Here is a 57,464-nt window from a genome sequence, read left to right on the forward strand (position 1 = left end):
GACCGAGCACGCGTTCCAGGTACTCGTCAGCGATGAAGAGGTGCGGCTCGCCCTGCGGGCCGTACGGGCCGCGCTCGCGGACGGGGGACGGTTCGTGTTCGAGACGCGGAACCCGGCCGCCCGCCCATGGGAGCGATGGACTCCGGAACGCGTGTACGAGATCACCGGACCGGACGGCGCTCCCGTGCTCGTGTGGCACGAGGTCGATCAGCCCGTCCTCGGGGACCGGGTGACGTTCACCGAGACCTTCGAGGGCGGACCGTGGCGGCGGACCGCGATCAGCAGGACAACCTTGCGGTTCCTCGACACCGGCGACCTGTCCCGCTTCCTCAGCGAGGAGGGCCTCAGGATCGTCGAGCAGTACGGCGACTGGGGGCGGGGACCGTGCACGCCCGCGAGCCCCGAGATCATCGTCGTGGCGCGGCCTGCCTGAGGCTCACGAAGCCCGGTTCAGCCGCCCGTACGTATATCGCCCTTGACCCTGGTGATCAGCGCGGCAAGAGCGGACGGCTCGGCGGTGATGACGGTGGCGGGGGTGTCGTTCTCGCGGAGGTGAAGGTGTCCGGTGAGGTCGAGCGCGACTTCGACGCAGGTGTCGGCTCCCCCTTCGCTGAAGCTGGACTTCTGCCACCTGAGCTGAGCCATGCGGGCCTTCCTAGAGCAGCGGATACAGGAGCCGCTGGATCAGTCCCAGCGAGTCCTTGGCGGCGTGCCCCTCGGGAGGGACCTCCGCGTCCACGGGAGGAAGCGCCACCGTCCGAAGGCTAGCGAACAGTTCTTCGTATCTGGCAAGGGCCTCGGCCTCCCCCAGATACAGCGACTTCTCGATGTGCGACACGATCACCGTGCCGAGCCGTCGCACGGAGGGGACGACGAGGGTGAACGACGTACCGAACGGCACCGGACCGTCGAACGGCAGTACCTGGACCGTCACATGAGGCAGACGGGACAGCTCGATCAACCGCTGGAGCTGCTCTCGCATGATGCCCGGATCGCCCAGGGACGGATACAGAGCGGCCTCGTGCACGATCGCGTGAAGACGCGGCGGTCGTTCGCCCGTGAGGACACGCTGACGTCGCATGCGGAACTCGACGGCGAGTTCATGCTCCTGGCGTGTGGCACGCGCGTATCCGCGCTGGTGAATGGCGTCGGCGTACGCCCGGGTCTGCAGCAGCCCCGGCACGAACATCGGCTCGTAGTTGATGACTTCGACCGCCGCGTCCTCCAGTTCCGCCAGATCGAGCAGCGAGGAACGTACACGGTCCCGGTACGCCGTCCACCAGCCCTTGCCTGATGCCTGGCCCAGCTCCATCAGCGCATCAAGGTAGGTTGCATCTTTACATCCTGCAGCCTCAGCCAACAGGCGCAGCCGTTCCGGAGACAGGGACGTTCGCCCCGACTCCACATTGCTGATGTGGGGCGCCCGCATCCGCATAGCCACAGCCGCCCCACCCGCCGTCAGCTCAGCACGCTCACGAATCGCCCGCACCTCGGCACCGAACCGCCGTTGCCGGTAGGTCGGATTGGCCCTCAGTCCCACTCGCCCCTCCTCGCTCTACACCGGAGCAGTATTCCCCAATCGCCAGCTTCCACAAGGAGGTTGTAGAATTACGACTTTTATCGCTACCTTACGTGTTGCGTCAGTCACAGCAGGCACTTAACTGGAGGCTCCCACATGCGCACGCCCGAAACCCCCCAACCCCTCTGGACGTACGGCCTGTCCATCCCCCACGACCCCCGCGCCGTCCGCGTGGTCCGGGCGACGATCCGCAGCATCCTCGCCGCCGCCAAACTCAACTGCATCGCGGACACCGTGGAACTACTCGTCTCCGAGGTCGTCACCAACGCCTACCGCCACTCCGCCATGGAGACCTACGTCAGCATGGACCGCACGCCTGACGACTTCCGCGTCACGGTGTGGGACCACGACCCCGGAACGCCGACCCTCCGCAGCCCCTCCGACCGCGACGAGCGCGGCCGTGGACTCGGCATCGTCGAGGCGTGCGCCGACCAGTGGGGCGTGCGCAGCTACCCGCACGGCAAGGCCGTGTGGTTCAGCGTCGTACCCAAGGTGAGCGGGGACGAGCCGTGAGTCGTCCACAGGCCCAGCCCGCACCGCGCCCTCGCAGGTACGCTGGCGAAGAGTGGGTAGATCGCCGTACCGCCCCAAGGAGACCGCGCATGAGCACCGCCGCACAGTCCGGCTCCGGCGACGCTGTCGCCCCCCAGCCGGCCAGCACCCCGGAGGACCTGCGGGCTGCCCTGGCACAGCTTGCGCCCGACGCCCTGCCTACGTTCGACGCCGAACGGTCCACGGCGCTCCAGCAGGCACGTGAGCAGGTCAGCGCCGCTCCCATGCGTCGCTTCGTGGGGCAATGGGCGGTGTACGCAGCACTGGAGCGGCATCCGGAGCGGGCTGCCAGGTTGCGCTCCCTGGAGGCACGCGCCGCTATCACCGAGAGCCTTGAGGAAGCCCGGATCATCACAGCCGAGATCGGCCGCATACTCGACATGGCGTGCGCGGAGGCCGGGGTCGAGCGGGCCCAGGGCGTGTGACGGCATGGGAGACGAAGAGGCCTGGCGCTGGGAGTACGACCCGGACGCCGAACACGTCGCGGCCGGCTTCCCCCAACACATCGTCGACGAGGTCGAGCGCCTGGCGGGAGAACTTGTTGCCCTCGCCGAGGTCGGGGTCGATGTGACGGACATCGGCGAGGGACGCCGGCGCGGCGTGCCCGGGGGCGTACGCCGCATCCCACTGCTGTCCGACGGCTGGTTCTACGCGCTGCCGGTGCCCCGGCTGCGCCTCATCGCGATCACGCGGATCATTCCGCCGTTCGACCACCTCTGAGCGCAATGGGCCGGGGGCCGCCACCCCCTAGACCAACAGCGCGGCACAGGCGACCGCCGCCTACTGCCGCTCCGCGTCCTCCTCCAGCGCCGCCAGCGCCGGGTCCAGGACGATGTCCTCCTCGCGGCCCTCGATCGTCGGCTCCTCCGGGAAGTGGCAGGCCGTCAGATGGCCGTCATGGTTGCCGGAGAGCCGGATCAGCGGCGGTTCCTCCGCCGCGCACTTGTCCTGCGCCTTCCAGCACCGGGTACGGAACCGGCAGCCGGAGGGCGGCGCGATGGGCGAGGGGACGTCGCCGGCCAGGCGGATGCGCTCGCGCCGGCCCGCCCCGGCGTCCGTGAGGTCCACCTCGGGTACGGCGGACAGCAGGGCGTGGGTGTAGGGGTGGCGGGGGCGGGTGTAGATGGAGGTGCGGTCGCCGACCTCGATGATCTTGCCGAGGTACATCACCGCCACGCGGTGCGAGAAGTGCCGTACCACCGCCAGGTCGTGGGCGATGAACAGGAACGCGATGCCCAGGTCCTGCTGGACCTTCTTGAGCAGGTTGACCACCTGCGCCTGGATCGACACGTCCAGCGCGGACACCGGCTCGTCGGCCACGATCAGCTTCGGCTCCAGGGCCAACGCCCTTGCCACACCGATGCGTTGGCGCTGCCCGCCGGAGAACTCGTGCGGGAAGCGGTTGTAGTGCTCGGGGTTGAGACCGACGATCTCCAGCAGCTCACGGACGCGCTTCTCGCGCCCGCCGTCCGGCTCGATCCCGTTGATCTCCATCGGACCGGAGATGATCTTGCCGACCGTCTGCCGCGGGTTCAGCGAGGAGTACGGGTCCTGGAAGATCATCTGGATCTCGGACCTGATCGGCGCGAGCTGTTTGCGGCCGGCATGGCTGATGTCCTGGCCGCGGTACGAGATCGTGCCGCCGGTCGGCTCCAACAGCCGGGTGATCAGGCGTCCGGTGGTCGACTTGCCGCAGCCCGACTCGCCGACCAGGCCGAAGCTCTCGCCGACGTTCACGGTCAGGTCGATGCCGTCGACGGCCTGCACGGCGCCGACGGTCCGCCGGATCGGGAAGCCGCCCTGGACCGGGAAGTGCTTGGTGAGCCCCTCCACCACGAGCAGCGGCTCCCCGGCGCCGCCGGTGACGGCCTCGCGCGGGGCGGGGAGGACGAGATCCTCTTTCATGACTCCTCTTTCATCTCCGTCACGACCATGTCTGCCGCGACCATGTCCGCCACTGCCGTGTTCCGCCACTGCCGTGTCCATCACTGCCGTGTCCATCACGACCATGCCCGTCACGACGATGTCGTCCTACCCCAGCCGGGGCCTGATCTCCTCGATGAAGATGGTCCGCTTCTGTTCCGCCGTGAGGTGGCAGGCCGAGTCGCGGTCCGGGCCCAGCAGCGGGCGTTCGTCCACGCAGCGCGTGCCGCCGACCCGGTCCTGGAAGGTGCAGCGGGGATGGAAGCGGCAGCCGGACGGAGGCGTGAGCAGCGACGGCGGTGCGCCGGGGATCGGCGCGAGGGGGGCGTCGAGGTCGGAGTTAAGGCGGGGCATCGAGTTCAACAGGCCCCAGGTGTACGGATGCTGGGGCGAGCGCAGCACCTCGTTCACCGTGCCGCGTTCCACCGCGCCGCCCGCGTACATCACCATGATGTCGTCGGCCATGTCGGCGATGACCCCGAGGTCGTGCGTGATGAAGACGATCGCCGTGCCGAACTCGCTCTGGAGGTCCTTCAACAGGTCCAGGATCTGCGCCTGGACGGTGACGTCCAGGGCGGTGGTCGGCTCGTCGGCGATCAGCAGGTCGGGGTCGCACACCAGCGCCATCGCGATCATCGCGCGCTGGCGCATACCGCCGGAGAACTGGTGCGGATAGTCCTTCGCCCGCTCCTTCGGGTGGGGGATGCCGACCTTGCCGAGCATCTCCACCGTGCGTTCCCAGGCCGCCTTCTTGGAGGCGCCGGTGTGCTTCATGAAGGGCTCGGCGATCTGCCGGCCCACCGTGTAGTACGGCGACAGTGCCGTCAGGGGGTCCTGGAAGATCATGGCGACCTTGTTGCCGCGCAGCTTCTCCAGCTCGGACTCCCGGGCGGTGGTCAGCTCCTGCCCCTCCAGCAGGATCTCGCCCTCGACGGTGGTGAACTTCGGGTTGTGCAGCCCGAGGATGGTCAGGTTCGTGACGGACTTGCCGGAACCCGACTCTCCGACGATGCCCAGGGTCCTGCCGCGTTGCAGGTCGAAGGAGAGCCCGTCCACGGCCTTGACGATGCCGTCCTCGGTCCTGAACCTCACGTGCAGGTCCCGCACCGACAGGAAGGCGTCCGCGTCCGCCGGGTTCGGGGATGCGGCTTCCTTGGTCAGAGTGGTCACGACAGTGCTCCTAGGACAGCCGCACGCGCGGGTCGATGAGGGCGTAGCAGGCGTCGACGACGATGTTGCACAGCAGGATCACGGCCGCGGAGAACAGCATCACGCCGAGCAGCAGCGGCAGATCGCTGAACTGCACCGAGTCCACCGCGAGCCGCCCGAGCCCGGGCAGTCCGAAGGTGTACTCGGTGATGATCGCGCCGCCGAGCAGCGAGCTGAGGTCGATGCCGAGGATGGTGATGATGGGGATGAGGGAGCCGCGCCAGGCGTACCGGAAGAAGACGTAGCGACCGCTCATGCCCTTGGCCCGGGCCGTGCGGACGTGTTCCTCCTGAAGCTGCTCGATCATCGCGGAGCGCGCCATACGGGTGTACTGCGCGGCGAAGATCGTCGACAGGACGGCCCAGGGGATCAGCAGGCCGGTGAACCAGGCGGCCGGATTGTCGGTGATGCTGGTGTACTTGGGCTCGTCGAAGAGGTGCGCCTGGTACACCAGGAGCGCCAGCGCCAGGGGGCCCAGGAAGTAGATCTGCATCGAGCTGATCACCATGGAGCCCGCGGTGAACGACTTGTCGATGAGGGTGCCGCGCTTCCACGCGGCCAGCAGGCCGGTGCCGAGCCCGACGAGCAGGAACAGGATGGTGGCGCCGAAGGCAAGCGACAGCGTCAGCGGCAGCCTGTCGATCAGGGTCGACCAGACGGCCTCGTTGGTGTGGTACGAGTAGCCGAAGCAAGGGGCGGGGCACGGCCCCTGCGGGAAGGTGTCGCGGCCCATGACGAGCCCCTGCAGGAAGATCCAGAACTGCTCCGGAATCGACTTGTCGAGCCCGAGGGTCTGGTGGATGTTCGCCAGGGCGTCGGGAGTGCACGTCTTGCCGCACATCAGCAGCGCCGGGTCACGGGGCATGCCGAAGAAGAGCAGGAAGGCGACCACGGTCAGCAGGACCAGGATCACGAGTGAGCCGAGGATCCGGCGGAAGAGGAAGCGCAGCATCTCAGGGCAGCTTTCGGGCGTCGGAAGCCTGCGGCGGGGTGCGCCCCGTCACGGGACGGGGCGCACCTGACGCCGCTTGGACGGGCGTTACTTCACGAACAGCCTGCGCGGGTCGACGCCGCCGATGACGTCGTCGTACACGAGGCCGCCGATCTTGGACCCGGCGATCTGGGTCTGCTTGTAGTACGCCGTCGGGATGTTGGAGACGACATCCTTCACGATGTACTCGTTGATCTTGTTCCACTCCTCCGCGGCCTTGACGGGGTCGGTGATGGCGGAGACCCGGTCGATGTCCGCGTTGACCTTCTCGTCGTTGATGTGCGAGTAGTTGGAGGCACCGTCCTGGATCTGGCGGCCGTCGTACAGCGGCGGGATCACGGTCGACGCGCTCGGCCAGTCGGCACCCCACGCGGTGTGGTAGATGTCGTAGTTGTTCTTGACCTTGCTGACCTGGTCGTAGTAGGTCTCGGCCGGGATCTCCTGGCGCTGGACGTCGAAGCCGGCCTTCTCCAGGCCCGCCGCCATGGCGGTGGAGTACTGCTGGCCCTCGGGGGTGTTGATGTAGCCGAAGGTCAGCTTCAGGCCCGTCTTGCCGGCCTTCTCCAGCAGTTCCTTGGCCTTGGCCGGGTCACCGGCGGGCTTCTTCTTCTTGCCGAACGGGTCGAAGGTCGCGTCGTAACCGGAGACGGTCGGGCTGATCAGACCGCCGGCGGTCTCCATCGCGTCGGTGCCGCCGTAGGCCCGCACGAACGGGGTGATCGGCAGGGCGTAGGCGATGGCCTCGCGGACCGCCTTCTCCTGCATCTCGGGCTGCGACAGGTTGATGTTCATCTGCCCGACGTACGGCTGGTAGCCGGAGACCGTACGGGGCTTCAGCGCCGAGTCGCGCAGGACCTTCGACAGGTTGCCCGCGTCGACCTGGTTGCTGAAGCTGATCGCGGTGGCGTTCGCGCCGCTGTCGTCCAGGATGGCCTTGGTCGAGTCCTCGTACTGCTTGTTGAACTCGAAGTTGAACTGGTCGACGTACTGGTGGCGGACGGCGTCGGTGCCCGGGTCCCAGTTGGTGTTCTTCACCAGCTTCATCGACTTGCCGGACTTGAACTCTTGGATCTTGTACGGGCCCGCGGCCATCGGGGCCTTGTCGTACTTCTCCTTGGTGTCCTTCTTCTCCGACACCATGGAGTAGCCCGCCATGGCCAGCGCGTACGGCAGGTCGGGCTTGGCCTGCTCGAAGTGGAAGACGATGGTCTTGTCGTCAGGCGTCGACAGGACGGTGTCCGGCAGGTGCTTGCCCTTGTACGGGCCGTCCGGGAGGAGCTTGCGATACTCCGCGCCCGGGGTGTTGGCCATCCACTGCTGGATGTACGTCGGGCCGTTGGAGATGAACGGCGCGAACAGCCGCTCGAAGGTGTGCCGGACGTCAGCGGCGGTGATCGCGGAGCCGTCGGCCCACTTGATGCCGTCCTTCAGCTTGTACGTCCAGGTCTTGCCGCCGTCTGTGGTCTTGCCGCTGTCGGTGGCCAGGTCTCCGACGACCTCGTGCTTCTGCCCGTCGTCGCTGGTGGCCTTGTAGCTCGTCAGACCACGGTGGATCAGCTGCGAGAGCGCCATCTCGTCCGAGACGTAGATCTGTCCCGGGTCGAGGTGCGCGAAGCTGTCGCGCTGGAGAACCGTGATCGTGCCGCCCGGCTTGGCGCCGGCGATCTCGGCCGCCGGACCGGTCGAGGCCTTGGCGTCGCCGAAGTCTATGCCGGCCTGCTGCCGTGCGGCGTTCTCCTCGTTCTCCTTGTCGTTGGTGCTGTCCTTGCTGCCACCTTCGCTGCAGCCGGTGAGCACGAGAGCCCCCGCCGCGAGCAGTGACAGTGCGGCGTACGCGGGGCGTCCACCCTTACCCATCACAGATTCCACCCATCTTGTGTCACCAGTGCCAATGAAATGCCGACCGGTACAAGTGCCATCCGGTACGCGTCGGGCGGGATGCCCACGATCTCTCGGTCAGCGCTCCGACTTGGGGTCGAAGGCGTCCCTGACCGAGTCCCCGAGCAGGTTGAACGCCACGATGAAGATGATCATCGAGATGCCCGGGAAGAACATGTAGGTGATGTCGTTCTGCATCACGAGTTCGGTGGACGCCTTGGAGAACATCTGCCCCCAGTCCGGCGTCGGTTCGACGATTCCCACGCCGAGGAAGGACAGACCGGCCTCGGCGGTCACGAAGTTGGGGAGCATGTAGGTCGACTGCACCAGGATCGGCGTGACCACGTTGGGCAGGACCTCTTTGCGGATGATGCGGCCGGGCGGCGCCCCGCTCACCTTGGCCGCCTCGATGAACTCCCGTTCTCGCAGGGCCAGGGTGGTGCCGCGCAGGATACGGGCCAGGCTCATCCAGCCCAGGAACCACATCACCGTGATGAGCGCGACCACCCTGACGTACACCGGCGTCTCGTCCCTGGGGCTCACGAAGAGCGAGACCACGACCGGCATGCTCGCGATGAAGAAGAGCTGCGACGGGAAGGCGAGCAGGAAGTCGATCAGCCGGCTGATCCAGAAGTCGGGCCGGCCGCCGAGGTAGCCCGCGGCGACGCCGAGGAGGATGCCGGTGACGACCGTGGCGACCGTGACCGCCAGGGAGATCATCAGGGAGTTGCGGATGCCGTAGAGCAGCTTGGTGAAGACGTCGTAGCCGTTGCCCGGTTCCAGGCCGAACCAGAACTCGCCGCTGATGCCGCCGTTGGGCTGCAGGGGCACACCCGCGCTGTCGAAGAGTTCGGGGCGTTCGTCCGCGTACACCGTGTACGGGTTCTTGCCGTACAGCTTGGAGATCAGCGGAGCCGCGAGGCCGATCGCGAAGAAGAAGAGCACGACGCAGGCCGAGAGCACGCCGGCGCGGTCGCGCTTGAAGCGGATCCACATCAGCTGGCCGGGTGAGCGGCCGACCAGCTGCTGTTCCTCGGGTTTCTTCTTCGGCTCGGGTTCGCCGTCGACGACGACCGACGTCCCGCCGCCCTCGATGTCGATAGGACTTGTCACAGTTCGCCCATTTCACAGGTGTGGGTGTGCCGAGCCGGCGACCGGCGCGGGTGTGCGCGGTCGCGGACCGGATCATGAAGAAGCGTCAGGACACCGCGAAGCAGGCGGGAAACGCGCAGCCGGACGCGCGTAGGCGCCAGGGCGTGCCGATCCGCCGGCCGCCTGCGCTCAGTGGCAATCGCCGTACAGTGCCGGGCACTTGACGGCTACGGATGACGTTGTGACCCACCTGGTGCTTGTGACACCGCGCATGGGACTCCTCCTCATGACTCCACGTGTTCACCAACAGGAGGGGGCGCATGTCTGTCCTCCGACACCCCTGACGGAGGGTCAGACACCCCCTGGTGCTCGTGAGTCGGCACTGTCCCCACAGCGCGAGACCCATTGACCCGAGCGTTACGCGGCTAACTATCTGCCATGAGCCAACTACCGACCACCGTCTTTAAATCTCAATTCAGTCACAGCTGACGCGTACATCTTCCAAAACTTGGACAAACTGTTCGGCACGAGAAGGGTGCGAAACGGACGTGTTACATGGGTACCGGGCGAGGATCTCCGCAATCCGGACACGCGGCCTCCGGGGAGCAGGCGAAAACCGGTTGCAAAAAGCCCGGCTGCCCCCACGATGGGGGCAGCCGGGCTTCGGGCCGTGTGCCGGCCGAGCGTCAGCTGTGCTTGGCGCGGCTCGCGGAGCGGCCTCGCTCCTTCTGGTCGAGGACGACCTTGCGGATGCGAACGGCCTCCGGGGTCACCTCGACGCACTCGTCGTCGCGGCAGAACTCCAGGGACTGCTCCAGGGAGAGCTTGCGCGGCGGGACGATCGCCTCGAACGAGTCGGCGGCGGCGGAGCGCATGTTGGTGAGCTTCTTCTCCTTGGTGATGTTCACGTCCATGTCGTCGGCGCGGGAGTTCTCGCCGACGATCATGCCCTCGTACACCTCGGTGCCAGGGTCGGTGAACAGCACGCCGCGCTCCTGGAGGTTCGTCATCGCGAAGGCGGTGACGGCGCCCGCGCGGTCGGCGACCAGCGAACCGTTGTTACGGGTCGTCAGGGGACCGAACCACGGCTCGTGGCCCTCGTGGATGGAGTGGGCGATGCCCGTGCCGCGCGTGCCGGTCAGGAACTCGGTCCGGAAACCGATGAGGCCGCGGGAGGGTACGACGAACTCCAGGCGGACCCAGCCCGAGCCGTGGTTCGACATGTTGTCCATGCGGCCCTTGCGGACGCCCATGAGCTGCGTGACCGCGCCCATGTGCTCCTCGGGCACGTCGATCGTCATGCGCTCGACCGGCTCGTGGACCTTGCCGTCGATCTCCTGGGTGACCACCTGGGGCTTGCCGATGGTCAGCTCGAAGCCCTCGCGGCGCATCTGCTCGACCAGGATGGCGAGCGCCAGCTCACCACGGCCCTGGACCTCCCACGCGTCCGGACGCTCGGTGTCGAGCACGCGGAGCGAGACGTTGCCGACCAGCTCGCGGTCCAGGCGGTCCTTGACCTGACGGGCGGTGACCTTGCGGTCCTTGACCGCGGCCTTCGCGGAGGCGCCCTTGCCGGTGCCGCCGCGGCCGACCAGCGGCGAGGTGTTCGTACCGATGGTCATCGAGATCGCCGGCTCGTCGACCGTGATGAGCGGCAGCGCGATCGGGTTCTCGGGGTCGGCGAGCGTCTCGCCGATCATGATGTCCGGGATACCGGCGACCGCGCAGATGTCACCGGGGCCCGCCTTCTCGGCGGGCTTACGGGTGAGCGCCTCGGTCATCAGCAGCTCGGTGATGCGCACGTTGGACATCGTGCCGTCGCGCTTGATCCACGTGACGGTCTGGCCCTTGCGCAGCTCGCCCTGCTCGACGCGGAGCAGCGCGATACGGCCGAGGAAGTTGTCCGCGTCCAGGTTGGTGACGTGCGCCTGGAGCGGGGCCTCCTCGTCGTACTCGGGGGCCGGGACGTGGGACAGGATCGTGGAGAAGAACGGCTCCAGGCTGTCGCTGTCGGCCGGGACGGTGCCGTCCTCCGGCTTGGTGAGCGACGCCACACCGTCACGCGCACACGCGTAGACGATGGGGAACTCGATCTGCTCCTCGTCCGCGTCCAGGTCCAGGAAGAGGTCGTAGGTCTCGTTGACGACCTCGTCGATCCGGGAGTCCGCGCGGTCGGTCTTGTTGATGCACAGGATGACCGGCAGGCGCTGCTGGAGCGCCTTGCGCAGCACGAAGCGGGTCTGCGGGAGCGGGCCCTCGGAGGCGTCGACCAGCAGCACGACCGCGTCCACCATCGACAGGCCGCGCTCGACCTCACCACCGAAGTCGGCGTGGCCGGGGGTGTCGATGATGTTGATGGTGATTACATCGCTGCCATCCTTCGGGTGGTACTTGACCGCCGTGTTCTTGGCCAGGATCGTGATGCCCTTCTCACGCTCCAGGTCGTTCGAGTCCATCATGCGGTCGTCGAGCGATTCGGCGGCGTGCGCGGCGAAGGCACCCGCCTGCTTGAGCATGGCGTCGACGAGGGTCGTCTTGCCGTGGTCGACGTGGGCGACGATGGCGACGTTGCGGATGTCGTGGCGCGTGGCCATATTGCGGCGATCTCCCGGGGTGTGAGGAAGGCCTGCGCGTACATCTGTGTTACGCGGGACCCTGCCGGGCTGGACACGCCACGGCCTCACCCCATGGTACGTGGCCCTGACGGAGACGGCCTCCACAGGGCCACGGGGCTCACTTCGGCGAAGCGCTCGCGGCCGGTTTCATGCCCTTCTTCAGGAAGCCCATGTCCTCGTAGACCGGCGTCTGGAAGCCGAAGGAACCGGCGTTGGCCAGGCTCTTTCGCACGGCCGTGAGCTGGGGGCGCTGGTACAGGGGGATGGATCCGGCCGCCGCCCAGATGCGGGAGTCGGCCTTGCGGATGAGACCGCGGTTCTCCTCCTGGTCGAGCGTGGCCACGGCCTGGTCGAAGAGCTGGTCGACCTGGTCGGTGCCGACGCGGGTGTAGTTCTGCTCGACGTTCAGGGAGCCGTCGGCGGCGGGCACAGGCTTGGCGAAGATGGGGCGGGCGTCGGTCGCCGGGAAGGCGGAGGCGGGCCAGGAGTACAGGGCGAGGTCGTACTGGCCGGACGCGATGTGGTCCTTGAAGTAGCTCTCGTCGGCGACCTTGGAGATCTCGGTGCGGATGCCGACCTTCTTCAGCATGCGGCTGATCCGGTCGGCGACCGTGCGGAGCGTCTGCGAGCCGGACCCCGAGGGGAGCACGAAGCGGAGGCTGAGCGGCTTGCCGTCCTTGGCGAGCACCCCGGCCGCGGTGCCCGCCGGAGCCGCGGTGCCCTTGGGCGCGTACGCGCCGGGAGCACCGCCCTGCTTCAGCTGGTTCGCGTACTGCTTGCCGTCCTGGGCGAGGCGCTCGCCGCCCTCCCCGCTCGTCCGGGAGTGGTTCTCCGTGCGGCTGTGCGTGTCACTCGTCCCGTGCTCGTTCTCCCGGTCGGCCTCGTGGGGAGCCTTGTCGTCCTCCCCGACGATGTACGTCCCGTCGTCGCCCTCCGCCGATTCCTCCTCGGCCTTCTCGGTCTTCTCGGACGTCCCGGCCTTCTCCCGCTCGGCGCCGGCCGCCTCCTCCCCCTTCTTCTCCTTGACCGGCCCGCCGAGCACCCACCCGGCGTCCGCGAGCAGCGCCCGCGCCTCCGCGGTGTCCTGACCTCCGAGGGCCCCGCTGTTGTCGGCGTACGCGGCCTGACCGGACAGGGCGAGGTGGCTGCCGACCGGCGCGGCGGGCAGCCCGAGCGGCTTGAGGACGGCCTTCGCCAGCGCCTTCCGGTCCAGGGCCCGGGCGACGGCCCGGCGCACCCGCTCGTCGGCGAGCGGACCGTCGGCGCCGTTGAGGGCGAGCTGGGTGTAGGCGGGTTCCAGCGACTTGCGGACCTCGAAGCCCTGGAGGGCTTGCCGGCTGCGGTAGCCGGTGACCGCCTTGCGCCGCTGCTCGCCGGCGCTGTTCTCCTTCGTGCCGCCCGGGCCCTGGAGCGGGGCGCTCGTGCCCTTGCCGGCGGCGCGTGAGGCGAGGGTGATGCGCCCGGCGGACTCGGGGTCGATCTCGGCGAGGTCGATGGTCCCGGCGGCCAGTGCGGCGGCCCGCTTGCCGCGCGGTACGGCCCGCAGCACGATCTCGGACAGCTTGGCGGACCGCCCCCACCAGCGCGGATTGCGGGCCAGGGTGACCTCGTCGTCCTTGCGGTCGACCTTCTTCAGGGCGAACGGCCCGGCGGTGACCTTGAGCTTCCGCCGCGCCCCGTCGTTGAAGGCGTCCGGCGCCCCCATGACGTCCTTCGGGTACAGCGGCGAGAACAGCGACTGCCAGTCGGCGTACGGCCGGCCGAAGGTGACCCGCACCTCCAGGTCGTTCGCCCCGCGCTCGATCTTCTCGATGCGCTCGTACCCGGCGTTGCGCGCGGTCCAGTAGGCGGTGTCCTTGCCGGACAGGGCCCGCCACTGGGCGGCGAAGTCAGCGGCGCCGATCTCCCGGCCGTCGCTCCACACGGCCTGCTGGTTCAGCTTGTACAGCACGACCTGTTTCGGCTCGGTCTCGACGACCTTCGCGGACTCCAGGTAGTCGGGGTTGCGCTCGGGGCGGCCGTTGCGGTCCATCCGGTACATCGACGGCAGCACGGCCTGGGCGATCCGGTGGGTCCCCGCGTCCGCGTCCGCCTGGAAGGTGTTCAGCGTCTCCGGGACGGCGTCCACGGCCCAGCGCAGGGTGCCGCCGTCGGCGAGCTTGTTGCGGGCGGCGGGGGCGATGTCCTGGCCGGCGAGTGGCCTGCCCGCCTTGTCCTCGGAGCTGCATCCGGCGAGCAGGGGCACCGCGAGCGCGCCCGCGGTGAGGAAGGAGACCGAGCGCATGACCGCGCGCAGTCTGACGCCGTCGTGGGACATCTGCTTACCTCCGGGAGCCGCGGGCGTTATGATCACTTTTGGCGGTATATGGAGCTGATCACATGTATGCGGCCACTGAAGAGGAAAGGGTTCGGCAACGGACGGCGACACGGCGACGACAGCCGGGAAGGCCACCCGTGCGGCGCAACGCACCACGGAATGCACCCATACGCCTCGGCCAATCGGTGCACGTCCCTTCCCACCGGTAGGTGTGACGCGCAACACTCGCAGGCGCATGAACGTTGCCGCCCAGGGCAATCCCGCCCACGGAAGTGAGGTCACGTCATGTCCGTGCACGACGAACTGACATCGGTGCAGCGCTGCCTCGACGATCTGACCCGGTCGGTCGGACGCCTGGAGCAGCAGCTCGGCAGCGGCGGGCTCGACATGCGCCGCGTCCGCGCCGACGCCGAACACCTGCGCGAGAGCGTCGCGCTGCTGCGTGAGGCGGCCTCCACACCGGCCTCGCCCAGGCGCCCCGATCTCGTCACCATCCCCGACACCCCGTACGACGACTCACTGTGGATCGACTCGGACGACGAGGGACTCGGCGCCCGGGACCGCCGCGCCCCCTGAGCCGTCCCGGAGTCCCGACCCGACCGGAGTCATGAATTGGCCACTGGTACGGAACCTCCAGCCACAGCAGACCCCCCTCCCCCGCGCGGCGGCGTACACACCGGTACGCGCGCCGCGATCGACGCCGCGCACCTGCGGACCGACCGCTGGTGGCTGGCCCCGGCCGCCACGGCGGCCGGTCTGCTCGCCTTCATCGTCTACTCGACGTGGCGGGCATTCGCGAACGCCGACTACTACGCGGCGCCGTACGTCTCGCCCTTCTACTCCCCCTGTCTGGCGGACAACTGCGAGCCGATGAGGGGCGGCCCCAATGCCGACCTCTTCGGGGCCTGGTGGGGCATCTCCCCCGCGATCATCATCCTGATCTTCCCGCTCGGCTTCCGCCTGACCTGCTACTACTACCGCAAGGCCTACTACCGGGGCTTCTGGGCGTCGCCCCCGGCCTGCGCGGTGGCCGAGCCGCACAAGAAGTACACGGGCGAGACCCGCTTCCCGCTGGTGCTGCAGAACATCCACCGGTACTTCTTCTACGCCGCGATCGTCGTCGCCGGGATCCTCACCTACGACACCGTGCTCGCCTTCCGCGACGAGCACTACGAGTGGGGCCACATGGGCCTCGGCACGCTCGTCTTCCTGATCAACATCGTGCTGATCTGGGCGTACACGATCTCCTGCCACTCCTGCCGGCACATCGTCGGCGGCAAGCTCAAGCACTTCTCCAAGCACCCGCTGCGCTACCGGATGTGGCAGTGGGTCGGCAGGCTCAACGCCCGGCACATGCTGCTCGCCTGGGCGTCGCTGGTGAGCGTGGCGCTCGCCGACTTCTACGTGTACCTGGTCGCGTCCGGCGCCTTCGACGATCCGAGGTTCTTCTGATGTCCGTGGTCGACCGGCAGGAATGGGACGTCGTCGTGGTCGGCGCCGGCGGGGCCGGGCTGCGTGCCGCCATCGAGGCACGTGAGCGCGGTGCCCGTACGGCCGTCATCTGCAAGTCGCTGTTCGGCAAGGCGCACACGGTGATGGCCGAGGGCGGCATCGCCGCGGCGATGGGCAACGTGAACTCCGGTGACAACTGGCAGGTCCACTTCCGCGACACCATGCGCGGCGGGAAGTTCCTCAACCAGTGGCGGATGGCCGAGCTGCACGCGCGGGAGGCCCCGGACCGGGTATGGGAGCTGGAGACCTGGGGCGCCCTCTTCGACCGTACGAAGGACGGCCGGATCTCGCAGCGCAACTTCGGCGGCCACGAGTACCCGCGCCTGGCGCACGTCGGCGACCGCACGGGCCTGGAACTGATCCGCACCCTCCAGCAGAAGATCGTGTCGTTGCAGCAGCAGGACTTCCAGGAGACCGGCGACTACGAGTCGCGCCTGAAGGTGTACCAGGAGTGCACGGTCACCCGGATCCTCAAGACTGTGCCTGACAGCGGCTCCGCCGCGGGCTCGCGGGTGTCCGGGGTCTTCGCCTACGACCGCGAGACCGGGCGCTTCTTCGTCCTCGAAGCCCCCGCCGTGGTGATCGCGACCGGCGGCATCGGCAAGTCCTTCAAGGTGACGTCGAACTCGTGGGAGTACACGGGCGACGGCCACGCGCTGGCGCTGCTGGCCGGGGCACCCCTCCTCAACATGGAGTTCGTGCAGTTCCACCCGACGGGCATGGTCTGGCCGCCGTCGGTGAAGGGCATCCTCGTCACCGAGTCGGTGCGCGGTGACGGCGGGGTGCTCAGGAACTCCGAGGGCAAGCGGTTCATGTTCGACTACGTCCCCGACGTCTTCAAGGAGAAGTACGCCCAGTCGGAGGAGGAGGGCGACCGCTGGTACGAGGACCCGGACCACAACCGGCGCCCGCCCGAGCTGCTCCCCCGCGACGAGGTGGCCCGCGCGATCAACTCCGAGGTCAAGGCGGGCCGCGGCACCCAGCACGGCGGCGTGTTCCTCGACGTGTCGACGCGGATGCCCGCCGAGGTGATCCGGCGCCGGCTGCCGTCGATGTACCACCAGTTCAAGGAGCTGGCCGACGTCGACATCACGGCGGAGCCGATGGAGGTCGGGCCCACCTGTCACTACGTGATGGGCGGCATCGCCGTCGAGTCGGACACCGCGGCCGCGCGCGGGGTGCCGGGTCTGTTCGCCGCCGGTGAGGTCGCGGGCGGCATGCACGGCTCCAACCGCCTGGGCGGCAACTCCCTGTCCGACCTGCTGGTGTTCGGCCGGCGCGCGGGCTGGCACGCGGCCGACTACGCGACCGGGCTCGGCGTGGACCGCCCGCCCGTGGACGACGTCCAGGTCGACACGGCGGCGGCGGAAGCCTTGCGGCCGTTCTCGGCGGAAGGCCCGGAACCCGCCGGAGGGCCGCCGGAGAACCCGTACACCCTCCACCAGGAACTCCAGCAGACCATGAACGACCTGGTCGGCATCATCCGCCGCGAGGCGGAGATGGAGCAGGCCCTGGAGAAGCTGGCGGACCTGCGGCTACGGGCCCGGCGGGCCGGGGTGGAGGGTCACCGCCAGTTCAACCCGGGCTGGCACCTCGCCCTGGACCTGCGGAACATGCTCCTGGTCAGCGAGTGTGTGGCCCGGGCCGCACTGGAGCGGACGGAGTCGCGCGGCGGTCACACCCGCGAGGACCATCCGGCGATGGACCGCGAGTGGCGTCGCCTCAACCTGCTGTGCCAACTCACGGATCCCACCGGCGGGCTGGCGGCCACCGACCCGGTGCGCGGACAGATCGACCTCAGCCGTGAGTCCACCGACCCCATCCGCCCCGACCTGCTCGCCCTCTTCGACAAGGAGGAGCTGGTCAAGTACCTCGCCGAAGAGGAGCTGTACGAATGAGCGGCTACACGGCCCACTTCAAGGTGTGGCGGGGTGACGTGCAGGGCGGCGACCTCCAGGACTTCAAGGTCGAGGTGAACGAGGGCGAGGTCGTCCTCGACATCATCCACCGCCTCCAGGCCACCCAGGCCCCGGACCTCGCCGTCCGCTGGAACTGCAAGGCCGGCAAGTGCGGTTCGTGCTCGGCCGAGATCAACGGGCGCCCCCGTCTGCTGTGCATGACCCGCATGTCGGTGTTCACCGCCGAGGAGACGATCACCGTCACTCCGCTGCGCGCCTTTCCCGTCGTACGGGATCTGGTGACCGACGTCGGATTCAACTACACGAAGGCCCGCGAGGTGCCCGCCTTCGTACCGCCCGCCGATCTCGGTCCCGGCGAGTACCGGATGATGCAGGAGGACGTGGACCGGCCGCAGGAGTTCCGCAAGTGCATCGAGTGCTTCCTGTGCCAGGACACCTGCCATGTGGTCCGCGACCACGAGGAGAACAAACCGGCGTTCGCCGGTCCGCGGTTCCTGATGCGGGTCGCGGAACTGGACATGCATCCGCTGGACGCGGCGGCGGAGACCGGCCTCGACCGGAAGCGGTCGGCCCAGGACGAGCACGGTCTCGGCTACTGCAACATCACCAAGTGCTGCACGGAGGTCTGCCCCGAGGGCATCAAGATCACGGACAACGCGCTGATCCCTTTGAAGGAACGGGCGGTCGACCGCAAGTACGACCCGCTCGTGTGGCTCGGCAACAAGATCCGGCGGCGGCCCTCGTCAGGCTGAGGCCCGCAGATAGCCCGAGTGCGCGACCTGGCCGAGGTAGGTGAACCGGGTCTCGGTGGCCATGTGCTTCTCGAAGGCCTCCTTGATACCGGGCCACTTCGGGTGCCCGAAGTCGTCCAGTACGACGATGCCGCCGGGTGCCACGATCCGCTCGGCCCACTCCAGGTCGGCCGCCACACCGGCGGCGGAGTGGTCCCCGTCGACGACGATCACGCCGTAGGAGCGGTCGGAGACCAGAGCGCGCACCTCGGGGTCCTCGGAGAAGCCCTGCTGGATCCGGGTCGCGGCACCGGCCGCGCCCGCCAGCGACAGATTGGTGCGCACCGCGGCTCCCTGCACCGGGGTGCCCGAGGCGTCGTCCCCCATGGTGGCGCCGGGCTGCAGCTGCGTCCCCGCGAGCGGATCGACGATCGTCAGCCGCGGGTCACGCCCGGCACGCTCCATCATCCGGATCAGGGCCGCGCCGAACATCCCGTACAGCGTGCCGATCTCCAGGATCTCGTCGTTCGGCGGATCGAGCAGCGGCACGGCGGACAGCTTGCCGACGATGTTCATGGTCCCGCCGGCGATCCGGCCGACACCGAGCGCCTCCAACGCGATGAGCAGCCGGAACGCCTGGGCGACATTGCGCTCGGCACCGTCCTTGTCCCCGGTCACCCGCGCCAGCTCCGCGATCGTGCGGTCGAGGTGGGGCGCGGACGGCAGCCGTGACGCGCCGCGCCCGGTGCCGTCGAAGAACAGCTCCAGGGGGCGCTGGCGGCCGCGCAGCTTCTGAAGCTCCTGCTGCGTCACATCGGCAGCGGTGCTCCCAGGGGCGTTCCGGGTCGTGTTCACCACGGTGTTCGTCATGACCCGGCGGACCTGGCGCTCGATGCGCTGGTCGAGGAGTTCGACGATCGGCCGCAGGGCACGCCGGGCGGTCTTGCTGGTGATGAGGGCTCGCATCCGTGGACGGTAGGGCGGCCACAGCCCGCTCACAACCAACGGAAGAACCCGTGCGGGCGAAGCGCACATGACGTCTCGGCCACGGGAGGCTTACGCAGGACCGCGTGGCGGTCCGGCACCCGCGTACGGCGAGGAGGGGGCGTGTCGGGGGGTGTTCGCCCGCAGGGTTGGCGCGTCAACGCCGTTGAGTCGGTGAGCAACCGATTCCGCGCCGTTCCGAGGACGGACACCCCCCCGACACGCCCCCGCCCTCACGAAAACCGAAGGCGACACCCTCCGCGGCTCCGCCGAGGAGGGTCTCAGCGCACCCAGCCCTCCCGGTACGCCGTCCAGTCCTCCTCCGTGGCGGCGAAGTCCACGTACGCGGCGACGCCGAAGTTGGCGCGGTCCGCGTCCGTGCGGGACAGGCCCAGCCGGACTCCCCGGACCGCGGCGGCGGCGGTCTCGGCGTGATTCCAGTGGCCGAACCGGTTCTCGTGGTAGAAGGGCAGGCCCATGAGCAGGTCGGTGGACTGCGGGGTGACCTCCAGGGCCAGCGCGGTCTGCTGGGCGACATAGCCGCCGTACGTGCTCTCCAACGGCTGCATCGTGTCGTACGACATCACCGCGATCTGGTCGACCCGGCGCGCGACCTGCCCGAAGAACTTCTGCGACCACCACTTCGGGTGCCCGGCGACCGTGCCCCAGAAGGAGTGGAACCCCGGCACCGGATCGATCTGGTGCGCGGCGATCGACAGCTGCGCGTCCTCAGCGCGGGTGACCGGGCGCAGCGCGTCGAGGAGGGTGAGGTAGTTCCGGTCGCCCGAGTGCAGCGGCTCCAGGTCGAAGTGCACGCCGTCGAAGCCCACGGCCAGGATCTGCCGGGTGGACTCGACGACGGCGGCCCGGGTCTCCGGCCGCTCCAGGCGCATGCCGTTCGGGCTCTCGGTGGCGAGCACATCACCGAGCCAGGCCTGCACCCGGATGCCGGGCGCGGCCCTGTGCATCGCGTCGATGAACCAACGCGCTCTGGGATACGCCGACTTGGGCAGGGTGCCGTTGTGCTCCAGGGGCCCGGAGTGGACGTAGAGATCACGCATCCCGGTGCTCTCCAGCCGGCGGGCCAGGGCAGCGACGTCGGCGTCCTTCTTCCGCCCGTCGACCCAGGCATGGCCGAGCCAGATGGCGTCCTTGCCGCGGGTGTACGTGCCGGCCGCCGGATCGCCGGTGTAATTGACCCGGAGGGCGATCTGGGAAGCGAGCACCGGCAGCACGACGACCAGGACGAGCGCGAGGGCGGTGCGACGGACCCGGCGGACCCAGGTCCGCCACCGCTTGGTCCCGGACCGAGGCTCCGGCACCGCCTCCGGCACCGTCTCGGGCTCCTGCTCTGCTTCCATCCCCGTCCCCCCAGAACGTTCCATGACGGCGTTCCCCTCCCCCATCGGTCTACGGCCACCCGCCACCCCGGTCGCGCCCCCGCATTCCTCCTCATACGCTCCGAAAGGTGACGTCATCGTTGATCCGAGGCCGCTCGCGGCGCACCCGCTCTTCCATATCCGTGCGGGTGGCGCATGCCGTGCTGGGCGGTGCGGCCGGGCTCGTGTGGCTGGCGTTGCCAGGGATGACGATCAACACGGACGCTCCGGTTGCGATCAGCACCGACACCCGGCGGGTTGCCGCAGCGCCGGATGACGAGGAGACCTCCGCCGCGGACCTGGTCCTGCCGCTCGCCGTGGTGGGCGCCGCAGGCGCCCTGGCCGGATACGGCTACGTACGACGGACCCGGCGGGCCCGATCCCGTACGACCCCCGGCGGCAGCACCCGCCCCGCGCCCCCCGTCCCGCCCCTCAGCGGCCTCGACGAACAGGCACGGACCCTCCTCGCCGAGGCCGACAACCGGATCCGTGCCGGCCACGAGGAACTGGGCTTCGCCGAGCCGCGTTCCGGACCGGCGGCCGTCGCGCCGTTCACCCGGGCCCTGCGGGAGGCCGAGTCCGAACTGTCCGCCGCCTTCCGCATGCGCCACCGTTACGACGCGGGCGTCCCGGAGGACGAGACATCCCGTCGCCACGCGCTGACCGGCATCGTGGGCCGGTGCCAGGAAGCGTGCCGCCGGCTGGAAACGGAGGCCGCGGCCTTCGACCGGCTCCGCGCGCCGGCCCGGGAGTCCGGGGAAGCCCTGGCCTTCGCGGAGACCCGGTTCCGCGAGCTGGCCGCCCGCACGGCAACCACGGAGACCACCCTCGCGGACGTCACCCGGCACTACGCCCTGTCCGCCACCGCCCCGGTCACCGGCCACGTCGAACAGGCCAAGGACCACCTGGTCCTCGCCACCACCCACCTCAACCGGTCCCGCCAGGCCGCCGATTGGGACGACCCGGACGGCACGGCCCGCGACCTCCGCGCCGCCGAAGGCGCCATCGCGCGGGCCGCGGTACTGCTCGACGGGGTGGATCGGCTGGCGGCGGATCTGACGACGGCTCAGCAGATGCTCCCGGCCACCCTGACGGGCGCCGAGGCGGAGTTGGCGGTGGTACGAGGACTGCCGGCCACCGGGGAGCAGGGGCCTTCGGACGGGGCTCCGGACGGGCCCGCGGAGGGCCCCTTGTCCCACGTCCCCGTGGGCGAACTGCGAGCCCGGCTACGGCACGCCGACGCCGTCCTGGCCTCCGTACGGCACACCCTGACCGGCGCCCGCCCGTACGACCCCCTGGACCTCCTCCGCCGGACCGTCGAGGCGGCCGCACCACTCGCCACCGGCCGCACCGGCGTCCTCCCGGCCGCCGCCCTGCTCACGGCGGACAGCGCGATCGCCGACGCGGACGGCTTCATCACGGCACACCGGGCCGCGGTGGGCGCCGAGGCCCGCACCCTGCTGGCGGCGGCGCGGGAGACGACACCGGCCGGACCGGCCGCGCCGCCCTCCACCCTCACCGACCGGTTGCACGCCGACACCCTGGCCCGCCGGGCGCGGGAGCTCGCCGAGCAGGACGTACGCATGCACGGCAAACCCGACGCGGACGCGGCCCCGCAGGCAGGCTTCGGCGGCCCCGGCACTCGGGCGAACCCCGACTCGCCGACCCCGTGAAGCACTCGGACTCACCCGCCTCGCTCAGAACAGGCTCAGCAGGGCCTCCGCCGGGTCCGCCAGGCCGGTCTCCCCGTCCGGCAGCGGGAGTTCGAACCACACCGTCTTGCCGCGGGGCGTCCGGCGGGAACCCCAGGCCGCGCTGAGGAGGCCGACCAGTTGCAGGCCTCGGCCGCCCTCGTCGGTGTCGCGGGCGCGGCGGCGGCGGGGCTGGACCAGGCCGGAGTCCCAGACCTCGCACACCAGCGTGCGGTCGAGCAGCAGCCGCAGCCTGATGTCGCCCTCGCCGTAGCGCAGGGCGTTCGTGACCAGCTCGCTGACCAGCAGTTCCGTCGTGTCGATCAGGGGTTCCATGTCCCAGCGCTGCAGCTGGCCGCGGGCGTACTCGCGGGCCTTGCCCACGCTGCGCGGCTCGCGCGGCAGCGTCCAGTCGCCGACCGAGTCGGCGGGCAGGCCCTGGACGCGTGCCATGAGCAGGGCGATGTCGTCCTCGCCGTGGAGGCTGTCGAGGGTGTGCAGGACGTGGTCGCAGACGTCCTCCAGAGGGCTGGAGGGGTCGGTCAGCGCTCCTACGAAGGCCTGGAGGCCCTCGTCCAGAGGGTGGTCGCGCGATTCGACCAGTCCATCCGTGTAGAGCGCGAGCAGGGCGCCCTCCGGCAGTTCGACCTCCACCTCCTCGAAGGGCTCGCCCCCCACGCCGAGCGGCATGCCCGGCGGCACGTCGAGCATCAGTGCCGCCTCGCCGGGTTCGACCAGGACGGGAGGCAGGTGGCCGGCGTTCGCGAACGTGCACCTGCGGGTCACCGAGTCGTAGACGGCGTACACGCAGGTCGCCAGGTACACCTCGGAGAGGTCGGCCTCGCGGGGGCGGCGGGCCGCGCGGGTGGCCTGCTGGACGCCTCCCGGCGCCCCGAGGCCGCGCGCGATCTCGTCCAACGCGGAGAGGACTTCGGCCGGTTCGAGGTCCAGCAGGGCCAGTGTGCGTACCGCCGACCGCAGTTCACCCATCGCCACCGCGGCCCGCAGGCCTCGGCCCATCACGTCGCCCACCACGAGCGCGGTGCGGTGCCCCGGCAGTTCGATCACGTCGAACCAGTCGCCGCCGACCTCGCTCGGCCGGTCCGAGGACGAGTTGCCGGGCAGGTAGCGGCAGGCGATGTCGAGGCCGGAGGCGACCGGGTCGCCGGGGGGCAGCAGCGACCGCTGCAGTATCAACGCGCGTTCGTGCTCGCGCCGGTAGAGGCGGGCGTTGTCGATACAGACGGCCGCCCGCGCGGCCAGCTCCACCGCGAGGTCCCGGTCCCGGTCGCCGAACGGCTCGCTGCCCTTGGTCCGGGCGAACTGCGCGATGCCCACGACCGTGTCGTGGGCGACCATCGGCACGGCGAGCGTGGACTGGACGAGGCCGCCGTCCTCGGCGGGCACCCACTGCGGACGGGCCGTGCGCAGGGCGTCCGCGCAGGGCGAGTTGAAGGGGTAGTGGTGGACCGCGCCGACCGCGACCGGGTCGCCCGAACCGGCGAAGGGCCCGTCGGAGACGGCGCTGGCGAAGGCGACGCGGCGCAGTTCCGCACTGCCGTCGGCGAGGCCCGGCGGGGTCTCGTCGCCGGCCAGCAGTCCTTGGTAGAGGTCGACCGTCGCCAGGTCGCAGAAGCCGGGGACGACGACGTCGAGGAGTTCCCGGGCGGTGGTCTCCAGGTCGAGGGAGTTGCCTATGCGGGCTCCGGCCTCGTTCAGGAGGGCGAGATTGCGCCGGGCGTTGGCGGCCTCGCGGGCGGCGGCGCGACGGGCGGTGATGTCGAGTCCGAGCCACGCGATGCCGATGGGGCGTCCGGAGCCGCTGTGCACGCGGTAGAGGTTGATGGACCAGTGGCGGCGCTCGTCGGAGCCCGGCACGAAGCCCGTGACGTGCATGTCCGTGATGGAGTTGCCGGTTTCCAGCACCCGGCGCAGGGTCGCGGCGATCCGCTCGGCCTCCGGGCCCTGCAGGTAGTCGTACACGCCCTTGCCGCGGTGGTCGTCGGGGGTGCCGCCGAAGGTGTTGGCGAACTGCAGGTTGGCGCGGCGCACCCGCAGATCGGGGTCGATCAGCAGGAAGCCGAACGGAGATTGACCGAATATCGCCTGCGAGGCGGCGAGGTCGGTCTCGATGCTGCGCAGGGTGCGGACGTCGACGACGATGCAGACGGCGGCCTTCTCGCCGTCCTGGGTCCGCGTCGGCATGACATACACCTCGGCGAGCCCCTGACGGCCGGGCTCGCCGGTCGCCGAGTCCGGCCCGCGGAAGGGGACCACGCCGGTCCACTCCCGCCCGTCGAGGATCTCCGCCATCTTCCGCTGGCCCCGCTCCTGCAGGTCCGGGTCGATGAACACCGCTATGGGGTCCATGCCGACGGCCCGCTCGGCGGCGATGCCGAAGAGCTGCTCGGCGCGCAGGCTCCACTGCTCGACCAGCCCGTCGGGGCCGATGGAGAAGGACGCGACCTTGATGTAGTCGTAGATCGAACCGGGCGGGCTGCTCTGCCACATGGCGTCGCCGGGCGGCACGTCTTCCGGACGGATGCCCGCGGCGGCATCACCCGCGGCCTCCGTCCTCGCGCCGTCCGACGGGTCCTTCGACTCCGTGGCCTTCGCTGGTATCTCGCTCACGCGAACCGTCCCCTCCAGCTCACCGCGTCCGGCACCGGTCACCGGGGGCGGCTGCCCGCAGTATCCAGCACTACGGCGCCGCACAACACGGTGTTCACGATCACAGCACGGTCCCGATGGTTTTCGGTCCGGACCGTGACAACACCTACAGTCTTCTAACCAGCGGGCACGCCGTCGAACCACGTGGATTCACAACCGCCACTGGCCTGAACCAGTTGCTCGACAATGCGGAGGCGGTCGTACACCGCCGGCTCAACCCGGCAGGGCGAGTTCGAACCACACCGTCTTGCCCGCGTCGTCGGGCCGGGTGCCCCAGCGGCGCGAGGAGTGGGCCACCAGTTGCAGGCCTCGGCCGCTCTCGTCCTCGGGCCGGGCGACCCGCTCGCGGGGCGGGTCCGGGAGCGGGTCGGAGACCTCCACCAGCAGGACGCCGTCAAGATGGGCGGGGCGCACCAGCCGTACGCCGATGGGGCCGGTCGCGTGCCGCAGGGAGTTCGTCACCAGCTCGCTGACCAGGAGCGCCGCGAGGTCCGCGAGGCTGTCGAGACCCCAGTCGCGCAGTTGCCCCCGGACGACGGCCCGAGCGCTGCGCACGGCGCCCGGGTCCGCCGGGAAGGTCCACCCGGCGCACTCGCCTTCGGTGTCGATCACGCCGATCACATCCCGGCCTGCCAGCTCTCGCCCCATGTCCGATTTCGTAGGGTTAATGGGCACATACCCGATATCAAGCGGCCAGTACCGCCCACGAGGGCGCACTGTGGCACCAACGGCGTAAGGGAGATCAGCGCACGCCGGTCACGCACGACGTACGGCCGATGGGCGCGCCCCGGCCCCCGGCCCCCGCTCGCCCAGCCGTACGAGGTCAGCGCGTGCCGGCCTCGAGCCGGGTCGCCGCCTCGCGCACCGCCGCCACGTCCTGGTCCAGCCAGGGCACGTCCCAGATCTCGGCGGGAGCGAGCCAGCGGAGTTCGTCGTGGTCCTGGAGGGGCTTGGGGTCGTCGGAGCCGGGAAGAAGACGGGCCGTCCACACCTGGAGGACGTAGGGCGCCTTCAGCGGCCATTCGCCCGGGATCCGCTCGACGGGCTCGGTCCGGACGCCGAGTTCCTCACGCAGTTCGCGCACGAGCGCCACCTCGGGCGCCTCGCCCGCCTCGACCTTGCCGCCGGGCAGTTCCCAGCGCCCGGCGAGTTCGGGGGGTGCGCTGCGGCGGGCGGCGAGGAGGCGGCCGCCGTCGAGCAGGGCGGCCCCCACCACCACGATCCGTTCCGTCATGCGCCGGAGCCTACGGGAGCGCAGGGGCCGACAGCACGGGAGGGCTCAGTCGGCCGAACTGGTTCCGTTCTGCCCGATCCGTTCGACCCAGTAGAGCTGTTTGTGGCCGCGGCCGTCGAGGCTGTCCGCGATCTTCTGCGCCTCGGCGCGGGTCGCGTACCTGCCCACGCGGTAGCGATTGCCGTTGTCGTCCTGCCGTATGACGAGCCAGGGAAGAGTGATAGTGCTGTCGTTCATCGCGCCTCACTGCTCCTTCCCGCCCCGGCCCGCCCGCTTCCCACCGACAACCTGCGCCGGGCCCCGCCCGCTAAGGAAACCGCAATCCGCATATGCCCGAGCCTACGCCCAACCTTTACGCAGCGAACACGCCTTTTCACAAAGAGGTACGCAACCAGCCAGCACCGACCGGCGCACCAGGGGGCGCGCATCACAGAACGCGCCCTCCTTGCGCGTCGATGCATCCGGTCGGCGACGCGCCCCCGGCATCGGCGCCGACCTGCGAGAACGCTTGAATTCGAACGCCGCACGAAAGGGCGCCGGTCGGGGGTTCGCCGGCGGCAACTGCCAGGAGGGCGTGCGCCACTTCACATCCGGCCGCAGCGAGTCACCTCCGGGGCAGCAGAAGTCGGCCGGTATGCGCGCTACTTCACGGGAAGGTGATACGCGACCCGGTATCGGTCCGCCGGAATCACCACGTCGGCCGTCTCCACCGGGCGGCCCGAGGCGTAGTACGTGCGCTGGACGACGAGGACGACATGGCCGGGGACACCGCCGAGCGCGTGCAGTTCCTCGGCGAGGCCGGGGCGTGCGCCGACCTCCTCGGTGACGTTGTCGACGACCACGTCGATGGCGGCCATCCGCTCAACGACGCCCATGCCGCCGAGCGGGCCCTCCTCGGGCAGCATCACGGGCGTACGGCCGGTGACGGCGAGGGGCTCCCAGGAGGTGGAGAGCATCATCGCCTCGCCGGCCTCCCGGAAGACGTACTTCGTGCACATCACGCGGTCGCCGGGCCGGACGGCGAGCCGCTCGGCGACGGCACCGCTCGCCTCGGCCTGTTCGCTGCTCGACTCCCAGGTGCCGCGCGTCCCGCCGTCGGCCTGCTCCTGCCGGAAGGGGGTGGCCCCGCCTGCCGGGCGGTAGCCGGAGCGGGCGATGCTGCGGGGCACCGGACGCTCACGCACGTACGTCCCGGACCCGGAGCGGCCCTCGACCAGCCCTTCGGCCATCAACACCTTGCGCGCCTCCAGCGCGACGGTGTCCGAGACGCCGTACTCCTCGCGGATTCTGGCCTGGGACGGGAGGCGGGTGTGCGGTGGCAGCGAACCGTTGACGATCTTCTTGCGGAGATCACCCGCGACACGCAAGTACGCCGGCTGCTCACCGAAAGTCACTGGCCGCTCCCATCAGGTTGTACAGACAGCAACAGCCTGGCAACCGTGGGTTGTGTCACGCAAGCAAAGGCCAGAGAATCACTCGATGTGATGACATGGGCCCCTGCAGGGCTTTACGCAGGCGCTTTCTCCCCGCTATGGCCACCGTCACACCTCCAGGCCGTCACCCGATCCCCCGACGTCTCCGTCCGTGCCGCCCTCCTCCTCGGCCGGCGGGGTGGTGGCCAGCCCCAGAGCCTTGCGTGCCGTGACCGACAGACCAGGGTCCTCCAGCTCCAGGGCCTCGCCGTAGTGCAGGTAGAACGCGTCCACGTCGTCGGCCACGGCCGCCTTCGCCCACGGCGCCTGAAGGGCCTCCGCCTCCTTGGCGACGGCCTCGACCGGCTTCCGGGCGTCGGCGGGCCACGTGCGGCCGCGCAGCAGCCCGGTCTCCTCGGCGAGCGCGGACACGATGCGCGCGGCCCACTTCTTGTTCGCCTCCAGATCGTCCTCCGGAACGTCCGCGGGCACCGACTCCGCGGCCGCCTGCTGGACGTTGACCGCCTTCAGGTACGCGAGCTGGTCCGCGTCGAGCGTCGTCTCGTCGTTGCGCAGCGAGCCGCCGTCCATGGCCGCGTCACTGTCCGCGTTGCCGAACGCGCAGGTGATCTCGCGGTCGCCGAGGTTCCAGGTCTCCTGGGACGGCACCACGTAGTACACGTCCACGCCCTCCGGTACGGCCCAGGTGTCCATGGCGTAGGCGGAGCGGAGCTTGTAGCACTTGTCCTCGGCGGTGTCGGTGACCGAGGCGTCACCGGGGAAGTCGCCGTCCGGCAGCACGACGACCGCGAACACCTCGCCGTCGTGCGCGCCGGAGCAGGGCACCTCGTCGAGGTCGTACGTCGAACCCTCCAGGCCGCTCGCCGAGTTGAAGCACTCCCCCTTGGCCGGCGAACTGCTGCGCGCGGCTTCCTTGAACCCGTCCCAGAAGTCCGACACACCGTTCGTGGCGAGCACCAGCACCCACAGGGCGAGCCCGAGGGACGACAGCACCGACCCGATGACGGCCATGGCCTTCCCGCGCTCGCCCTTCTTCCTGATCTGCCCCAGCGCGATCAGCCCCAGGACCAGTCCCACGGCCGGCAGGCAGCACAGGACGCCGAGGACGAGGGAGGCGATGGCGAGCCCGTTGACCGGCGCCGGCTGGTTGAACGGGCTGTAGCCCTGACCCCAGCCCTGGTAGGGAGACGGGGGGTAGGGGCCGTAGGCGGGCTGCCCGTACGGTCCCTGCGGGGACGGCGGAGGCGGTGGCGGGTACTGGCCCTGCGGGTACGGCCCTTGGGGTTCCTGAGGCTGGTAGGGCCCAGGGGGCGGGGGTATGGACACGAGTACCGTGCTTCCTCGTTCGGGCGGCGGGGCCGGGGCGATGACCGTGGGGAACTGACGTACGACAGAGCGCATGGTAAGCGCGGGGCTCAGGGGGGCGGAACGCCGGTCACGCATACGACGATTCGGACGGCGAACGGGCCGACCGCGAGGTGGGCGGCGGCCGCGAGGGGCGGGACCGTGTTCTCCGCGCCCGGCGTCTGGCCACTGCCGGCCCTTCTGGCCGACGGAGCGGCGGGGGCGGCGCGCGAGGAACTGGCGGCGGCGATCGGCTTCACGCGGCCGGCGCACCGGTCGCCGACTTGCCTGCCAGGAAGTCGAGGATAACTTTCCTGATGGGAAAGTAAGACGCCGGACCGGAGGGCGAGGGGACGTGAGCTCACCGATGGATGCCGAACAGGCATGGAGAGACCTGCAGCGCATCCGAGTGCCGCAGGAGCGGGTGTACGACGAGGTCGAGCGGTCCGCCGCGGGCGGCTCGGGAGCCCTGTGGACCACGGCCGCGCTCATGTGGCTCTTCCTGGCCGGTCTGGGCCTGGACCTGCCCGGTCGGGGCGTGGGGCTGGTCATCGTCGCGTATGTCGCGCTGCTGGGCGTGCTGGCCGTACTGCACAACCGTCGCAGCCGGGTGCGTCTGCACCACACCCTGTGCACCTGGCGGATGTTCGCCACCTTCGTCGCGGGTGCGGTGGTGACCGGCGGGACGACCCTGCTGTCCGGCCGTCTGGCCGACTCCCTGGAGCCGATGTCCGCCAGCCTGATCCAGGCCACGGTCTCGGCAACGGTGTTCGTGCTGTTCGTCGGGCCGACGAGCCGCTGGGCGGCCGGGTCGGCTCGGGACCGTGGCACACAGACGGCAGGCACGGGAACGGGCAGGGGAACAGCGGACGCGGGGGCAGGCCGATGAGCATCCCCGCCGGTTTCGACGAACTGATCCACCCCGCCACCCGGCTGTCGGTGGTCGCGCTGCTCGCCGCCACCGAATGGGCGGACTTCGCGTTCGTCCGCGACAGTCTCTCGCTCAGCGACTCCGCGCTCTCCAAACAGCTGCACACCCTGGAGGAGGCCGGCTATCTGGAGCTCCACAAGGAGGGCGGCGGCCGCAAGCGGCGCACACGGGTACGGCTGACGGACCACGGCCGCACCGCCTTCGAGGGGCACGTCGCGGCACTCCGGGCGATCGTCGAGGGCGCCGGCCCTGCGGTGGCCGAAACACCGCCACCACTGCGACACGAATCGGGAGCAGGACGATGACGCCGGAGCACCCACCCGCCCGGCCCGTCGTCCACGCGCGCGACGTGACGATGGCGTACGGCGACGTCGGCGTCCTCCACGGCGTCGACCTGGACATCCACCGCGGCGAGGTCTTCGCGCTCCTCGGACCCAACGGCGCCGGGAAGACCACCACGGTCGAGATCCTGGAGGGCTTCCGGCGGCGTTCCGCCGGTGAGGTGAGCGTCCTCGGTACGGACCCGGAGCGGGGCGACGACGCCTGGCGCGGCCGGGTCGGACTGGTCCTGCAGTCCTGGCGCGACCACCGCCGCAGCGGGTCGCCGAGCTGCTGACGCACTTCGCGACGTACTACCCCGACCCGCGCGACCCGGCCGAACTGCTGGCCCTGGTCGGCCTCACCGACCAGGCCGGCCGGCGGGTGGCCCGGCTGTCCGGTGGGTGAACCGGCTGTCCGGCGGGTGGACCGGCTGTCCGGCGGCCAGCGCCGGCGGCTCGACGTCGCGCTCGGCATCGTCGGCCGCCCCGAACTCCTCTTCCTGGACGAGCCGACCACCGGCTTCGACCCTCAGGCACGGCACGAGTTCCACGTCCTGGTCGAACGGCTGGCCCGCGACGAGAACGTCACCGTCCTGCTCACCACCCACGACCTGGTGGAGGCCGAGCGGCTCGCCGACCGGATCGCCATGCTGGTCGGCGGCCGGATCCGGGCCTGCACGGGATTGCCCTCCACGATGGCCTCCTGCCCGACAAGGCCGAACCCCTCGGCGCGCAACGGCATGATGACGAGGCTCGCCCGGCCGAGGTCGTCCGCGAGTCGCTCCTCGTCCGTGGTGTACAGCCGCGGCACGCTGGTTCTGGCGGGCATCAGCGCGGGGCCTGCGGAACTCTCCCCACCAGCCCCCATAGTGGGCATCGAACCAGCCGATGAGAGCACGTGCCTTCTGCACACCTGCTGCATGGTCGGCGGGCTCGGCATCGCGGCCGCGGTTGAGTGAGCCCCAGTTCGCCCTGTTGGAGGCGGAGCAGGCCCGGAGGCGGGTCGTACATGGCTGCCCCGTCCAGCGGTGGACACTGGCGAGAATCCAGAGCGTGATCGGGCGGCGCTTCCGCACGAGAAGACCTCCTTCACCGGCCGCGAGAGGGCTGGAGCGAGATCTCCGAGACTGCTTCGCGAACCGGTCGCGGCCTGGCACGAGCGAACTCGTTCAGTGACCGGGCACGCGCGGTCACTGAACGAGTTTGACTGCAACTCTCCGGAGCTGCGATACGGTTGCGGGCCTCCGGCCACCTCCGGCCCCCTCCGGCGTCACCGCTGCCGTACGCCGACGCCGGAGGTAGGGACGGGAGCCGCCGTCAGCTCAGTCCTTGCCGGTGAGCCTCCAGATCTGGTTTTTCTTGGTGGTCAGGGCGCTTGCCGCGTCGCATGCCCACTGGTGGACGAGGGCGCCGGGTGCGGTGGAGATGGTGCTGACGTCGACGCACTTGCTGCTGTGCACGGCGACGAGCTGGTGGTCGTGGCTGTTGCCGAGCGCGGTCACCGCCCTCAGCTTGTACCGCTGGTTGTTGCCGCCGTTGCAGGTCCACTGCTCGACGATGGCGCCATCGGCCGTCGAGGCATTGGCGACGTCCAGGCACTTGCCGCTGAAATGGTTGACGACGGTGTAGGTGTCGGTCGTGCCGGTGACGCGGTGGAAGTCGAAGATCTGCTCCTGTCCGCTTCCGCAGGTGTTCTGCTGGTACTGGGTGCCGTTGGCGGTGGACTGGCCGGGGTCTTCGAGGCAGAGCCCGCTGTGCTGGGCCACTGCCGTGGAGGAGAAGCCGGCCGGGGCACCGATGTGCAGGCTCGCGGGTGCGAAGGAGACCTGGTCGAGGTGGGGCGCGGAGCTGGAGCGCATGGGCTGTCCGATGTCGCTGCCGCCGCCGGAGTAGACCACGCCGATGGTGGTGCCGTCCCAGTTGTAGAGCTGCGAGGCGGTGAACTTGACGGTGTTGGCGCCCTTGGTGAGGGTGACGGGGACGGTGTGGTTCTGGAACTGGTTCCAGTGCAGGGTGCTGGCGAAGTTGACGCGGGTGGGGCTGCCGCCGTTGACGCTGACGTCGGCGTGCTCGGCGTACAGGTCGGGGTTGTAGTGGTTGGAGGGCAGTTCCTCGGCGTTGGCGTAGCGCATCGTCATGGCGTAGGTGCCGGCCGAGGGCGCGTCGACGTCGAGGGTGAGGGAGTTGGCGGTTCCGTCGCCGATGCCCTTGACCACGCCGCCGTTGGCCTGGCTGTAGGTGGTGTCGACGGCCGCGGTGCCGGTGAGGGTGCCGTTCTCGGCCTGGTAGGTGACGACGTTGCCGGTGGTGACGGCGGACGTGGCGCTGAACGGGGTGACGGCCAGGTCGTCCAGGGAGAGGGTGCCGCCGGCGCCGGTCACTTTGACCTTGTTGATGCCGCCGCTCAGGTGCACGCGGTTGGTGGAGGTGGACCAGGCGCCGGTCGTCGCGCCGGAGAGGGTCTGGTCGACGGCGGCCTTGCCGTTGACGGTGAGGTCGGCCTGGCCGGTGCCCCGGTAGCGGGCCGTCAGGTCCGCGTACCCGTCCCGCGCGGAGTAGACCCAGAACGTGGCGGACTTGCCGGAGGTGAGGTTTACCGCGCCCGCGCCGGACTGGCCCTGGGCGGTGTAGGTGGCGGTCCCGCTGTCGGAGAGGTTGGCCTGCTCGGCCTCGTAGAGCGTGGTGCCCTGGACGTCGGCGTCCTTGTACCGGAGGTCGATCTTGTCGACGATGGCGTCGCCGTTGGTCTTCGCGCCGTTGTCGCCGGTGGTGGCCAGGGTGATGGTGTGGCTGCCCGCGGTGAGGTGCACGGTGGCGTCACCGTGTCCCCACACCACCCACTGGAAGCCCACCGGTAGGTCGATCCTGGTCGAGGCGCCGCCGTCGACCCGGGCGTACACGTCCGTCGGGCCCTTGACGTCGGCGTCCTTGGCGTAGCTGTTGCCGAACACCGACAGGTCGTAGTCGCCGGTGGTGGGAACGTCGACGGGGAAGGAGATCACCGTGGTCGAGCCCGTACGCAGGCCGCCGACGTCCTTGGTGCCCGAGGTGGCGAACTTGTCGACCTTGCCGGTGGTGCCCTCGGTGTTGATGTTGTAGCCGCTGCCGCTGAGCGTTGCGTTCTCCGCCTCGTACGTGGCTGTCCAGGTGCTGTCGGAGGCGGTGGCGCTGCCGGTGCCGCCCGGGGAGACGATCACCTGGTACGCGGACATCGCGTCGAGGGTGACGGGGACGGTGACCGAGCCGTCCGAGCCCACGGCGACGTCGGCGTCGGAGAGCCGGGTCGGGGTGGCCGCCGCGCCGAGGTAGCCGCTGTAGCGGTCCTGGAAGACGCTGACGTGCACGGTGCTGCCGAAGACGGCGGGATCGATGTTCTTGATGACCGTGTCGGAGGCGCCGCTGGTGCCGCCCCCGGCGAGGATGACGCGGGCCTGCTTCTTGGCCGTGTCCAGGCTCGCCAGTCCCTGGAGCGTGTACGCGGCGTTGTTCTCGGTGCTGGTGACCTTGACGGTGTTGCCGCTCATGGAGCTGTACCAGTTGTACAGCCACCACTGGGCGTTGGGGGTGTTCTGGGCCGCGGCGGAGTCGCCGAGGTTGCCGTTGATGTTCCAGTACGGCAGGTTGCCGTCGATCTTCTCGTCCTCGATGGCCGAGATCCACTGCACCATCTGGCCGGGGTCCGTCAGGTGGTAGCGGTGGGCGTACTCGTTGAGGTTGACGGTGATCGGGGAGGTGATGCCGGCGGCGGTCTCCACCGCGCGGTAGGAGTCGACGGTGCTGCGGACGTCCGCCGGGCTGCCCAGGGTGTGCCAGGTGACCACGTCGGGCAGGCAGTTGTTGGCCTTGCAGTAGCTGAGGAAGCCGCTGAGGGAGGAGGAGGTGTAGCTGGAGGTGTTGGGCCCTGCCAGCCGTGCCTGGGGCCAGATGCCCTTGATGAAGTTGTAGGTCTGGCGCCACTCGGCGTTGAAGTTGGCGAGCGCGGTGGCGTTGGTGCGCATGCCGCTGAACCAGTTCAGGTCGGGCTCGTTGTAGGGCACGAAGACGATGTGGCTCGCGTGGGGGCTGGCCATCGCCTGCTCGACCTGGGTCTTCATGGTCGCCTGGTACGCCGAGTAGCTCGCGCGCTCGTAGTTGGCCCGGTAGACGTCCGTCATGTAGATGAAGACGTCCCCGCCGCCGCTGTCCACGAACGGCTCGGCGATCTCCAGGGCGTCCGAGCCGGGGTGCTGCTGCCCGTCCTGGTACTTGGTGTTGGTGGTCTGCACCCCCATCCCCTCGATGAGGTTGTTGGTCGGCACGTCCGGGCCGTACAGGCCGTACAGCACACCGGAGGCTCCACCGCGGAAGGCTCCGGTGGTGGTGCCCAGGTCGACGGTGAGGGTGGGGGTGGCGGCGGAGGCCGGCGTCACCGTCGCCGTGGTGACGCCCGCTATGAGGGTCAGCGGGAGCAGTGTCGTGGCGACGCCGCGCAGGAGGCGTCTCGTGGTCGAGCGTCTTTGCCCGATTCCTTGCATGTGCTTACGTCCCTTCAGGGGTGAAGCTGGTTGTTGCTGCGCCGGCCTCCCCCGTGCCGGACGTGTGGGTTGCCGCCGGCGGCTCAGGTGAGGGTGGCGTCGGTCCCGGCGTCCGCGCGGCGGTGGTGGTGGTCACGGGCGAGGAGGAGGTAGCTGCTCGCGGTCCACGTGTAGGCGCGGTCGCGCAGGCCGATGCCGGTGAGTGCGTCGAAGTTCTCGGCGAACCCGTGGGTCTCGCACAGGGCGCGGAAGCGGGCGCTGACGTCGTCTGCGAGGCGGTGGTGGCCGGCGCGGCGCAGGCCGTCCTCGATGAGGACGGTGGCGGGGGCCCAGATGGGGCCCCGCCAGTAGCCGTCGGCCAAGTAGTCCGGGGAGGTGGGCAGTTCGGTGGCGAGGCCGTACGGGGTCAGGTGAGCCTTGATGTGGTCGGCGAGCGCGCTGCCGACCTCGGCGGGCAGGTGCTCGCCCAGCGCGATGGGCATCAGGTCGAGGAGGCTGGCACTGCTCCAGGTCTCCCCGGTCCCGGCCGAGCGGGCGACGAACCTGTCTCCGGTCCAGAGCTGGTCGAGCAGCGCCGCCTGGATCTCCTCGGCCGTCCGTGTCCACCGGGTGGCCTCGTCGCTCTTTCTCAGCTCCTCCGCAAGTTCGGCGAGTTGGTGCAGCTGGAGGACGAGGAAGGCGGCGAGGTCGGCGGTGACGACCACCCGCTCACGGTCGAAGGTGGTGGCGTTGTCCCAGCCGCTGTCGTTGCCGTGCTGGTAGTGGGGCAGGTCGGCACCGGGAGCGCGTCGGGCGGTGAGCCAGAAGCCGGTCCAGCGCTCCAAGCGCTCGTACACCTCGGTCAGTTCGGCCGAATCCAGACGTACCGGCAGACTGCGGCGCAGGTGGCCGAAGGCCCAGCCGTGGATGGGCGGCTTGACGAAGTTGTAGAGGACCTCGGAGTGGGTGACCGAGTCCGGCAGGGCGCCGCTCTCGTCCTGGTGGTCGAAGGGCAGGTGGTACTGGTCCCAGGCCAGCTCCGGCGAACCCTGGGCCAGGGCGAGGGCGTTGAAGCAGTGGTCCCAGCTCCAGACCTTGTCCATCCAGTGCTTGGACATCAGCACGCCCGGCCGGGTGACCAGGCCCTTCGCCGCCACGGTGGCCGACCAGACGACGTAGGCGGCGAGTTCGGCGGCCGGGCTGGCGTCCGAACGCCAGGGGGCCACGGCGTCGACGAAGTCCGCGAAGGCGCCCCGTGCGGCGGCCGCGACGCCGTCGAAGGCCGCCGAGGACACGTAGGGCGGGCGGGCGGCGTCGAGTTCCTCGATCGCGATCTCCCAGCAGCCGTCCGCCTGCGCGGTCACGGTGACACCGCGGTCGCCACTGCCCAGGGCCTGGGCGCCGGCTGTGTCGGCGAGGACGCCGGACAGCACGGTGACGCGGTAACGGCGGCCGGTCTCGTACGAGGTGAACACATGCGCGTTCGCCGCCGGGTCGTGGAAGAAGTACGTGCCGCTGAACGGGGTCAGGGTCCGCGCGGCGGCGAAAACTCCGAACCGCAGGCCGCTGCCCCGCAGGCGTACGGTGTCCGGCGACTCGTAGGCGAGTTCGACGCGTCCCTTCTCGCCGGTCCAGGCGAGCAGGCCCGGTGTCGCCTCGACGCGGGTCTCGGCCCGCTCGCCTCTCGCCGGGTCCAGGGGGACCAGGCGCAGGACGCCGTGCATGCCGTTCTGGTGCGAGACGAGGTGGAGGTCCTCGGCGTACGTCTTCTCCGCCACCACGGGCGAGATGTCGAACCAGGATCCGTACACGCTGAACGGGATGTCCTGGACGGAGAAGGCCGGGCCGGACAGTGCGGCGGTCATGTGGCGTGACTCGTTTCTGGAGCAGGGGGGTCGGCCGGCCGGCGCGGGAGAGCGCCGGTCGTCGTGGCGGGTTGGGGGCTCAGTCCTTCACGGCGCCGGTGGTGACACCGGCCGCCACATAGCGCTGGGCGAGGACGAGGATGACCGCGGCGGGCAGGGAGGCCACGACGGCGGTGGCCATGATGGCGTTCCACTCCTGGTTGTTGTTGCCGATGTAGTGGTAGATGCCGAGGGTGATCGGTTCGTGGGCGCCGCCGTTGACCAGGGTGTTGGCGAAGACGAAGTCGGACCATGACCACAGGAAGGCGAACAACGAGACCGTGACGACGGCGTTGCGGCTCATCGGCAGGACGATCGACCAGAAGGTCCGCAGGGCCCTCGCTCCGTCCATCTGCGCGGCCTGGAGCAGTTCGCCGGGGATGCCCGACATGAAGGCGGTGAAGATCAGCACCGCGAAGGGCACGGCCAGGGTGGAGTCGGCCACGATCAGGCCGGGGACGGACTGGAGCAGGCCGAGCTGGAGGTAGATGGCGTAGAAGCCCATCGCCATGATGATCCCGGGGATCATCTGGGCGGCCAGCAGGACGAAGCTCAGCAGGCCGCCGCCGCGTGGGCGCAGCTTGGCCAGGGCGTAGCCGGCGGGCGCGGCCAGGGCGACGGTCAGCACGACGGTGCCGAGGGCGACCACGAAGCTGATGCCGAGGTAGGGCAGTTGTTCGTCGAGGACGGTGCGGTAGCCGGCCAGGGTGCCGTGGGTCGGGAACAGGTCCGGTGGGCTCTTGCGCATGTCCTGGTCGCGGGTGAGGGAGACGTTGACCATCCAGTAGACCGGGAAGAGCATGACCCCGGTCAGCAGCACGCCGACGGCCGTCTTCCAGCCTGTCTTCATGACAGCGCCTGCTTTCATGACAGCGCCTCTTTTCATGACAGCGCCTGCTTTCGCTGGACCCGGACGTAGATCAGGCCGAAGACCAGGGCGGCGACGACGAGCAGGTTGCCGACGGCCGCACCCGGGCCGAAGGCGGGCAGGAGGCTGCCGAAGCCCAGCTGGTAGGACCAGGTGGCGAAGGTGGTGGACGAGTCCGCCGGGCCGCCCTTGGTCATGATCCAGATGATGTCGAAGACCTTGAGGGTGTAGACGAGGCCCAGCAGCAGCGTGATGGCGGAGACCGGGCGCAGCAGGGGCAAGGTGATGCGCCAGAAGCGCTGCCAGGCGTTCGCACCGTCGAGAGCCGCGGCCTCGTACAGCGATCCGGGGATGGACTGCAGACCGCTGTAGAGCACGACCAGGTTGAAGGGGACACCGATCCAGACGTTCGCGATGATCACCGAGGTCAGCGACCAGGACGGCGAGGTCAGCCAGTTCACCGGCCCGATGCCTACGGCGTGCAGGAAGGCGTTGACGACACCGGAGTCGCTGTTGAGCATCCACGACCAGGTGGACGCCGACACGATCAGCGGCAGCAGCCACGGGACCAGGAACAAGGCCCGCAGTGTCGCGGAGAGCCGGAAGTGCTGGTTGAAGAAGACCGCGAGGGCCAGGCCGATGACGTACTGGAAGACCAGGCACACGACGGTGAACACCACCGTGTGGGCGAGTGCCGGACCGAAGGTCGGGTCGTCGAAGACCTTCTGGTAGTTCTCCAGCCCGGTGAACGGCGCGTCGCCCTGAACGAAGGAGCGGACGGTGTAGTCGCGCAGGCTGAGGTCGAGGTTGCGGTAGAGCGGATAGGCGTAGAAGAGGGCGAGGTAGAGGCTCACCGGGGCGAGGAAGGCCCAGGCGGCCCACTGCTGGGAGGTCGGACTGCGCCGTTCTCGCACGGGGGCCCGGGTCGGGGCGGCGGTGGCCGCCCCGCTCCGGTCGTGCGCGGACCGGCGGTCCGAGAACTGTTTCGTGTCGTTCATCGGCGGACCGCGAATCCCCTGGTTACTTGACGGCCGACTGGGCCTTGGCCAGCGCGTCCTTCGGCGACTCGGCGCCACTGAGCGCGGACTGGACGGCCTTCCACATCTGCTCGGAGATCTTCGGGTACTTGGTGCCCAGGTCGTCGCTGGTACGGCCCTTGGCCGCCTTGACCGCGTCGACCCACGGCTTAAGCTCGGCGTTCGCGGCCACCTGCTTGTCCTGAACCTCGCTGGTGGGAGCGACGTAGGACAGCGTGGTGCCGGTGTTGTAGAGGTTGTCGCCGCTGGTCAGGCAGGCGACCAGCTTCTGCGAGGTGGCGTAGCGGCCGGCGTCCTCCTGGACCGGGATCGTCACGAACTCACCACCGGTCGGGGCCGCCGCGTTGCCGCCCGTGGCGGCCGGGACGGGAATCACCCCGTAGTCGAAGCCGGCCTTCTCGGCGCCTGCGAGCTGCCAGGTGCCGTTCTCGGAGAAGGCGTAGTCGCCGCTGGCGAACTCCTGCCAACTGGTGGTCTGGGTGTTGTTGATGACCGAGTTGGGGGCGTAGCCCTTCTCCAGCCAGTCCTTCCACAGGGACAGCGCGGAGACTCCCTGCGCGGAGTCGAGCGCGGTGAGCTGCGCGCCCGAGCCCCAGAACCACGGCAGGAACTGGAAGCTTCCCTCCTCCGTACCGATCGCCGAGAAGGTGATGCCCTTCTTGCCGGCCTTCTTGACCTTCGCCAGCGCCGCCGTCAGCGACTTCCAGTCCTTGACCGAGGCGATGTCCACGCCGGCCTTCTTCAGCACCTCCTTGTTGTAGTAGAGGGCCAGGGTGTTGGCGCCGATCGGTGTGCCGTAGGTCTTGCCACCGGACTGGCCGGCCGCGAGCAGGTTGGCGTCGGCCTTCGACGTGTCCAGCTTGTTGTCGTCGGTCGTGGTGAGCACGCCCGCCTCGGCGAGGGTCGACACGACCGGGTTGTCGACGATGAGGACGTCCGAGGAGTTGCCCTGCTGGGCCGCCAGCAGCGTCTTGTTGGCCAGGTCGCTGGTGTCGAAGGCGGTCCGCTTGATCTTCACGCCCGCCTTGGTGCCGCACTGGTCCAGCAGCTTCACCCAGTCCGAGCCCTTGGCGAACTGCGGGTACGGGTCCCAGACGGTGTACGTGCCGCCGGCTGCGTCCTTCGATGCGGAGCTGCCCGAGCCGGAGGAACAGGCGGTGGCGCTGACGGCCACGGCCAAGGCGGTCAGGGCAGCGGCGGTCAGACGGCGTTGTCTGGAGGAGCTGGGCATGGCAGGTCCTTCGTTTCTTGGCACGGGTGTGCCGTGAGAGGGGTGACCGGGGGGGAGAGCCGAGCCCGCCGAACGGCGTCGGTGAGGGATTCGGGTGCTCGGTGCGCTGGGACGGAGAGGCCCGTGGGTCGTGGTGGGCGGTACGCCGGTGTGTCGTCGTGGGCGGGTGCGCCCGTGGGTCGTCGTGGGCGGGTACGCCCGTGAGTCGTCGTGGGCGGGTACGCCCGTGAGTCGTCGTGGGCGGGTACGCCCGTGAGTCGTCGTGGGCGGGTACGCCCGTGAGTCGTCGTGGGCGGGAGTGCGGGGGAGTCGGGAGGCCGGGGCCTTCGGACTCAGGAGGTGCCGAAGACAGGTCCGGTGCTGGCACGCAGGGAGATCGGCGGCGCGAGCAGGCGGTTCCGGGCCGACACGTCGGGGTTGTCGAGCCGCTCGACGAGGAGGTCTACGGCGAGACGGCCCATCTCCTCCGCCGGTACGTCGGCGGCGGTGAGCTGCGGGGTCACCGTCTCCGCCCACCGGCCGGCCACGACCCCGGTGACGGAGAAGTCGCGCGGCACATGGCGGCCCGCCTGGGCGAGCCCCCGGTAGAGACCGCCGAGCGCGGCCTCGTTCAGCGTGACCAGGCCCGTGGTGGCCGGGTCGTCCCGCAGGATCCGCTCCAGGCACGCTTGCCCCGAGGCCGCGTCATCCGCGCAGGTGTACGTCCGCACGGTCAGCCCACGCTCGGCCGCCGCCTTCGTGAAGCCGTCCAGGCCGCGGTGCGCGGACTCGTATCCGGCCCGCAGCAGTTGCTCGGGCCGGTTGACGAAGGCGACCCGGCGGTGGCCGAGGTCCGCCAGGTGGTGGACACAGGCTGCCGCCAGCGCGGTGTGGTCCAGGCCGACCCACCAGCCGCCCTCGGGATGCGCGGTGCGGCCGATGGCGACGGAGGGGAAGTTGAGCGCCGCCAGGTGATCGACCCGGTCGTCCTCCAGCCTGATCTCCATCAGGATGGCGCCGTCGACCCGCCGCTCCCCCAGCAGTCGCTGGAAGGAGCGGTCGCTGTCCACGCCGCTGGGAGACAGCAGCACGTCGTAGTCGTAGGCAGCGGCTGCCTCCACCACGCTGCCGATGAAATCCAGCTGCATCCCCGTGTAGTGGCTGCCGGCCGGCGGAAACACCAGGCCGATCGTGCTGGTCCGGCCGTTGGCCAGGGCGCGGGCACTGGCGTTCGGACGGTAGCCCAACTCGTCGATGACCTCCTGGATCTTCCGGCGGGTGTCGTCCGAGACCGGGCGCTTGCCGCTCAGGGCGTAGGACACGGTGCTCCGCGAGACACCGGCCCTGCGGGCGATCTCACCGATGTTCACGGAGGACTCCTTGTGCTCGAACCGTTCGACGCTCCCAGGAGACAGGGAGTCCGACTCGTGTGGGCGCTGGGGCGAGGAGAGAACCCCCCGGTCTGTCGAACCGGTTCGCGTGAAGTGAAGGTAGGAACAAGCCGAGCGGCTGTCAACACCTGACTCGGCACTTCTCGCAAAAGCACGGCAATCCAGACGATCCATGGACTTCGCCGACTTCGCCCGCGCCACAGGTATTGCTGCGAGATTTCTCCGATGCTAGCTTCCCCCTCCGAACCGGTTCGATGAAGTGATCCTTCCGGCGACCGGGGCTTGTTCCGCACCGCCGTCGGGGCGTGCGGAGCGCTGCCACCGCCACCTGGGTTGGCCGCCTCGGCTCTGCGGCCCATGTGATCGAAGCGATTCGGCAACGTGTCACCTCGGCTCCTCACCGGCATCGACATGCGGACGAGCAGCCGGGGGCCGAGACGGGCCGACCGGGACCCGTTACTCACAGGATTGAGGACGCACTCAATGTCATCCGCTGACAGATCAGCCCGGCGCCGGGCCCCGGCCGCCGTGGCCCTCGCCCTCGGCGCCGGCGTGCTGGTCGCGCCGGCCTCCCCCGCGCAGGCGGCCGACACGCCCCAGCCCACGGCCCGCTACACCTTCGACGAGGACGACCTCGCGTCCGGGAAGATCACCGACAGTTCCGGCAACGGCCTGACGGCGACCCTGGTAAACGGCTCCACCGCGCGATCCGTCGAGGGCACGGGCGGCGGCAAGGCACTGGCCCTGCCCGGCGGGGCACCCACCTCCGACGGCGCGTACGTCCGGCTGCCCCGCGAAGTGCTGGGCGACGCGAGCGACTTGACGGTCTCCGCCCGGGTGAAATGGAGTGGCGACAAGTCGTCCTGGCAACGGATCTTCGACCTGGGCACCAACACCACCAAGTATCTGTTCACGACGCCGTACAACGGCGGTGTGCTGCGCACCGCCGTGACCACCGGCGGAGGGGGCTCGGAGGCACAGGTCTCCGGTTACGCGCCACTCCCCGCCGACGGATGGCAGACCGTCACCGTCACCCTCGACACCTCGGCCCGCCGGGTCACCACCTACCTCGACGGCGTGCCGGTCTCCTCCGCCGAGACGACCGTCAAGGCCATGGACCTGCTCGACGGTTCGGCCACGGCCGCCGGCTACATCGGCAAGTCCTTCTACCAGGACCCGCTGTTCAAGGGCGCGATCGACGACTTCACGGTCTGGCACTCGGCCCTCAGCCCCGACCAGGTGGCAGGCACGGTCGGGAGCTTGCCGACCCTCCAGCAGCTCTCGCAGACGTCCTTCCAGGCGCGTACGACAACCGGCACGGCCCCGTCCCTCCCCCCGGCGGTCCGCTCCTCCTTCTCCGACGGCTACGACCGCGACACACCGATCACCTGGGACGCCGTACCGTCCGAGAAGTACGCCCGGCCGGGCACGTTCACGGTCGCGGGAACGGCGTCCGGGCGCGCCGTGACGGCGACCGTCACCGTGGTCCGCGAAGGTCAGCTCACCGTCGACCTCGGCTCGGACACCGGCGCCTTCCACGGCGGCGCCTCCGGCACCCTGTACGGCGTGTACGGACCGGACGTCCCCAGCAACAACCTCATCGAGGGCATGGGCCTGCGCACGGTCTCCACCAAGGCGCAGGACGGCCCCCAGCACCCGGGGGCCGACGCGCTGGAGGTGGTGAAGCCGCTGGCCGACTCCACCGATGGTGATGTGTACATCTACATGACCGACATCCACCGCGGCTTCCCGTACCAGTGGCCGGGCGACACCCCCGCGGAGAAGCTCAAGCTGTACGAGGAGAAGATCGCCAAGCAGGTCGACCAGGTTTTGGAACTGCCGAAGCAGTACCAGGACAACATCGTCTTCGTGCCGTACAACGAGCCCGAGGGCAACATGTTCGGCACCGGCGAGTGGAGCTACGACAAGGTCAGCTGGCTGAGCAACCCCGACGACTTCTTCGCCGCCTGGGACTCCGCGTACAAGCTCATCAAGGGCAAGATGCCCGATGCCCGTATCGCCGGCCCCAACACCAGCGTCCTGTACGACCAGGTGAAGGGCTTTCTCGCACACACCCTGGACGCCGGTACCGTCCCCGAGGTGATCACCTGGCACGAACTGAGCCACCCGGAGGCGGTGCGCGAGAGCGTCGCCAAGTACCGGGCGTGGGAGAAGGAGCTGTTCAAGGGCACCGACCGTGAGGGCACCCAACTCCCCATCAACATCAACGAGTACGCCTTCAACTACCACACCTCCGTTCCCGGCCAGATGATCCAGTGGGTCTCCGCGATCGAGGAGTCCAAGGTGGACGCCGACATCGCGTACTGGAACATCGACGGCAATCTCTCCGACTCGGCCGTGCAGTCGAACCGCGGCAACGGCCAGTGGTGGCTGCTCAACGCGTACGCCTCGATGAGCGGCCACACCGTGACGGTGAACCCGCCGTTCCCCGGCGAGAACTACACCATGCAGGGCGTCGCCACCCTCGACGAGAAGAAGAAGCAGGCCCGGCTGATCTTCGGCGGCTCCACCGGCAAGGGCCACATCACCTTCGCGGGCATCCCGAAGAAGCTCTTCGGAAAGAGCGTGCACGCCTGGGTGCGGGAGATCGAGTGGACCGGGCAGGTGGGCGACTCCTCCGGCCCGGTACTGCTGGCCGAGCAGAATGTGAAGGTCGCGGGTGACGGCACGGTCTCTGTCGACTTCGGCGACGGCACACTGCCGACACTCAAGGAGTCCTCGGCGTACGAAATCGTTCTCAGCCCGGCCGGAGAGGCGAAGGCCACGCAGTCCTCGCCGGTGCGCTGGCAGAGCTCGTACGAGGCGGAGGATGCCGCCCACACCGGTTCCGGCTACTCCAAGAACGGTCCCGAAGGCTCGCCGCGCGACGTGTCGAAGTTCTACACCTCCGGCGGCTACAACGTCGGCGGCCTGCGCACCGGCTCGGACGTCACCCTTGACTTCACCGTGGACGTGCCGGAGGACGGCACCTACGACCTGAGCGTCTTCGCCAACTCCCTCAACACCTTCGACAAGGTCAAGGAGCAGGGCCCCACCAACGTCTTCCTGCGCGTGGACGGCAAGGCGGACAGTGAGCAGGAACTGCACCTGCCGCTCGGCTACAAGTGGGTGGTGTGGGACCACACCGACACCGAGGTGAAGCTCACCAAGGGCAAGCACACCCTGACCCTCGCCGCGAAGAGCCTCGACGGCAAGCGCGTCACCAAGGGCGACGTCATCGTCGACCGCCTCACTCTGTCCCTTCCCGAGACATCGGCGAGCACCCGGGTGTACGAAGGCGAACTCGCCTGGCTGGACGGCAGGGCCCGGCCCGTCTACGACCTGCCGAAGCGGGCGGCCACCGGATCGGGCGCGGCCCGGCTCCAGAAGAAGGGGACCGCAACCTTCTGGGTCCATTCCCCCGCCGACCGTGAGGCCACCCTCAGGATCGACACCCTCGGCGGCTCAGGCGCCCGCGTCGCCGTCAACGGCCAGAGCGTCCTGCGCCTGGACAAGGGCGGGAACAGCATCGCGGTCTCCCTGTCCGGTGGCGTCAACAAGGTGACGGTGAACGGCAGTTCAGGCACCACCCTCGTCGACCGCCTCACGGTCACCCCGACCGAGGGCACCCTCGAGACACGTACGTACGAGGCGCAGGACGCCACCCTCGCCGGCTCGGCCGCGCTCAGCCCGCTCTCCCTGGCCACGGACGGCACCGCGATCACCGGCATCGGCGGTGACCCGGGCAACGGCAACACGGCCACGTTCACCGTCGCCGCGGACGAGGCGGGCCTGTACGCGCTGCGCATCCGCTACTCCAATCCCGAACAGTCCCCGGCCACCCACTACAACCCGGACCCGCTCGCCCGCCACGCCGACCTCACCGTCAACGGCGGCAAGACGCAGCGGGTCACCTTCCCGCACACCTTCCACCAGAACGACTTCTGGGAGCTGACCGTCCCGGTACAGCTCGAGAAGGGACCGAACACGCTTACTTTCCGCTCCGAGGAACTGCCCAACTTCGACGGCACCACCTACGCCTCGGACACCTTCCCCGGAGTGCTGCTCCGCTCCCGCTACGCGCCACTGATCGACCGGATCACGGTCGCGCCGTACGCGAAGGAGGTGCGATGAGGTGATCGGCGTCAGCAGCGAGGTGACGCGCCCGAAGACCGGGTAGCGGGGCACCGCCTCCGCCCGCCAGGGCAGGCCCACCTCGCCACCGATACCGCGAGCAGGCGCCCGGGTCCGTCAGGCCGACGGACCCGGGCGCTTCGCTCCTCGAAGCCTGCCACGCCCCACGTCTCCCGCCCCTCTTCCTACCTCCCCGCGTCCTCCCACGGCGACCGGCCCCGACGGACGTTCACGGCGCCTTGCGGATCGACCTGACCCCACGGGGAGCCATCGAGCAGCACGGGGTTGTAGGCGCCGGCGGCGGCGATGACACCCGCACTGCAACGGCACCGGCCACGTATCCCGTGGCCAGGCCTGGTCCTGCGGTCCCGGGCCTTGGATATGCGCCGACCGCCCCTGCTGTCCGCCCGGGCCCGGGCCAGGTGCGCGTTCAGGTCCGCGCCGAGGCACCTGGCGCCACCCGTGAGCAGTCGGAGGAGTTCATCGCCCTCGTCGAGAGCCGCTCGCCCATCCGCGACACCCTCGCCAACCGGGTCGACGTCGTCACTACGCTTGCCTGATCGAACCGGCCGGCTGTGATCACGCCGGTACGCGACGGTCTGGGAAAGGCACAGCACGATGACGAGCGGGGACGCCGTACTCGGCGACCCGGTGGGCGAGTCTCTCCGCGGGCACCACGCGGCCCTCGCCCGCCGACTCGGTCGGGCCACCACCTGTCTGCCGGGAGTCGCGACCTTCGCGGCGGTGTCCCCCGCTGCGGACTCGGCGGACTGGGCCGACCGCGCCCGGCTGCTCGGCCCAGGCGGGGTCGCCGACATGTTCAGCTGCCCGGCGACCCCGCCGCCGGACTGGGAGCCGGTCTTCGTCCTCGAAGGCCGGCAGATGATCCGGCCCGACGAGCAACCCGGGCAGGCTCTACGGTGATCGGCACCGACGTCGTCGAACTGGGCGCGGCCGACATTCCCGAGATGCTCGACCTCGCCGCACGGACCCAGCCGGGGCCGTTCTGGCCGCGCACCCACGAACTCGGCACCTACCTCGGCATCCGCGTCAACGGCAGACTGGTGGCCATGGCGGGCGAAGGGCTCCGGCCTCCGGGATGGACCGATCAGCGCCGTCTGCACAGCACCCGAGGCACGCGGGCGAGGACACGCCGCCCGCCTTGTGCGCACGCTCGCCGCACGCATACATAGTGTCGCGGAACGAACGCCCCTTCCTGCACGTGGCCGAGACGAACACCGCCGCGATCGCGCTCTACGAACGGCTGGGCTTCGAACGCCGCAAGGCCGTGACCTTCCGGGGGTTCCGCACGCCGTGAGGCTCGGGCACCCCGATCGCGTACGAGGTGCGAAGGCCCTCCGACAGGGTTACCACCAGCGGAACGCCGATAACGGCGCGCACCATCTGCGAGAACGCGCCTCTGGGAGATTCAAGTCAGCACAGAATCAGCGCCGGCGCGGGTCTGGGGTTCCAGGACGAGAGGAAGGGCGGTCTTCCCGTTGACGATCTCGTGGCCCGGGCCTCGTCGAGTCGCTACGGTTGAGCCATGACCGCACTGCCCGACTGGATGCGCCCGCCGCGCGCGGAAGGCTGGTTCGCGGAGGACCTGGACCGCCTTCCGGAGGCACCCCGCCACACCGAGTTGATCGACGGGGCGCTTGTCTTCATGATGTCGCCACAGAGGTGGTGGCACGGCCACCTCGTCACCATGCTCACCGTGACTCTCATGGAGCAGGCGCCGGGCGATGTCAGGGTCGGCCGCGAGATGACCATCAAGCTCGACGAGCGAAACCGGCCCGAACCGGATCTGCTGTTGACCACGGCCGACTACGACGGAGACCGGACCTGGTTCGCGCCGGACGAGGTGCGACTCGTCATCGAGGTCGTCTCACCCGAGTCCGCGCACCGGGACCGCACGGTCAAGCTGCGTAAGTACGCGGAGGCCGGTATCCCGCATTACTGGTGCATCGAGGACGAAGCCGGCGCCCCTGTCGTCCACGTCTACGAACTCGACGAACCTACTGGCGTATACGCGCCCGCCGGTATCTTCCGAGGCACTCTGAAGCGTCCTGTGCCCTTCGAGATCAGCCTGGACCTCGACAAGCTCACCCCGCCCCGGCGCGCCTAGAAGTCAGCACCGAGTCAGCACGGATCACGGAAGGGGTCGAGCTCCAGGACGTCCGACCCCTTCCGACCTGCACGCTTGACCGATCACCTAGCGTTCGGTAATCGATCCGTCACACATTGAAGCGGAACTCCACCACGTCCCCGTCCTGCATGACGTAGTCCTTGCCCTCCATGCGGGCCTTGCCCTTCGCGCGGGCCTCTGCCACCGAACCGGTCTCCACCAGGTCGCCGAAGGAGATGACCTCCGCCTTGATGAAGCCCTTCTGGAAGTCGGTGTGGATGACGCCGGCGGCCTCGGGGGCGGTGGCGCCCTTCTTGATGGTCCAGGCGCGGGATTCCTTGGGGCCTGCCGTGAGGTAGGTCTGGAGGCCGAGGGTGGTGAAGCCGACGCGGGCGAGGGTGGCGAGGCCGGGCTCCTCGGCACCTACGGACTGGAGGAGCTCCATCGCGTCCTCCTCGTCGAGCTCGGCGAGGTCCTGCTCGAGCTTGGCGTTGAGGAAGATCGCCTCGGCCGGGGCGACCAGGGCGCGCTGCTCGGCCTTGAAGTCGTCGTCGACCAGTTCGTCCTCGTCGACGTTGAAGACGTAGAGGAACGGCTTGGTGGTGAGGAGGTGCAGGTCGTGCAGCAGCTCCTCGTTGCCGGAGCCCTGGACGATGCCCGCCGAGAACAGCGTGTCGCCCTTCTCCAGGATCTCCTTCGCCTCCTCGACGGCCTTCACCTTCGGGACGATGTCCTTCTTGATCCGCGAGTCCTTCTGGAGGCGCGGCAGGACCTTCTCGATCGTCTGGAGGTCCGCGAGGATCAGCTCGGTGTTGATCGTCTCGATGTCGTCCTTGGGCGAGACCTTGCCGTCGACATGGACGACGTTCTCGTCCTTGAAGGCGCGGATGACCTGGCAGATCGCGTCGGACTCACGGATGTTGGCCAGGAACTTGTTGCCCAGGCCCTCTCCCTCGGAGGCGCCCTTCACGATGCCCGCGATGTCGACGAAGTCGACGGTGGCCGGGAGGATCCGCTGGGAGGAGAAGATCTCGGCCAGCTTGGTCAGCCGGGCGTCCGGGACGCCCACGACACCGACGTTCGGCTCGATCGTGGCGAACGGGTAGTTGGCCGCCAGCACGTCGTTCTTGGTCAGGGCGTTGAACAGGGTCGACTTGCCGACATTCGGCAGTCCGACGATTCCGATCGTGAGCGACACGGTGCGACTTCCCGGAGTGAGAGGGCTGGCGAGAGAGGACCGGGGGCGGGCCCCTGGCGTCAGGCCCCTGGGGGCCGATCCACCAGTCTACGGCGTGCCCGCTCCCGCCCCGGCGACGTATCGAACGCTTGGCCAAGGTCGGGTCGACGGCGTGTCTGACGGGCGATTCGACACATAAAACGACTTAAGTTGGTCCAGTGGAGCAACCCAGGACACGATCCCCGCACGACGGAACGCGACGCGGTGTGCCGCCGCCCCTGCCGCCCCAGGCGGCGCGGAGCGCGAAGGCCGGGAGAGCCGGTCCCCCGTCGGCGCGCGGCGGTGTGCCGTCACGTCGGCCCGCGGCGGTACGGCCGCCCGCGCCGCCGATCGTCCAGTCCGTACGCCGGATGCCCAACCCGCGGCTGACCGGGCTCGGCGGCGGGCTGTTCTGCGGGGCGCTGATGCTGGTGCTGGGCTGTCTCGACCAACTCCTCTTCGGCGCCTCGCTCACGGTGTACGGCGTCCTGTTCCTGCCGGTGTGCGTCCTGACCGCCGTGTGGATCCGGCGGGGCGATCTGCTGACCGCCCCCATCGTGGTACCGATCGCCTTCGCCGTGGGGCTCGTCCCCGTGGCCGAGACCGGGGGCGGTGGGGTGGGCGGTCGGCTGATGGGGCTGTTCACCGCGCTCGCCACGCAGGCCGGGTGGCTGTACGGGGGCACGCTCATCGCCGGCCTGATCGCGACGGTGCGGAAGATCCGCCTGATGAACCGCCGGGCGGCACGAAACCGCCCGCCCGTGTGACCTCTAGTTCCCCTCCACCGCGTGCATCGCCGCCCCCACGATCCCCGCGTTGTTCAGCAGCTGCGCCGGGACGATCTCCGCCTTGATGTCCTCGATGTGGTGCAGGAACTTCTGCGACTTGCGGCTGACGCCGCCGCCGACGATGAACAGTTCGGGCGAGAAGAGCATCTCGACGTGGGCGAGGTACTTCTGGACGCGGTGGGCCCAGTGCTCCCACGTCAGCTCCTCGTCCTCCCTGGCCTTGCTGGAGGCGCGCGTCTCCGCGTCGTGCCCGTGCAGTTCCAGATGCCCCAGCTCGGTGTTGGGGACGAGGACACCGTCGACGAAGACGGCGCTGCCGATGCCCGTGCCGAAGGTGAGCAGAATGACCGTGCCCTTGCGGCCCTGGCCGGCGCCGAAGTTCATCTCGGCGACCCCCGCCGCGTCCGCGTCGTTGACCACCGTCACCGGCAGGCCGCCCAGCCGGTCGCTGAACAACGCGCGCGCGTCCATGTCGATCCAGCCCTTGTCGACGTTGGCCGCCGTACGGATCGTGGCTCCGCCGGTGACCACGCCCGGGAAGGTGAGCCCCACCGGCCCGGTCCAGCCGAAGTGGTCGACGACCTGCTTGACGCCGTCGGCCACCCCGTCCGGTGTCGCCGGGTGCGGAGTCAGCACCTTGAAACGCTCGTCCGCCAGGTCGCCCCTGTCCAGGTCCACGGGAGCGCCCTTGATCCCGGATCCACCGATGTCCACGCCGAAGATCTGCATGGCTCTACGTTACGACGGACGACTGACAGTTATTCGGCCGAGGTGCTGCTACGCATCGGCCGAGGCCTTCTCACACAGCATCCGCACCGGATCCGCCGCGCTGCTCCATCAGCGTCGCCGCCTCCTCGCGCAGGTCGCGGCGCAGCTCCTTCGGCAGGGAGAAGATGATGGACTCCTCGGCCGCCTTGACCAGCTCGACGTCCTCGAAGCCGCGCTGCGACAGCCACTCCAGCACCTGCTCGACCAGGATCTCCGGCACGGAGGCACCGGAGGTGACGCCGACCGTGGACACGCCCTCCAGCCACGCCTCGTCGATCTCGTCGGCGAAGTCCACGAGGTACGCCTCGCGGGAGCCGGCGAGCTTGGCGACCTCGACCAGGCGCTTGGAGTTGGAGGAGTTGCGGGAGCCGACGACGATCACCAGCTCGGCCTCGGCGCCCATCTGCTTCACCGCGAGCTGACGGTTCTGCGTGGCGTAGCAGATGTCGTCGCTGGGCGGGGAGATGAGCTGCGGGAACTTCTCCTTCAGGGCGTCGACGGTCTCCATGGTCTCGTCGACGGAGAGGGTGGTCTGGGAGAGCCAGACCACCTTCGACTCGTCGCGGACCTCGACCTTGGCGACGTCGGCGGGACCGTCGACGAGCTGGATGTGGTCGGGGGCCTCGCCGGAGGTGCCGATGACCTCCTCGTGGCCCTCGTGCCCGATCAGGAGGATGTCGTAGTCCTCGCTCGCGAAGCGGACGGCTTCCTTGTGGACCTTGGTGACCAGCGGGCAGGTCGCGTCGATGGTGGCGAGCCGGCCCTGCTGGGCCTCTTCGTGGACGGTCGGGGCGACGCCGTGCGCCGAGAACATGACGATGTTGCCGGGGGGGACCTCTTCCGTCTGCTCGACGAAGATGGCGCCCTTCTTCTCCAGGGTCTGTACGACGTACTTGTTGTGGACGATCTCGTGCCGGACGTAGACCGGAGCGCCGTACTGCTCCAGGGCTTTCTCGACGGCGATCACGGCGCGGTCCACACCCGCGCAGTAGCCACGGGGGGCGGCGAGCAGGACACGGCGGCCAGGCGAAGCAGTCATGCACCCCATCGTAAGGCCGCGTTCGGCGGGTCGAAGATCGCCGGTGTGTCGGGTTGGTGGGCAGACCGGCGGTGAGCGGGGCGGGCGTGGGGCGAGGACCACACGGTCGGGGCACCGGTGGGACCGGGCGACGCACGACGGGGCGTTGTCGTACGCGGCCGTTACCCTCGCGGCATGGCTGTCAACACGTCTCCCGAAACGCCCCTGCCCGTCGGTGAGATCTCGCGGCTCATCGGGGGGTGGATCGACCGGCTCGGGGCGGTGTGGGTGGAGGGGCAGATCACTCAGCTGTCGCGGCGGCCGGGGGCGGGGGTCGTCTTCCTCACGTTGCGGGATCCGTCGTACGACATCTCCGTGAGCGTCACCTGTTATCGGCAGGTCTTCGACGCCGTCGCCGATGTCGTCAGCGAGGGTGCGCGGGTCGTCGTCCTCGCGAAACCGGAGTGGTACGCCCCGCGGGGGCAGCTCTCGTTGCGTGCCGCGGAGATAAGGCCTGTCGGCGTCGGGGAACTGCTCGCCCGGCTCGAGCAGTTGAAGAAGGCACTCGCCGCCGAGGGGCTGTTCGCGCCGGAGCGGAAGAAGCCGCTGCCCTTCCTGCCCCAGCTCGTCGGACTGGTCTGCGGGCGGGCCTCCGCCGCGGAGCGGGACGTGCTGGAGAACGCCCGGCACCGCTGGCCCGCCGTCCGCTTCGAGGTGCGCAACGTGGCCGTGCAGGGGGTGCACGCCGTGCCGCAGGTCGTGCAGGCCGTGAAGGAGCTCGACGAGAACGACGAGGTCGACGTGATCGTCGTCGCGCGCGGGGGCGGCAGCGTGGAGGATCTGCTGCCGTTCTCCGACGAGCAGCTGATCAGGGTCGTCGCCAGCTGTCGTACGCCCGTCGTGTCCGCCATCGGGCACGAACCCGACACACCGCTCCTCGACTACGTCGCCGATGTGCGCGCCTCCACCCCGACCGACGCCGCCAAGAAGGTCGTACCGGACGTCGGCGAGGAGTTCGAGCGGGTGCGGATGCTGCGGGACCGGGCCCGGCGGTGCGTGCAGGCGTTCGTCGACCGGGAGGAACGCGGGCTCGCCCAGGCGCTCGCCCGGCCGGTGATAGTGGATCCGCACCGGATGATCGACGAGCGGGCCGACCAGGTCGGGGCCCTGCTCGACCGCGGCCGGCGCACCCTGGGCCATCACCTCGACCGCGCCGACTCCGAGCTGACGCACACGCACGCGCGCGTGGTGGCCCTCTCCCCCGCCGCCACCCTCAAGCGGGGGTACGCCGTGCTCCAGAAGACCGACGGCCACGTCGTCCGCGACCCCGGCGAGGTCACGGGTGACGAGGTCCTGCGGGCGCGGGTCGCCGAGGGTGAGTTCGTGGTTCGAGTCGATGCAGGGCCTTTCCGGCGGAGCAGCCCGACGCCGACTCACGGCGTCGAGTAGGCACGGGTGAGCAGGGCCTGGTGCGTGCAGCTGCAAGGTGGAGGAGGGAGTCGACGCGGAGCCTCGGCGAGTGACGACAACGCCGCAGATGTGCGTGCTGGGCCCCGCGGCCCCGGGGTGGGCCGCCGGACAGGCCCTAGGGTGGGCGAATGAGCAGCAAGACGGATGAGGCGCTGGGCTACGAGCAGGCGCGGGACGAGCTGATCGACGTCGTACGGCGGCTGGAGGCGGGCGGTACGACGCTGGAGGAGTCCCTTGCGCTCTGGGAGCGGGGCGAGGAGCTGGCGAAGGTGTGCCGGCGCTGGCTGGAGGGGGCACGGGCGCGGCTGGACGCGGCTCTCGCCGAGGAGGAGCCGGCTGACCGGGAGGACATGGGCGACGCCGGGTAGCGGCCCGGAGGCAATGCGGCGGGAGCCGTCGACGGCGACGTGGGGCGCGATCTCCGGTCCTGTGAGGCGGATCACCGCGCTCTGCTTATTGTTGAAGCTTGAACTTCATTCGCGTACGGTCGTCGATGTCAGCCGGTCCGGCACCCGGACCCGACGTACGTCTCGAGAAGGTTCCTCCATGTCTCTCGTCCTTGACCCCGCCGCCCAGGACCTCCTGTTCCGTGAGGCCCGCACCGCGAACACCTTCACCGACGAGCCGGTGACCGACGAGCAGGTGCAGGCGATCTACGACCTGGTCAAGTACGGTCCGACCGCCTTCAACCAGTCCCCGCTGCGCGTCACCCTGGTCCGCTCCGCCGAGGCCCGTGAGCGCCTGGTCCAGCACATGGCCGAGGGCAACCAGCCCAAGACGGCCACCGCCCCGCTGGTCGCGATCCTCTCCGCGGACAACGAGTTCCACGAGGAACTGCCGGAGCTCTTCCCGCACTTCCCGCAGGCCAAGGACGTCTTCTTCGGCGAGCGCTCCGCCCGTGAGGGTGCCGCCGCGCTGAACGCCGGCCTGCAGGCCGCGTACTTCATCATCGGCGTCCGTGCCGCGGGCCTCGCCGCCGGCCCGATGACCGGTCTGGACTTCGAGGGCGTCCGCAAGGAGTTCCTCGACGACGACCACACCCCGCTGATGGTCATCAACATCGGCAAGCCGGGCGAGGACGCCTGGTTCCCGCGCTCCCCGCGCCTGGCGTACGACGACGTCGTCACGACCGTCTGAGCGGTCCGCGCTCACAGGATCCGAGCGCTCGGGTCCACAGCACTTCAGGTCGTCCACAGAAGAGGCCCCCGGCTGCAGGGCAGCGCCGGGGGCCTTCTTCGTGTCCTTGCGGGCTCACGCCGTCTTCAGCGCCCCGGCCATCTCCGCCAGCCGGCCGATCGTGCCGGTGCCCGCCACCACCGTCGTCGCCCCGTCGCCCTGGTGCACGAGCGCGTCGTACCGGCCGCCGGTGTACCGCGTCCAGGTCCGGCCGCCGATCTCCTGGGTGGTCTTGGTCGCCTTGGCGCCCTGGCTGGCGTCGTCGATGAACGTCGACGGCTTCTGAGTCGACTGCTCGACCTGGACGTACTCCCCGTCGGGCGCGTGGAAGCCCAGGTGCCAGGTGTCGAAGTTGTCGCCCTGATAGCGGACGGAGGTGGCCTTCCAGCCGGCGGAGAGACCCTCGGGCGCCGCCACCGGGTAGGACGCGGCGCGGCGTGCCGTGAGCAGCTCGACCCGGTAGTCGACCTTCTTGATCTCCGGACCGGAGTCGTCATGCGGGATGAAGAGGTAGATGACACCCGCCATGAGGCCGATCAGCCCCAGGGAGAGGATCATGTCCCGGACCGTCTTCTGCTTACCGTTCGAACCTGCCACGTCCCTATCGTCGCAGGTGCCCTGGTCCGCTCATCCGTGGGGCCCCCTGCTCATTTTGTGTGCCTGAGGATAGAGTCTGGCCCATACCCTCATCCGGCCGTCGCCGTATCAGAAAGGTGCGCTCCGATGACCGAGCATCATCATCTGCCGTCCGAGCTCGAGGTTCCCTCCGAGGCTCCCGACCGCAACCTCGCCCTGGAACTCGTACGAGTGACCGAAGCCGCGGCCATGGCCGCGGGCCGCTGGGTCGGGCGCGGCGACAAGAACGGCGCCGACGGTGCCGCGGTGCGCGCCATGCGGACCCTCGTCTCCACCGTCTCGATGAACGGCGTCGTCGTCATCGGCGAGGGGGAGAAGGACGAGGCCCCGATGCTCTTCAACGGGGAGCGCGTCGGCGACGGTACCGGGCCCGAGTGCGACATCGCCGTCGACCCGATCGACGGGACCACACTGACCGCTAAGGGCATGACCAACGCGATCGCCGTGCTGGCCGCCGCCGACCGCGGGTCGATGTTCGACCCGTCCGCCGTCTTCTACATGGACAAGCTGGTCACCGGGCCCGAAGCCGCCGACTTCGTCGACATCAACGCGCCGGTGTCCGTGAACATCCGCCGGGTCGCCAAGGCCAAGCGGTCCACGCCCGAGGACGTCACCGTCGTCATCCTGGACCGGCCGCGGCACCAGGGCCTCATCGAGGAGGTCCGGGAGACCGGCGCGCGCATCAGGCTGATCTCCGACGGCGACGTCGCCGGCTCGATCCTGGCGCTGCGCGAGGGCACCGGCGTCGACCTGCTGCTCGGCGTCGGCGGCACGCCGGAGGGCATCATCTCCGCCTGTGCCGTGAAGTGCCTGGGCGGCACGATCCAGGGCAAGCTGTGGCCGAAGGACGACGAGGAGCGGCAGCGGGCCATCGACGCGGGGCATGACCTGGACCGCGTGCTGACGACCGACGACCTGGTCTCCGGCGAGAACGTGTTCTTCGTGGCGACGGGCATCACCGATGGTGAGCTGCTGCGAGGCGTGCGGTATCGGTCGGAGACGGCGACCACCGACTCGATCGTGATGCGGTCGAAGTCGGGGACGGTGCGCAGGATCGACTCCGAGCACCGGCTGAGCAAGCTGCGGGCCTACAGCGCCATCGACTTCGACAAGGCGAAGTAGGTCCGCCGGGGAGGTTGTGCCACCTCCCGGCCAGCGTCAAAGGGGCGCCCCCGGTGCGGTGGGGGCGCCCCCTCGGCGTATGCCGGGCGGGCCGGTCAGCCCGCTGCCGCTATGCGGTCCGCCGGCCTCGTCGCCTTTTTCAGCTCCAGATCGCGGCGGCGGCGCCTGGCGAGGACCACGCGGCGTTCGGCGGCGGTCAGGCCGCCCCAGACGCCGTACGGTTCCGGTTGCAGGAGCGCGTGCTCGCGGCACTCGACCATGACCGGACAGCGCCCGCAGACGCGCTTCGCGGCCTCCTCGCGGGAGAGCCGGGCGGCGGTGGGTTCCTTGGACGGTGCGAAGAACAGGCCGGCCTCGTCGCGCCGGCACACCGCCTCGGTGTGCCAGGGTGCGTCTTGGTCCCTGTCCCGCACTGGCACCCGCTGGGCCGGAACGGCAGCGACCTGCAGGGACGAATGCGGCGGTTGCAGCACGGTCTACTCCTGACGACGGCTTCGCGAGCGAGCGACGATGCAGCAAGGCCTACCCGCTGTGCGCGCGCCTATGCACTGAGTTCCGAACCGCTGGTTCCGTCGGGACGGGCGCGCCCCCGGGGTGACGAGCGGTACTCCCCTCCGCTTCGCGTCCCGTCGGATCACGGCACCGCACCCGTCCCCACATCAGCTCTCGACGGTTCACGGCCGGGAAGGTGCCAACCGTCAACGGTCCAGATGCTTGCGCAGACTCCTGTCGACCTTGCGGTGCACGCGGTCCAGGATGTCCGCGACGAGCTTGCCGCGCTTGGGCCTGCCCTCGATGTTGCCGAGCACGGCCCAGCCGTCCACGTAGACGACGGGCGCTTCGGGGTCGGGTGAATCCAGTGTGTCCACCTCGAAGTTGCCGAGGACACCGCCGCCGGTGCCGCGCAGCGAGACGTTCTCCGGGACGCGCACCTCGACGTTGCCGAAGACCGAGACCGCCTTGATGACGACCTGCCGGTACTCGAATATCGCCTCGCTGAGGTCGATCTCGACGCTGCCGAAGACGGCGTACGCGTGGATACGGCGGCCCGCTCGCCAGCGGCCCTTGCGGACGGCGCCGCTGAAGACCGCGACCACGTTGTCGTCCGGGTCGTGCGGGATCGCGTCGGTGGGGCGGTTCGGGGCCGGGGTGTAGACGGGGCCGGCCCGGCGCTCGTGGGCGGCCGGCAGGTCCCGGATGAAGACCTCCAGCTCGCCCACCCTCTTGGCGTTCAGCACCCCCTCGACGCGCTCGGCGTGCTCGTCGGCGGTCAGGCGGCCCTCCGCGAGGGCCTCGCGCAGGATGTCGGCGATCCGGTCGCGGTCGGCGTCCGAGGCGCGGAGTTCGGCCGGGGGCGGCACCTGCGGTTCGGTGTGCTTCTGAAGGTCCACGGCAGCAGCGTACCCAAACGCGATAGATCGCGACTAGGGTTGTGGACAACCTTGACCCTGCCAACTGAGCCTTACCTCACAAGACCGCCGTCAGCGGCAGGTTCTACGCTGGTGGGCGCTGCCAATGGAGGCCAGCGGCCGTCTGTCGAGTGAGGAATGGGCGAGATGCCTGAGTTCGCGTACACCGATCTGCTCCCCATGGGAGAGGACTCCACCCCGTACCGGCTGGTGACCTCCGAGGGTGTCTCCACTTTCGAGGCCGACGGGCGGACGTTCCTCAAGGTCGAGCCTCAGGCGCTGCGCAAGCTCGCCGAGGAGGCCATCCACGACATCCAGCACTACCTGCGCCCGGCCCACCTGGCCCAGCTGCGCCGGATCATCGACGACCCCGAGGCGTCGAGCAACGACAA

At 69.7% G+C, this 57,464-nt stretch carries 49 protein-coding genes and 4 pseudogenes (2 of these 53 only partly in view); 23 read left to right on the forward strand and 30 right to left on the reverse strand.

All coding sequences use genetic code 11. The features are described 5' to 3' along the window. Positions 1-433, forward strand: partial view of a methyltransferase domain-containing protein gene (locus tag KUM49_RS35715; RefSeq protein ID WP_308406915.1) — the 3' portion only. The gene continues 122 nt to the left of window position 1, outside the view; only the last 433 of its 555 coding nucleotides appear in the window; the start codon falls outside the window, past its left edge; the stop codon is at positions 431-433. A 17-nt stretch (positions 434-450) separates the two neighbouring features. Here KUM49_RS35715 and KUM49_RS35720 read toward each other — a convergent pair whose 3' ends face one another. Together KUM49_RS35720 and KUM49_RS35725 are read right to left on the reverse strand one after the other, a co-directional pair. Beyond that, complete coding sequence (locus tag KUM49_RS35720) at positions 451-645, reverse strand: DUF397 domain-containing protein (RefSeq protein WP_217241109.1); 195 nt, start codon at positions 643-645, stop codon at positions 451-453. Positions 646-655: 10 nt separating this feature from the next. Continuing rightward, positions 656-1,540 carry a helix-turn-helix transcriptional regulator gene (locus KUM49_RS35725; protein WP_217241110.1) on the reverse strand — a complete coding sequence of 295 codons (885 nt, stop codon included), beginning with the start codon at positions 1,538-1,540 and terminating at the stop codon, positions 656-658. Between the two features lie 135 nt (positions 1,541-1,675). On the opposite strand from KUM49_RS35725, the gene KUM49_RS35730 reads away from it, so the two are divergent. From KUM49_RS35730 to KUM49_RS35740, 3 genes are all read left to right on the forward strand, one after another. Further along, positions 1,676-2,092, forward strand: coding sequence for an ATP-binding protein (locus KUM49_RS35730; RefSeq protein ID WP_217241111.1), 417 nt, complete (start codon positions 1,676-1,678; stop codon positions 2,090-2,092). A gap of 89 nt (positions 2,093-2,181) precedes the next feature. After that, entirely contained in the window at positions 2,182-2,556 is a 375-nt protein-coding gene (locus tag KUM49_RS35735; protein WP_217241112.1) for a DUF6247 family protein, read from the forward strand. A 4-nt stretch (positions 2,557-2,560) separates the two neighbouring features. Continuing rightward, positions 2,561-2,851: a hypothetical protein gene (locus KUM49_RS35740; protein ID WP_217241113.1), complete on the forward strand. Its 291-nt coding sequence runs from the start codon at positions 2,561-2,563 to the stop codon at positions 2,849-2,851. A 60-nt stretch (positions 2,852-2,911) separates the two neighbouring features. On the opposite strand, the gene KUM49_RS35745 is transcribed toward KUM49_RS35740, so the two are convergent. The 7 genes from KUM49_RS35745 to KUM49_RS35775 form a co-directional block, all read right to left on the reverse strand. Next, complete coding sequence (locus KUM49_RS35745) at positions 2,912-4,036, reverse strand: ABC transporter ATP-binding protein (RefSeq protein ID WP_217241114.1); 1,125 nt, start codon at positions 4,034-4,036, stop codon at positions 2,912-2,914. 126 nt (positions 4,037-4,162) lie between these two features. Then, on the reverse strand, positions 4,163-5,224 hold the full coding sequence (locus tag KUM49_RS35750) for an ABC transporter ATP-binding protein (protein WP_217241115.1): 1,062 nt from the start codon (positions 5,222-5,224) through the stop codon (positions 4,163-4,165). 10 nt (positions 5,225-5,234) lie between these two features. After that, positions 5,235-6,215: an ABC transporter permease gene (locus KUM49_RS35755; RefSeq protein WP_217241116.1), complete on the reverse strand. Its 981-nt coding sequence runs from the start codon at positions 6,213-6,215 to the stop codon at positions 5,235-5,237. Positions 6,216-6,302: 87 nt separating this feature from the next. Continuing rightward, entirely contained in the window at positions 6,303-8,111 is a 1,809-nt protein-coding gene (locus tag KUM49_RS35760; RefSeq protein ID WP_217241117.1) for an ABC transporter substrate-binding protein, read from the reverse strand. 99 nt (positions 8,112-8,210) lie between these two features. Then, a complete protein-coding gene (locus tag KUM49_RS35765) occupies positions 8,211-9,245 on the reverse strand; it encodes an ABC transporter permease (protein ID WP_217241118.1) in 1,035 nt (344 codons plus the stop codon). A 665-nt stretch (positions 9,246-9,910) separates the two neighbouring features. Continuing rightward, positions 9,911-11,818, reverse strand: coding sequence for a translational GTPase TypA (gene typA, locus KUM49_RS35770; protein WP_217241119.1), 1,908 nt, complete (start codon positions 11,816-11,818; stop codon positions 9,911-9,913). 139 nt (positions 11,819-11,957) lie between these two features. Continuing rightward, complete coding sequence (locus KUM49_RS35775) at positions 11,958-14,156, reverse strand: ABC transporter family substrate-binding protein (RefSeq protein ID WP_217241120.1); 2,199 nt, start codon at positions 14,154-14,156, stop codon at positions 11,958-11,960. Positions 14,157-14,441: 285 nt separating this feature from the next. On the opposite strand from KUM49_RS35775, the gene KUM49_RS35780 reads away from it, so the two are divergent. Genes KUM49_RS35780 through KUM49_RS35795 form a run of 4 tightly spaced genes read left to right on the forward strand, consistent with a single transcriptional unit; the run spans position 14,442 to position 18,339 of the window. Next, entirely contained in the window at positions 14,442-14,732 is a 291-nt protein-coding gene (locus KUM49_RS35780; protein ID WP_217241121.1) for a hypothetical protein, read from the forward strand. A gap of 36 nt (positions 14,733-14,768) precedes the next feature. Beyond that, on the forward strand, positions 14,769-15,608 hold the full coding sequence (locus tag KUM49_RS35785) for a hypothetical protein (protein ID WP_217241122.1): 840 nt from the start codon (positions 14,769-14,771) through the stop codon (positions 15,606-15,608). Then, positions 15,608-17,566 (forward strand): fumarate reductase/succinate dehydrogenase flavoprotein subunit, encoded by a 1,959-nt coding sequence (locus KUM49_RS35790; protein WP_217241123.1) that lies wholly within the window; start codon positions 15,608-15,610, stop codon positions 17,564-17,566. The genes KUM49_RS35785 and KUM49_RS35790 overlap by 1 nt, the downstream gene beginning before the upstream one ends. After that, positions 17,563-18,339 (forward strand): succinate dehydrogenase/fumarate reductase iron-sulfur subunit, encoded by a 777-nt coding sequence (locus KUM49_RS35795; RefSeq protein ID WP_217241124.1) that lies wholly within the window; start codon positions 17,563-17,565, stop codon positions 18,337-18,339. Before KUM49_RS35790 ends, KUM49_RS35795 begins: the two co-directional genes overlap by 4 nt. On the opposite strand, the gene KUM49_RS35800 is transcribed toward KUM49_RS35795, so the two are convergent. Together KUM49_RS35800 and KUM49_RS35805 are read right to left on the reverse strand one after the other, a co-directional pair. Next, positions 18,331-19,284 (reverse strand): class I SAM-dependent methyltransferase, encoded by a 954-nt coding sequence (locus tag KUM49_RS35800; RefSeq protein ID WP_217241125.1) that lies wholly within the window; start codon positions 19,282-19,284, stop codon positions 18,331-18,333. The two genes, KUM49_RS35795 and KUM49_RS35800, sit on opposite strands and share 9 nt — an antisense overlap. Before the next feature lie 299 nt (positions 19,285-19,583). Beyond that, positions 19,584-20,663, reverse strand: a complete 1,080-nt coding sequence (locus KUM49_RS35805) for a glycosyl hydrolase family 18 protein (protein WP_254402293.1) — start codon at positions 20,661-20,663, stop codon at positions 19,584-19,586. Positions 20,664-20,770: 107 nt separating this feature from the next. Between KUM49_RS35805 and KUM49_RS35810 the strand changes: the two genes are divergently transcribed. Further along, positions 20,771-22,354 carry a hypothetical protein gene (locus KUM49_RS35810; protein WP_308406916.1) on the forward strand — a complete coding sequence of 528 codons (1,584 nt, stop codon included), beginning with the start codon at positions 20,771-20,773 and terminating at the stop codon, positions 22,352-22,354. Positions 22,355-22,378: 24 nt separating this feature from the next. Here the strand turns inward: KUM49_RS35810 and KUM49_RS35815 are convergent, their stop codons facing one another. From KUM49_RS35815 to KUM49_RS35840, 6 genes are all read right to left on the reverse strand, one after another. Then, positions 22,379-25,003: a SpoIIE family protein phosphatase gene (locus KUM49_RS35815; RefSeq protein WP_217241127.1), complete on the reverse strand. Its 2,625-nt coding sequence runs from the start codon at positions 25,001-25,003 to the stop codon at positions 22,379-22,381. Between the two features lie 252 nt (positions 25,004-25,255). After that, positions 25,256-25,690: an ATP-binding protein gene (locus KUM49_RS35820; RefSeq protein ID WP_217241128.1), complete on the reverse strand. Its 435-nt coding sequence runs from the start codon at positions 25,688-25,690 to the stop codon at positions 25,256-25,258. Positions 25,691-25,865: 175 nt separating this feature from the next. Then, the gene (locus KUM49_RS35825) at positions 25,866-26,276 is read right to left on the reverse strand and encodes a (deoxy)nucleoside triphosphate pyrophosphohydrolase (protein ID WP_217241129.1); all 411 of its coding nucleotides are present in this window, start codon (positions 26,274-26,276) and stop codon (positions 25,866-25,868) included. Positions 26,277-26,321: 45 nt separating this feature from the next. Continuing rightward, entirely contained in the window at positions 26,322-26,513 is a 192-nt protein-coding gene (locus KUM49_RS35830; RefSeq protein WP_217241130.1) for an SPOR domain-containing protein, read from the reverse strand. Positions 26,514-26,917: 404 nt separating this feature from the next. Next, positions 26,918-27,670 (reverse strand): GntR family transcriptional regulator, encoded by a 753-nt coding sequence (locus KUM49_RS35835; protein ID WP_217241131.1) that lies wholly within the window; start codon positions 27,668-27,670, stop codon positions 26,918-26,920. A 147-nt stretch (positions 27,671-27,817) separates the two neighbouring features. After that, positions 27,818-29,035, reverse strand: a complete 1,218-nt coding sequence (locus tag KUM49_RS35840) for a DUF4190 domain-containing protein (protein WP_217241132.1) — start codon at positions 29,033-29,035, stop codon at positions 27,818-27,820. A gap of 123 nt (positions 29,036-29,158) precedes the next feature. Between KUM49_RS35840 and KUM49_RS49030 the strand changes: the two are divergent. From KUM49_RS49030 to KUM49_RS35855, 4 genes and pseudogenes are all read left to right on the forward strand, one after another. Continuing rightward, a pseudogene (locus tag KUM49_RS49030) lies at positions 29,159-29,308 on the forward strand (proteinase inhibitor I4 serpin); the annotation flags it as partial. 100 nt (positions 29,309-29,408) lie between these two features. Continuing rightward, positions 29,409-29,942, forward strand: a complete 534-nt coding sequence (locus KUM49_RS35845) for a hypothetical protein (RefSeq protein WP_374200241.1) — start codon at positions 29,409-29,411, stop codon at positions 29,940-29,942. Further along, on the forward strand, positions 29,939-30,289 hold the full coding sequence (locus KUM49_RS35850) for a transcriptional regulator (protein WP_217241133.1): 351 nt from the start codon (positions 29,939-29,941) through the stop codon (positions 30,287-30,289). The genes KUM49_RS35845 and KUM49_RS35850 overlap by 4 nt, the downstream gene beginning before the upstream one ends. Further along, positions 30,286-31,005, forward strand: a pseudogene (locus KUM49_RS35855) (ABC transporter ATP-binding protein); the annotation flags it as partial. The gene KUM49_RS35850 and the pseudogene KUM49_RS35855, both read left to right, overlap by 4 nt. Before the next feature lie 35 nt (positions 31,006-31,040). Here KUM49_RS35855 and KUM49_RS50875 read toward each other — a convergent pair. The 7 genes and pseudogenes from KUM49_RS50875 to KUM49_RS35885 all read right to left on the reverse strand — a co-directional run. After that, positions 31,041-31,244, reverse strand: a pseudogene (locus KUM49_RS50875) (hypothetical protein); the annotation flags it as partial. A gap of 382 nt (positions 31,245-31,626) precedes the next feature. Then, positions 31,627-34,818 (reverse strand): RICIN domain-containing protein, encoded by a 3,192-nt coding sequence (locus KUM49_RS35860; RefSeq protein ID WP_217241134.1) that lies wholly within the window; start codon positions 34,816-34,818, stop codon positions 31,627-31,629. 83 nt (positions 34,819-34,901) lie between these two features. After that, entirely contained in the window at positions 34,902-36,662 is a 1,761-nt protein-coding gene (locus KUM49_RS35865) for an amylo-alpha-1,6-glucosidase (RefSeq protein WP_217241135.1), read from the reverse strand. A 79-nt stretch (positions 36,663-36,741) separates the two neighbouring features. After that, entirely contained in the window at positions 36,742-37,569 is an 828-nt protein-coding gene (locus KUM49_RS35870) for a carbohydrate ABC transporter permease (RefSeq protein ID WP_254402294.1), read from the reverse strand. Positions 37,570-37,583: 14 nt separating this feature from the next. Further along, positions 37,584-38,567, reverse strand: a complete 984-nt coding sequence (locus KUM49_RS35875; RefSeq protein ID WP_217241136.1) for a carbohydrate ABC transporter permease — start codon at positions 38,565-38,567, stop codon at positions 37,584-37,586. A gap of 22 nt (positions 38,568-38,589) precedes the next feature. Beyond that, a complete protein-coding gene (locus tag KUM49_RS35880) occupies positions 38,590-39,837 on the reverse strand; it encodes an extracellular solute-binding protein (protein WP_217241137.1) in 1,248 nt (415 codons plus the stop codon). Between the two features lie 332 nt (positions 39,838-40,169). Beyond that, positions 40,170-41,186 (reverse strand): LacI family DNA-binding transcriptional regulator, encoded by a 1,017-nt coding sequence (locus tag KUM49_RS35885; RefSeq protein ID WP_217241138.1) that lies wholly within the window; start codon positions 41,184-41,186, stop codon positions 40,170-40,172. 504 nt (positions 41,187-41,690) lie between these two features. Here KUM49_RS35885 and KUM49_RS35890 point away from each other — a divergent pair. From KUM49_RS35890 to KUM49_RS35905, 4 genes and pseudogenes are all read left to right on the forward strand, one after another. Beyond that, positions 41,691-45,341 carry a LamG-like jellyroll fold domain-containing protein gene (locus KUM49_RS35890; protein ID WP_217241139.1) on the forward strand — a complete coding sequence of 1,217 codons (3,651 nt, stop codon included), beginning with the start codon at positions 41,691-41,693 and terminating at the stop codon, positions 45,339-45,341. 422 nt (positions 45,342-45,763) lie between these two features. Then, positions 45,764-45,901: a hypothetical protein gene (locus KUM49_RS35895; protein WP_217241140.1), complete on the forward strand. Its 138-nt coding sequence runs from the start codon at positions 45,764-45,766 to the stop codon at positions 45,899-45,901. A 58-nt stretch (positions 45,902-45,959) separates the two neighbouring features. After that, positions 45,960-46,659 (forward strand): annotated as a pseudogene (locus KUM49_RS35900) (GNAT family N-acetyltransferase). Positions 46,660-46,887: 228 nt separating this feature from the next. Beyond that, positions 46,888-47,469 carry a Uma2 family endonuclease gene (locus tag KUM49_RS35905; RefSeq protein WP_217241141.1) on the forward strand — a complete coding sequence of 194 codons (582 nt, stop codon included), beginning with the start codon at positions 46,888-46,890 and terminating at the stop codon, positions 47,467-47,469. A gap of 109 nt (positions 47,470-47,578) precedes the next feature. On the opposite strand, the gene ychF is transcribed toward KUM49_RS35905, so the two are convergent. Continuing rightward, on the reverse strand, positions 47,579-48,667 hold the full coding sequence (ychF, locus tag KUM49_RS35910) for a redox-regulated ATPase YchF (RefSeq protein ID WP_217241142.1): 1,089 nt from the start codon (positions 48,665-48,667) through the stop codon (positions 47,579-47,581). Between the two features lie 197 nt (positions 48,668-48,864). Between ychF and KUM49_RS35915 the strand changes: the two genes are divergently transcribed. Then, positions 48,865-49,452 (forward strand): DUF6542 domain-containing protein, encoded by a 588-nt coding sequence (locus tag KUM49_RS35915; RefSeq protein ID WP_217241143.1) that lies wholly within the window; start codon positions 48,865-48,867, stop codon positions 49,450-49,452. 3 nt (positions 49,453-49,455) lie between these two features. Here the strand turns inward: KUM49_RS35915 and ppgK are convergent, their stop codons facing one another. After that, positions 49,456-50,202, reverse strand: a complete 747-nt coding sequence (ppgK, locus tag KUM49_RS35920) for a polyphosphate--glucose phosphotransferase (RefSeq protein ID WP_217241144.1) — start codon at positions 50,200-50,202, stop codon at positions 49,456-49,458. 70 nt (positions 50,203-50,272) lie between these two features. After that, a complete protein-coding gene (locus KUM49_RS35925) occupies positions 50,273-51,289 on the reverse strand; it encodes a 4-hydroxy-3-methylbut-2-enyl diphosphate reductase (protein WP_217241145.1) in 1,017 nt (338 codons plus the stop codon). A gap of 165 nt (positions 51,290-51,454) precedes the next feature. Between KUM49_RS35925 and xseA the strand changes: the two genes are divergently transcribed. The 3 genes from xseA to KUM49_RS35940 all read left to right on the forward strand — a co-directional run bounded on the left by xseA (position 51,455) and on the right by KUM49_RS35940 (position 53,866). Continuing rightward, a complete protein-coding gene (xseA, locus tag KUM49_RS35930; protein WP_217241146.1) occupies positions 51,455-52,708 on the forward strand; it encodes an exodeoxyribonuclease VII large subunit in 1,254 nt (417 codons plus the stop codon). 149 nt (positions 52,709-52,857) lie between these two features. Then, the gene (locus KUM49_RS35935; protein WP_217241147.1) at positions 52,858-53,097 is read left to right on the forward strand and encodes an exodeoxyribonuclease VII small subunit; all 240 of its coding nucleotides are present in this window, start codon (positions 52,858-52,860) and stop codon (positions 53,095-53,097) included. A gap of 178 nt (positions 53,098-53,275) precedes the next feature. After that, positions 53,276-53,866, forward strand: coding sequence for a malonic semialdehyde reductase (locus tag KUM49_RS35940; protein WP_217241148.1), 591 nt, complete (start codon positions 53,276-53,278; stop codon positions 53,864-53,866). Positions 53,867-53,980: 114 nt separating this feature from the next. On the opposite strand, the gene KUM49_RS35945 is transcribed toward KUM49_RS35940, so the two are convergent. Next, a complete protein-coding gene (locus KUM49_RS35945; RefSeq protein ID WP_217241149.1) occupies positions 53,981-54,502 on the reverse strand; it encodes a DUF4245 domain-containing protein in 522 nt (173 codons plus the stop codon). A 126-nt stretch (positions 54,503-54,628) separates the two neighbouring features. On the opposite strand from KUM49_RS35945, the gene glpX reads away from it, so the two are divergent. Continuing rightward, positions 54,629-55,663 (forward strand): class II fructose-bisphosphatase, encoded by a 1,035-nt coding sequence (glpX, locus tag KUM49_RS35950; RefSeq protein WP_217241150.1) that lies wholly within the window; start codon positions 54,629-54,631, stop codon positions 55,661-55,663. 95 nt (positions 55,664-55,758) lie between these two features. On the opposite strand, the gene KUM49_RS35955 is transcribed toward glpX, so the two are convergent. Together KUM49_RS35955 and KUM49_RS35960 are read right to left on the reverse strand one after the other, a co-directional pair. Further along, positions 55,759-56,136 carry a WhiB family transcriptional regulator gene (locus KUM49_RS35955; protein WP_217241151.1) on the reverse strand — a complete coding sequence of 126 codons (378 nt, stop codon included), beginning with the start codon at positions 56,134-56,136 and terminating at the stop codon, positions 55,759-55,761. 225 nt (positions 56,137-56,361) lie between these two features. Next, the gene (locus KUM49_RS35960) at positions 56,362-57,054 is read right to left on the reverse strand and encodes a DUF1707 domain-containing protein (protein WP_217241152.1); all 693 of its coding nucleotides are present in this window, start codon (positions 57,052-57,054) and stop codon (positions 56,362-56,364) included. Positions 57,055-57,219: 165 nt separating this feature from the next. Here KUM49_RS35960 and KUM49_RS35965 point away from each other — a divergent pair, with 165 nt between their 5' ends. Then, positions 57,220-57,464: the 5' portion of a fumarate hydratase gene (locus KUM49_RS35965; RefSeq protein WP_217241153.1), read on the forward strand. 1,423 nt of this gene lie beyond the right edge of the window; the window shows 245 of its 1,668 coding nt (coding positions 1-245); it begins with the start codon at positions 57,220-57,222; its stop codon lies off the right edge, out of view.

It is taken from the genome of Streptomyces sp. AC555_RSS877 (assembly GCF_019049245.1).
Classification (GTDB): Bacteria; Actinomycetota; Actinomycetes; order Streptomycetales; family Streptomycetaceae; genus Streptomyces.

Coding starts and splice junctions, on each gene's coding strand:
- KUM49_RS35720 (WP_217241109.1), bottom strand. CDS start 645: ATGGCTCAGCTCAGGTGGCAGAAGTCCAGCTTCAGCGAAGGGGGAGCC.
- KUM49_RS35730 (WP_217241111.1), top strand. CDS start 1,676: ATGCGCACGCCCGAAACCCCCCAACCCCTCTGGACGTACGGCCTGTCC.
- KUM49_RS35735 (WP_217241112.1), top strand. CDS start 2,182: ATGAGCACCGCCGCACAGTCCGGCTCCGGCGACGCTGTCGCCCCCCAG.
- KUM49_RS35740 (WP_217241113.1), top strand. CDS start 2,561: ATGGGAGACGAAGAGGCCTGGCGCTGGGAGTACGACCCGGACGCCGAA.
- KUM49_RS35745 (WP_217241114.1), bottom strand. CDS start 4,036: ATGAAAGAGGATCTCGTCCTCCCCGCCCCGCGCGAGGCCGTCACCGGC.
- KUM49_RS35755 (WP_217241116.1), bottom strand. CDS start 6,215: ATGCTGCGCTTCCTCTTCCGCCGGATCCTCGGCTCACTCGTGATCCTG.
- KUM49_RS35760 (WP_217241117.1), bottom strand. CDS start 8,111: ATGGGTAAGGGTGGACGCCCCGCGTACGCCGCACTGTCACTGCTCGCG.
- typA (WP_217241119.1), bottom strand. CDS start 11,818: ATGGCCACGCGCCACGACATCCGCAACGTCGCCATCGTCGCCCACGTC.
- KUM49_RS35775 (WP_217241120.1), bottom strand. CDS start 14,156: ATGTCCCACGACGGCGTCAGACTGCGCGCGGTCATGCGCTCGGTCTCC.
- KUM49_RS35780 (WP_217241121.1), top strand. CDS start 14,442: ATGTCCGTGCACGACGAACTGACATCGGTGCAGCGCTGCCTCGACGAT.
- KUM49_RS35790 (WP_217241123.1), top strand. CDS start 15,608: ATGTCCGTGGTCGACCGGCAGGAATGGGACGTCGTCGTGGTCGGCGCC.
- KUM49_RS35795 (WP_217241124.1), top strand. CDS start 17,563: ATGAGCGGCTACACGGCCCACTTCAAGGTGTGGCGGGGTGACGTGCAG.
- KUM49_RS35800 (WP_217241125.1), bottom strand. CDS start 19,284: ATGCGAGCCCTCATCACCAGCAAGACCGCCCGGCGTGCCCTGCGGCCG.
- KUM49_RS35805 (WP_254402293.1), bottom strand. CDS start 20,663: ATGGAAGCAGAGCAGGAGCCCGAGACGGTGCCGGAGGCGGTGCCGGAG.
- KUM49_RS35820 (WP_217241128.1), bottom strand. CDS start 25,690: ATGGGGCGAGAGCTGGCAGGCCGGGATGTGATCGGCGTGATCGACACC.
- KUM49_RS35825 (WP_217241129.1), bottom strand. CDS start 26,276: ATGACGGAACGGATCGTGGTGGTGGGGGCCGCCCTGCTCGACGGCGGC.
- KUM49_RS35830 (WP_217241130.1), bottom strand. CDS start 26,513: ATGAACGACAGCACTATCACTCTTCCCTGGCTCGTCATACGGCAGGAC.
- KUM49_RS35850 (WP_217241133.1), top strand. CDS start 29,939: ATGAGCATCCCCGCCGGTTTCGACGAACTGATCCACCCCGCCACCCGG.
- KUM49_RS35860 (WP_217241134.1), bottom strand. CDS start 34,818: ATGCAAGGAATCGGGCAAAGACGCTCGACCACGAGACGCCTCCTGCGC.
- KUM49_RS35865 (WP_217241135.1), bottom strand. CDS start 36,662: ATGACCGCCGCACTGTCCGGCCCGGCCTTCTCCGTCCAGGACATCCCG.
- KUM49_RS35870 (WP_254402294.1), bottom strand. CDS start 37,569: ATGAAAGCAGGCGCTGTCATGAAGACAGGCTGGAAGACGGCCGTCGGC.
- KUM49_RS35875 (WP_217241136.1), bottom strand. CDS start 38,567: ATGAACGACACGAAACAGTTCTCGGACCGCCGGTCCGCGCACGACCGG.
- KUM49_RS35880 (WP_217241137.1), bottom strand. CDS start 39,837: ATGCCCAGCTCCTCCAGACAACGCCGTCTGACCGCCGCTGCCCTGACC.
- KUM49_RS35890 (WP_217241139.1), top strand. CDS start 41,691: ATGTCATCCGCTGACAGATCAGCCCGGCGCCGGGCCCCGGCCGCCGTG.
- KUM49_RS35905 (WP_217241141.1), top strand. CDS start 46,888: ATGACCGCACTGCCCGACTGGATGCGCCCGCCGCGCGCGGAAGGCTGG.
- ppgK (WP_217241144.1), bottom strand. CDS start 50,202: ATGCAGATCTTCGGCGTGGACATCGGTGGATCCGGGATCAAGGGCGCT.
- KUM49_RS35925 (WP_217241145.1), bottom strand. CDS start 51,289: ATGGGGTGCATGACTGCTTCGCCTGGCCGCCGTGTCCTGCTCGCCGCC.
- xseA (WP_217241146.1), top strand. CDS start 51,455: ATGGCTGTCAACACGTCTCCCGAAACGCCCCTGCCCGTCGGTGAGATC.
- KUM49_RS35935 (WP_217241147.1), top strand. CDS start 52,858: ATGAGCAGCAAGACGGATGAGGCGCTGGGCTACGAGCAGGCGCGGGAC.
- KUM49_RS35940 (WP_217241148.1), top strand. CDS start 53,276: ATGTCTCTCGTCCTTGACCCCGCCGCCCAGGACCTCCTGTTCCGTGAG.
- glpX (WP_217241150.1), top strand. CDS start 54,629: ATGACCGAGCATCATCATCTGCCGTCCGAGCTCGAGGTTCCCTCCGAG.